58 protein-coding genes and 1 tRNA gene (2 of these 59 cut by a window edge) are annotated in these 55,017 nt (G+C 69.0%); 34 read left to right on the top strand and 25 right to left on the bottom strand.

Annotated elements, in window-relative coordinates; genetic code table 11:
- The 4 genes from pepF to ACQUS8_RS09780 all read left to right on the top strand — a co-directional run.
- Positions 1 to 204, top strand: partial view of an oligoendopeptidase F gene (gene pepF, locus ACQUS8_RS09795; protein WP_435100280.1) — the end only. Its footprint begins 1,593 nt before the window's first position; the window shows 204 of its 1,797 coding nt (coding positions 1,594–1,797); the start codon falls outside the window, past its left edge; its stop codon occupies positions 202 to 204.
- An 86-nt stretch (positions 205 to 290) separates the two neighbouring features.
- Positions 291 to 1,517 (top strand): proteasome-activating nucleotidase Pan2, encoded by a 1,227-nt coding sequence (gene pan2 / locus ACQUS8_RS09790; protein WP_435100277.1) that lies wholly within the window; start codon positions 291 to 293, stop codon positions 1,515 to 1,517.
- Positions 1,518 to 1,641: 124 nt separating this feature from the next.
- Entirely contained in the window at positions 1,642 to 2,118 is a 477-nt protein-coding gene (locus ACQUS8_RS09785) for a pyruvoyl-dependent arginine decarboxylase (RefSeq protein ID WP_435100274.1), read from the top strand.
- A 51-nt stretch (positions 2,119 to 2,169) separates the two neighbouring features.
- Complete coding sequence (locus ACQUS8_RS09780) at positions 2,170 to 2,550, top strand: DUF5811 family protein (protein ID WP_435100267.1); 381 nt, start codon at positions 2,170 to 2,172, stop codon at positions 2,548 to 2,550.
- Between the two features lie 3 nt (positions 2,551 to 2,553).
- Here ACQUS8_RS09780 and ACQUS8_RS09775 read toward each other — a convergent pair whose 3' ends face one another.
- The 3 genes from ACQUS8_RS09775 to infB all read right to left on the bottom strand — a co-directional run bounded on the left by ACQUS8_RS09775 (position 2,554) and on the right by infB (position 5,822).
- A complete protein-coding gene (locus tag ACQUS8_RS09775; protein ID WP_435100264.1) occupies positions 2,554 to 2,796 on the bottom strand; it encodes a hypothetical protein in 243 nt (80 codons plus the stop codon).
- Between the two features lie 90 nt (positions 2,797 to 2,886).
- Complete coding sequence (locus ACQUS8_RS09770; RefSeq protein WP_435100262.1) at positions 2,887 to 3,975, bottom strand: sensor histidine kinase; 1,089 nt, start codon at positions 3,973 to 3,975, stop codon at positions 2,887 to 2,889.
- Between the two features lie 53 nt (positions 3,976 to 4,028).
- Complete coding sequence (gene infB / locus ACQUS8_RS09765) at positions 4,029 to 5,822, bottom strand: translation initiation factor IF-2 (RefSeq protein ID WP_435100259.1); 1,794 nt, start codon at positions 5,820 to 5,822, stop codon at positions 4,029 to 4,031.
- A 2,312-nt stretch (positions 5,823 to 8,134) separates the two neighbouring features.
- On the opposite strand from infB, the gene ACQUS8_RS09760 reads away from it, so the two are divergent.
- Together ACQUS8_RS09760 and ACQUS8_RS09755 are read left to right on the top strand one after the other, a co-directional pair.
- Positions 8,135 to 8,380: a PRC-barrel domain-containing protein gene (locus ACQUS8_RS09760; protein WP_435100256.1), complete on the top strand. Its 246-nt coding sequence runs from the start codon at positions 8,135 to 8,137 to the stop codon at positions 8,378 to 8,380.
- Positions 8,380 to 8,838: an NOB1 family endonuclease gene (locus ACQUS8_RS09755; protein ID WP_435100253.1), complete on the top strand. Its 459-nt coding sequence runs from the start codon at positions 8,380 to 8,382 to the stop codon at positions 8,836 to 8,838. Before ACQUS8_RS09760 ends, ACQUS8_RS09755 begins: the two co-directional genes overlap by 1 nt.
- Here the strand turns inward: ACQUS8_RS09755 and ACQUS8_RS09750 are convergent.
- From ACQUS8_RS09750 to ACQUS8_RS09740, 3 genes are all read right to left on the bottom strand, one after another.
- A complete protein-coding gene (locus tag ACQUS8_RS09750) occupies positions 8,835 to 8,975 on the bottom strand; it encodes a hypothetical protein (protein WP_435100250.1) in 141 nt (46 codons plus the stop codon). The two genes, ACQUS8_RS09755 and ACQUS8_RS09750, sit on opposite strands and share 4 nt — an antisense overlap.
- 72 nt (positions 8,976 to 9,047) lie before the next feature.
- Positions 9,048 to 10,187 (bottom strand): CPBP family intramembrane glutamic endopeptidase, encoded by a 1,140-nt coding sequence (locus tag ACQUS8_RS09745; RefSeq protein WP_435100247.1) that lies wholly within the window; start codon positions 10,185 to 10,187, stop codon positions 9,048 to 9,050.
- Positions 10,184 to 11,467 carry a glucose-6-phosphate isomerase gene (locus ACQUS8_RS09740; protein WP_435100244.1) on the bottom strand — a complete coding sequence of 428 codons (1,284 nt, stop codon included), beginning with the start codon at positions 11,465 to 11,467 and terminating at the stop codon, positions 10,184 to 10,186. Before ACQUS8_RS09740 ends, ACQUS8_RS09745 begins: the two co-directional genes overlap by 4 nt.
- Positions 11,468 to 11,569: 102 nt before the next feature.
- Between ACQUS8_RS09740 and ACQUS8_RS09735 the strand changes: the two genes are divergently transcribed.
- From ACQUS8_RS09735 to ACQUS8_RS09715, 5 genes are all read left to right on the top strand, one after another.
- On the top strand, positions 11,570 to 12,034 hold the full coding sequence (locus ACQUS8_RS09735; protein ID WP_435100241.1) for a DUF5812 family protein: 465 nt from the start codon (positions 11,570 to 11,572) through the stop codon (positions 12,032 to 12,034).
- Between the two features lie 76 nt (positions 12,035 to 12,110).
- Complete coding sequence (locus ACQUS8_RS09730) at positions 12,111 to 12,722, top strand: metal-dependent hydrolase (protein ID WP_435100239.1); 612 nt, start codon at positions 12,111 to 12,113, stop codon at positions 12,720 to 12,722.
- Between the two features lie 96 nt (positions 12,723 to 12,818).
- Positions 12,819 to 13,694 (top strand): protein translocase subunit SecF, encoded by an 876-nt coding sequence (gene secF / locus ACQUS8_RS09725; protein WP_435100237.1) that lies wholly within the window; start codon positions 12,819 to 12,821, stop codon positions 13,692 to 13,694.
- Positions 13,695 to 15,263, top strand: a complete 1,569-nt coding sequence (locus ACQUS8_RS09720; RefSeq protein WP_435100234.1) for a preprotein translocase subunit SecD — start codon at positions 13,695 to 13,697, stop codon at positions 15,261 to 15,263. It begins immediately after the preceding gene.
- A 71-nt stretch (positions 15,264 to 15,334) separates the two neighbouring features.
- Positions 15,335 to 15,556: a hypothetical protein gene (locus tag ACQUS8_RS09715; protein WP_435100231.1), complete on the top strand. Its 222-nt coding sequence runs from the start codon at positions 15,335 to 15,337 to the stop codon at positions 15,554 to 15,556.
- On the opposite strand, the gene nucS is transcribed toward ACQUS8_RS09715, so the two are convergent.
- From nucS to ACQUS8_RS09700, 3 genes are all read right to left on the bottom strand, one after another.
- Complete coding sequence (gene nucS / locus ACQUS8_RS09710; RefSeq protein WP_435100228.1) at positions 15,549 to 16,328, bottom strand: endonuclease NucS; 780 nt, start codon at positions 16,326 to 16,328, stop codon at positions 15,549 to 15,551. The genes ACQUS8_RS09715 and nucS overlap by 8 nt on opposite strands.
- Before the next feature lie 72 nt (positions 16,329 to 16,400).
- Positions 16,401 to 17,048, bottom strand: a complete 648-nt coding sequence (rnhB, locus tag ACQUS8_RS09705) for a ribonuclease HII (protein ID WP_435100225.1) — start codon at positions 17,046 to 17,048, stop codon at positions 16,401 to 16,403.
- A complete protein-coding gene (locus ACQUS8_RS09700) occupies positions 17,045 to 18,343 on the bottom strand; it encodes a tRNA pseudouridine(54/55) synthase Pus10 (protein WP_435100222.1) in 1,299 nt (432 codons plus the stop codon). Before ACQUS8_RS09700 ends, rnhB begins: the two co-directional genes overlap by 4 nt.
- Positions 18,344 to 18,443: 100 nt before the next feature.
- On the opposite strand from ACQUS8_RS09700, the gene ACQUS8_RS09695 reads away from it, so the two are divergent.
- The 15 genes from ACQUS8_RS09695 to ACQUS8_RS09625 all read left to right on the top strand — a co-directional run bounded on the left by ACQUS8_RS09695 (position 18,444) and on the right by ACQUS8_RS09625 (position 33,939).
- Entirely contained in the window at positions 18,444 to 19,448 is a 1,005-nt protein-coding gene (locus ACQUS8_RS09695; protein WP_435100219.1) for a DUF7544 domain-containing protein, read from the top strand.
- A gap of 45 nt (positions 19,449 to 19,493) precedes the next feature.
- The gene (gene trmY / locus ACQUS8_RS09690; RefSeq protein ID WP_435100216.1) at positions 19,494 to 20,090 is read left to right on the top strand and encodes a tRNA (pseudouridine(54)-N(1))-methyltransferase TrmY; all 597 of its coding nucleotides are present in this window, start codon (positions 19,494 to 19,496) and stop codon (positions 20,088 to 20,090) included.
- Positions 20,091 to 20,307: 217 nt separating this feature from the next.
- Positions 20,308 to 20,380, top strand: a tRNA-Pro gene (locus ACQUS8_RS09685).
- Between the two features lie 153 nt (positions 20,381 to 20,533).
- Complete coding sequence (locus ACQUS8_RS09680; RefSeq protein ID WP_435100213.1) at positions 20,534 to 21,283, top strand: DICT sensory domain-containing protein; 750 nt, start codon at positions 20,534 to 20,536, stop codon at positions 21,281 to 21,283.
- A gap of 37 nt (positions 21,284 to 21,320) precedes the next feature.
- Positions 21,321 to 22,043 (top strand): hypothetical protein, encoded by a 723-nt coding sequence (locus ACQUS8_RS09675; RefSeq protein ID WP_435100210.1) that lies wholly within the window; start codon positions 21,321 to 21,323, stop codon positions 22,041 to 22,043.
- Between the two features lie 57 nt (positions 22,044 to 22,100).
- The gene (locus ACQUS8_RS09670) at positions 22,101 to 22,316 is read left to right on the top strand and encodes a hypothetical protein (RefSeq protein WP_435100207.1); all 216 of its coding nucleotides are present in this window, start codon (positions 22,101 to 22,103) and stop codon (positions 22,314 to 22,316) included.
- Positions 22,317 to 22,358: 42 nt separating this feature from the next.
- Entirely contained in the window at positions 22,359 to 22,952 is a 594-nt protein-coding gene (locus ACQUS8_RS09665; protein ID WP_435100204.1) for an NUDIX hydrolase, read from the top strand.
- A gap of 50 nt (positions 22,953 to 23,002) precedes the next feature.
- Positions 23,003 to 24,490 (top strand): tRNA guanosine(15) transglycosylase TgtA, encoded by a 1,488-nt coding sequence (gene tgtA / locus ACQUS8_RS09660; protein ID WP_435100201.1) that lies wholly within the window; start codon positions 23,003 to 23,005, stop codon positions 24,488 to 24,490.
- A 36-nt stretch (positions 24,491 to 24,526) separates the two neighbouring features.
- Positions 24,527 to 26,287: an archaeosine synthase subunit alpha gene (gene arcS, locus ACQUS8_RS09655; RefSeq protein ID WP_435100198.1), complete on the top strand. Its 1,761-nt coding sequence runs from the start codon at positions 24,527 to 24,529 to the stop codon at positions 26,285 to 26,287.
- A 215-nt stretch (positions 26,288 to 26,502) separates the two neighbouring features.
- Positions 26,503 to 31,446 carry a beta strand repeat-containing protein gene (locus ACQUS8_RS09650; protein WP_435100195.1) on the top strand — a complete coding sequence of 1,648 codons (4,944 nt, stop codon included), beginning with the start codon at positions 26,503 to 26,505 and terminating at the stop codon, positions 31,444 to 31,446.
- Entirely contained in the window at positions 31,439 to 32,143 is a 705-nt protein-coding gene (locus ACQUS8_RS09645; protein ID WP_435100192.1) for a carboxypeptidase-like regulatory domain-containing protein, read from the top strand. The genes ACQUS8_RS09650 and ACQUS8_RS09645 overlap by 8 nt, the downstream gene beginning before the upstream one ends.
- A gap of 2 nt (positions 32,144 to 32,145) precedes the next feature.
- Entirely contained in the window at positions 32,146 to 32,517 is a 372-nt protein-coding gene (locus ACQUS8_RS09640) for a hypothetical protein (protein ID WP_435100188.1), read from the top strand.
- 44 nt (positions 32,518 to 32,561) lie between these two features.
- Positions 32,562 to 33,236, top strand: a complete 675-nt coding sequence (locus tag ACQUS8_RS09635) for an AzlC family ABC transporter permease (RefSeq protein ID WP_435100178.1) — start codon at positions 32,562 to 32,564, stop codon at positions 33,234 to 33,236.
- On the top strand, positions 33,233 to 33,580 hold the full coding sequence (locus ACQUS8_RS09630) for an AzlD domain-containing protein (RefSeq protein ID WP_435100175.1): 348 nt from the start codon (positions 33,233 to 33,235) through the stop codon (positions 33,578 to 33,580). The genes ACQUS8_RS09635 and ACQUS8_RS09630 overlap by 4 nt, the downstream gene beginning before the upstream one ends.
- Positions 33,581 to 33,582: 2 nt before the next feature.
- Positions 33,583 to 33,939, top strand: coding sequence for a VanZ family protein (locus ACQUS8_RS09625; protein ID WP_435100172.1), 357 nt, complete (start codon positions 33,583 to 33,585; stop codon positions 33,937 to 33,939).
- On the opposite strand, the gene ACQUS8_RS09620 is transcribed toward ACQUS8_RS09625, so the two are convergent.
- On the bottom strand, positions 33,914 to 34,504 hold the full coding sequence (locus tag ACQUS8_RS09620) for a CoxG family protein (RefSeq protein ID WP_435100169.1): 591 nt from the start codon (positions 34,502 to 34,504) through the stop codon (positions 33,914 to 33,916). The genes ACQUS8_RS09625 and ACQUS8_RS09620 overlap by 26 nt on opposite strands.
- A 97-nt stretch (positions 34,505 to 34,601) precedes the next feature.
- Here ACQUS8_RS09620 and ACQUS8_RS09615 point away from each other — a divergent pair, with 97 nt between their 5' ends.
- Together ACQUS8_RS09615 and ACQUS8_RS09610 are read left to right on the top strand one after the other, a co-directional pair.
- Positions 34,602 to 35,681 carry an archaeosine biosynthesis radical SAM protein RaSEA gene (locus ACQUS8_RS09615; protein WP_435100166.1) on the top strand — a complete coding sequence of 360 codons (1,080 nt, stop codon included), beginning with the start codon at positions 34,602 to 34,604 and terminating at the stop codon, positions 35,679 to 35,681.
- 272 nt (positions 35,682 to 35,953) lie between these two features.
- A complete protein-coding gene (locus ACQUS8_RS09610) occupies positions 35,954 to 36,076 on the top strand; it encodes a hypothetical protein (protein ID WP_435100163.1) in 123 nt (40 codons plus the stop codon).
- 54 nt (positions 36,077 to 36,130) lie between these two features.
- Here the strand turns inward: ACQUS8_RS09610 and purQ are convergent, their stop codons facing one another.
- Both purQ and purS read right to left on the bottom strand, forming a co-directional pair.
- Complete coding sequence (gene purQ, locus ACQUS8_RS09605; protein WP_435100160.1) at positions 36,131 to 36,805, bottom strand: phosphoribosylformylglycinamidine synthase I; 675 nt, start codon at positions 36,803 to 36,805, stop codon at positions 36,131 to 36,133.
- A complete protein-coding gene (gene purS / locus ACQUS8_RS09600; RefSeq protein ID WP_435100157.1) occupies positions 36,802 to 37,056 on the bottom strand; it encodes a phosphoribosylformylglycinamidine synthase subunit PurS in 255 nt (84 codons plus the stop codon). The genes purQ and purS overlap by 4 nt, the downstream gene beginning before the upstream one ends.
- A 170-nt stretch (positions 37,057 to 37,226) precedes the next feature.
- Here purS and ACQUS8_RS09595 point away from each other — a divergent pair, with 170 nt between their 5' ends.
- Positions 37,227 to 38,192, top strand: a complete 966-nt coding sequence (locus tag ACQUS8_RS09595; protein ID WP_435101028.1) for a formyltetrahydrofolate deformylase — start codon at positions 37,227 to 37,229, stop codon at positions 38,190 to 38,192.
- Between the two features lie 33 nt (positions 38,193 to 38,225).
- Here ACQUS8_RS09595 and ACQUS8_RS09590 read toward each other — a convergent pair whose 3' ends face one another.
- Positions 38,226 to 39,062 carry a DUF3891 family protein gene (locus tag ACQUS8_RS09590; protein ID WP_435100154.1) on the bottom strand — a complete coding sequence of 279 codons (837 nt, stop codon included), beginning with the start codon at positions 39,060 to 39,062 and terminating at the stop codon, positions 38,226 to 38,228.
- A gap of 72 nt (positions 39,063 to 39,134) precedes the next feature.
- Here ACQUS8_RS09590 and ACQUS8_RS09585 point away from each other — a divergent pair, with 72 nt between their 5' ends.
- Positions 39,135 to 39,512: a hypothetical protein gene (locus tag ACQUS8_RS09585; RefSeq protein WP_435100151.1), complete on the top strand. Its 378-nt coding sequence runs from the start codon at positions 39,135 to 39,137 to the stop codon at positions 39,510 to 39,512.
- On the opposite strand, the gene ACQUS8_RS09580 is transcribed toward ACQUS8_RS09585, so the two are convergent.
- On the bottom strand, positions 39,509 to 40,534 hold the full coding sequence (locus ACQUS8_RS09580) for a phosphoribosylaminoimidazolesuccinocarboxamide synthase (RefSeq protein ID WP_435100148.1): 1,026 nt from the start codon (positions 40,532 to 40,534) through the stop codon (positions 39,509 to 39,511). The two genes, ACQUS8_RS09585 and ACQUS8_RS09580, sit on opposite strands and share 4 nt — an antisense overlap.
- Positions 40,535 to 40,672: 138 nt before the next feature.
- Between ACQUS8_RS09580 and ACQUS8_RS09575 the strand changes: the two genes are divergently transcribed.
- The 3 genes from ACQUS8_RS09575 to ACQUS8_RS09565 all read left to right on the top strand — a co-directional run bounded on the left by ACQUS8_RS09575 (position 40,673) and on the right by ACQUS8_RS09565 (position 43,352).
- Entirely contained in the window at positions 40,673 to 41,326 is a 654-nt protein-coding gene (locus ACQUS8_RS09575) for a bifunctional 4-hydroxy-2-oxoglutarate aldolase/2-dehydro-3-deoxy-phosphogluconate aldolase (protein ID WP_435100145.1), read from the top strand.
- Positions 41,327 to 41,426: 100 nt separating this feature from the next.
- Positions 41,427 to 42,782 (top strand): 7,8-didemethyl-8-hydroxy-5-deazariboflavin synthase subunit CofH, encoded by a 1,356-nt coding sequence (cofH, locus tag ACQUS8_RS09570; protein ID WP_435100142.1) that lies wholly within the window; start codon positions 41,427 to 41,429, stop codon positions 42,780 to 42,782.
- A 15-nt stretch (positions 42,783 to 42,797) separates the two neighbouring features.
- Entirely contained in the window at positions 42,798 to 43,352 is a 555-nt protein-coding gene (locus tag ACQUS8_RS09565) for a metal-dependent hydrolase (RefSeq protein ID WP_435100139.1), read from the top strand.
- Between the two features lie 58 nt (positions 43,353 to 43,410).
- Here ACQUS8_RS09565 and ACQUS8_RS09560 read toward each other — a convergent pair whose 3' ends face one another.
- From ACQUS8_RS09560 to ACQUS8_RS09515, 10 genes are all read right to left on the bottom strand, one after another.
- Positions 43,411 to 44,667, bottom strand: coding sequence for an RNA-guided endonuclease InsQ/TnpB family protein (locus tag ACQUS8_RS09560; protein ID WP_435100136.1), 1,257 nt, complete (start codon positions 44,665 to 44,667; stop codon positions 43,411 to 43,413).
- Between the two features lie 138 nt (positions 44,668 to 44,805).
- Positions 44,806 to 45,192 (bottom strand): tautomerase family protein, encoded by a 387-nt coding sequence (locus tag ACQUS8_RS09555; RefSeq protein WP_435100133.1) that lies wholly within the window; start codon positions 45,190 to 45,192, stop codon positions 44,806 to 44,808.
- Between the two features lie 92 nt (positions 45,193 to 45,284).
- Positions 45,285 to 46,760 (bottom strand): Coenzyme F420 hydrogenase/dehydrogenase, beta subunit C-terminal domain, encoded by a 1,476-nt coding sequence (locus ACQUS8_RS09550; protein WP_435100130.1) that lies wholly within the window; start codon positions 46,758 to 46,760, stop codon positions 45,285 to 45,287.
- Complete coding sequence (locus tag ACQUS8_RS09545; RefSeq protein WP_435101026.1) at positions 46,753 to 48,444, bottom strand: nitrite/sulfite reductase; 1,692 nt, start codon at positions 48,442 to 48,444, stop codon at positions 46,753 to 46,755. The genes ACQUS8_RS09550 and ACQUS8_RS09545 overlap by 8 nt, the downstream gene beginning before the upstream one ends.
- Before the next feature lie 216 nt (positions 48,445 to 48,660).
- On the bottom strand, positions 48,661 to 49,767 hold the full coding sequence (cofG, locus tag ACQUS8_RS09540) for a 7,8-didemethyl-8-hydroxy-5-deazariboflavin synthase subunit CofG (protein WP_435100127.1): 1,107 nt from the start codon (positions 49,765 to 49,767) through the stop codon (positions 48,661 to 48,663).
- A gap of 63 nt (positions 49,768 to 49,830) precedes the next feature.
- A complete protein-coding gene (locus tag ACQUS8_RS09535; protein WP_435100124.1) occupies positions 49,831 to 50,244 on the bottom strand; it encodes a hypothetical protein in 414 nt (137 codons plus the stop codon).
- Between the two features lie 25 nt (positions 50,245 to 50,269).
- The gene (cofC, locus tag ACQUS8_RS09530; RefSeq protein WP_435100121.1) at positions 50,270 to 50,875 is read right to left on the bottom strand and encodes a 2-phospho-L-lactate guanylyltransferase; all 606 of its coding nucleotides are present in this window, start codon (positions 50,873 to 50,875) and stop codon (positions 50,270 to 50,272) included.
- Between the two features lie 363 nt (positions 50,876 to 51,238).
- A complete protein-coding gene (locus ACQUS8_RS09525; protein ID WP_435100119.1) occupies positions 51,239 to 52,021 on the bottom strand; it encodes a hypothetical protein in 783 nt (260 codons plus the stop codon).
- Positions 51,999 to 53,183 carry a tubulin/FtsZ family protein gene (locus ACQUS8_RS09520; RefSeq protein ID WP_435100116.1) on the bottom strand — a complete coding sequence of 395 codons (1,185 nt, stop codon included), beginning with the start codon at positions 53,181 to 53,183 and terminating at the stop codon, positions 51,999 to 52,001. The genes ACQUS8_RS09525 and ACQUS8_RS09520 overlap by 23 nt, the downstream gene beginning before the upstream one ends.
- Positions 53,184 to 53,340: 157 nt before the next feature.
- Positions 53,341 to 54,231 (bottom strand): complex I NDUFA9 subunit family protein, encoded by an 891-nt coding sequence (locus ACQUS8_RS09515; RefSeq protein ID WP_435100113.1) that lies wholly within the window; start codon positions 54,229 to 54,231, stop codon positions 53,341 to 53,343.
- A gap of 82 nt (positions 54,232 to 54,313) precedes the next feature.
- Between ACQUS8_RS09515 and tmk the strand changes: the two genes are divergently transcribed.
- Positions 54,314 to 54,904, top strand: coding sequence for a dTMP kinase (gene tmk, locus ACQUS8_RS09510; protein WP_435100110.1), 591 nt, complete (start codon positions 54,314 to 54,316; stop codon positions 54,902 to 54,904).
- Between the two features lie 5 nt (positions 54,905 to 54,909).
- On the opposite strand, the gene ACQUS8_RS09505 is transcribed toward tmk, so the two are convergent.
- Positions 54,910 to 55,017, bottom strand: the 3' portion of a protein-coding gene (locus ACQUS8_RS09505) for an Lrp/AsnC ligand binding domain-containing protein (RefSeq protein WP_435100108.1). 126 nt of this gene lie beyond the right edge of the window; only the last 108 of its 234 coding nucleotides appear in the window; the start codon falls outside the window, past its right edge; the stop codon is at positions 54,910 to 54,912.

The raw sequence follows: 55,017 nt of genomic DNA, 5'->3' as shown, positions 1-55,017 counted from the left end.
GTCGCGCTCAGTCAGGACATCATCGCGGGTGAGGAGGGCGCCGCCGAGGCCTACGTCGACTTCCTCAAGAGCGGGTCGACGAAGTACCCGCTCGAACTCCTGCAGGACGCGGGCGTCGACATGTCCTCGCCCGACCCCATCGAGTCCGCCATCGACGTCTACCGGGAGTACCTCGACCGCTCCGAGGACTTCCTGCTCGACTAGAGTCGGCGGCTCACGCCCCGTGAACCCGGGTTCGGGTCCGTGACCCAAAGGAACTTCTTTGTGCGGGCCGTAGCAGGGGCCAACGGATGTCTCGTAGCCCTACTCTACCAGACCGGCCGACGCTCGAGCTCGACCCCGAGTCGAGCCCCGAAGAACGGCTGGCGGCGCTCAGGGACCACCTTCAGCAGCTCCTCGACGTCAACGAACAGCTCGAGGACCAACTCGAGGCGGTCCGGGACCACCGCGAGGACCTCCGGGAGGAAGTCGACGAGCTTCAGCGCGAGAACGAGACGCTGAAGACCGCGTCGCTCTACTTGGCGACGGTCGAGGACCTCTCCGAGGACGGCGCGGTCGTCAAACAGCACGGGAACAACCAGGAAGTCCTGACTGAGGTCTCCGACCGGATGCGTCAGCGCATCGAGGTCGGCGACCGCGTCACCATCAACGACTCGTTCAGCATTCAGGACGTCCTCGACGCGGAGACGGACGCCCGCGCACAGGCGATGGAGGTCGACCAGTCGCCGTCCGTCCGGTACGAGGACATCGGCGGTCTCGACGACGAACTCCGCGAGGTCCGCGAGGCCGTCGAGGACCCGCTCGTCAACCCCGAGCAGTTCGAGCAGGTCGGCGTCGAGCCGCCGAGCGGTGTCCTCCTGTACGGCCCGCCGGGTACGGGGAAGACGATGATGGCGAAGGCCGTCGCGAACGAGACGGACGCGACGTTCATCAAGATGGCCGGCTCCGAGCTCGTCCAGAAGTTCATCGGCGAGGGCAGCCGCCTCGTCCGTGACCTCTTCGACCTCGCCGAGCAGGAGGAGCCCGCCATTCTCTTCATCGACGAGATCGACGCCGTCGCCGCCGAGCGGACGGACTCGAAGACGTCCGGTGACGCGGAAGTTCAGCGGACGATGATGCAGCTCCTCAACGAGATGGACGGCTTCGACGAGCGCGGCGACGTCCGCATCATCGCCGCCACCAACCGCTTCGACATGCTCGACTCCGCCATCCTCCGGCCGGGCCGCTTCGACCGCCTCATCGAGGTGCCCGAGCCGGACGTCGAGGCCCGCGAGCGCATCCTCGACATCCACACCCAGGGGATGAACCTCGCCGAGGCCGTGGACTACGCGGCGCTCGCCCGGAAGACCGAGGGCTTCAGCGGCGCGGAACTCGAGTCGCTCACCACGGAAGCCGGCATGTTCGCCATCCGCGACGACCGCGACGAGGTCACGATGGCGGACTTCGAGGACGCCCTCGCGAAGATTCAGCGCGAGGAGGAGTCCGGCGTGCCCGGTTACGCGGCCTACGTCCAGTAACGCGACCCGTTGGTCCTCGTTCCTTCACGCTTTCTCGACGGTTTAGTCCGGCGTCGCCCTCGTCGTGTTCCTGCGCTCGCTCGCGTAGCGAATCGCTTACCCTCGTCACCTGCCTAACGGGCGTATGAACACCATCAACGTCGTCTGGGGGACCGGGACGGGCCCGACGGCGATGTCGGCGTACGACGCCGCGCTCGCGGACGCGAACGTCCACAACTACAACCTCGTCGCCGTCTCGTCGGTGATTCCGGCCGAGGCGACGGTCGAGGCGGTCGGCATCGCGCCGGATCTCGGGCCGGCCGGGAACCGGCTGAACGTCGTGGAGGCGCACGCGAACGCCGCGGGGCCGCGCCACATCTCCGCGGGCCTCGGGTGGACGAAGGCTCCCGACGGCCCCGGCCTCTTCTACGAAGTCGCGGACGAGACGGACCCCGACGACGTCGAGGCGCGCGTGCGCGCCGGCCTCGACGCGGGCCGCGAGTTGCGCGACTGGGACTTCGAGGGCGAGCAGGTCGCGACGACTGACATCGAGGTCGAGTCCGGCGAGTACGCATCCGCGGTGGTCGTCGCCTGCTACGGCGAGAGCGAGTCGATCCTCTGAGGGTCGCCGGTGGGGGAAGGCCTTTCAACTGCGTAGCCACTAGTTGAGGCCATGAACGGCAACACGCCGTACGCCGGACCGGGTGGGGACCCGACGAACGAACCGGACGCCGAGCTGACGCCGGAGCAGCGCCGCGCGCTGCGGGACAGCCTCGCGCGCATCGCGGCCCAGACCCGCGAGTACCTCCCCGACGAGTACGTCGTCGGCGCCGAAATCGGGAACGGGCGCGACGGTGCGCGCGCCACTGTCGCCGTCCGGCCGCCCGCCGGCAACCCCGTCAGCGCGGGCTTCACGCCCGAGTTCGACGAGGGGGACTCCGACCTCGTGCCCGCCGAGGAGCGTGCGGAGGTCGCACAGGGACTGGCGGCATCCGCGGCGCTACAGGTGAAACAGGCCTTCCAGAAGCGTTCTGACGACCCGATAGCGAAATAAGACTTAGCTCGCACTCCGCCCGCCACCACGACGCACCGGCGGGTCGCCGAAGACGCCGTAGCCGACGGCGAGGAGTGCGACGAGACTGCCGACGCTGACGCCCGTGCGAGCGCCGACGCCGGCGAACACCCCCGCGAGAAGGCCGGCGATGAGCGCGAGGGGGACCACGGCGAGCACGAGGTCGTGCCGCGTCGCGGTCGGTTCGCTGGCGATTCGGTCCGCGAGTTCGGCGTCGTCTCGACTCACCGTTTTTCCCTCCAGCCACCCGTTAGGAGTGCTAATGACGAAAATTTTACGGACGGAGAGGATTCGAGACGCGTTCTCGCGACCGTTCCGTCACTCCTTACGCGCGGGGAGGCGGAGGACGAGACGGTTCGTCTCGTCGGCCGTCCGCTCGAACCAGAACTTGCCGTTCGACTCCTCGACCGCCCACTTCACCGTCCAGAGGCCGATGCCGTCGGCGTGCTCGAGCGCCGTCTCCTCGGTCTCCTGCAGGACGACGCGTTGCGTGCCCGGCATCTCCGGGCCGTCGTCGACGAGGACGACTTCGACCTCGTCGTCCACGACGCGGCACGTGACGTCGAACGTCATGTCCGGCGGCGCACCCGCGAGCGCGTTGTCGATGACGATGTCGAGCGCGACGTCGACGAGCCGGTGTGCGTCCGCGACGGCGTCCGTGTTCACGTCCGCGTGAAGGTCGATGTCGGGGTGTTCGCTGCGGACGTCGTCGATCCGGTCCGCGAGGTGCTCCCCGACGTTGATGGGCCCCGTCGCGTCGTTCTCGAGGAGTTCGGCGACGAGGCGGGCCTGTGAGGTGACGCCGACGAGTCGGTTCGCGCGCTCGCGCAACCCCTCGAGTTCGTCGGGCTCCGACTCGAAGTGGTCGCCGATCACGTCGGCGTAGCCGAGAATGACGTTCAGGTCCGTGCGAACGTCGTGTCTGAGGACGCGATTGATGACCGAGAGGCGCTGTGCGAGGCGACGCGCGTCCTCGCTGGCGGCCTCCTCGCGGTGTCTGGCGTCGAGTCGTCGCGTCTCCGCGTACGCGACATAGAGGCCGACGATGTTGCCACCGACCACCCACATGACGGAGGTGAAGACGGGTTCGACGACGTGCGCGCCGCGTGCGATTTCGATGAGGAACGTCGCCGCGCCCGCGCCGCCGAGGAGGACGCCACCCGCGAGGAACCACTTGCAGAACAGCCATCCACACGGCGGGTCGTCGTCGCGTCGCTGCACCCAGTGCCAGACGACGGCGAGGGCGACGACGAGCGCGACCGTTGGCACCCAGCCGACGATGTCGTCGATGGCGGTTTCGTGGGCGGCGTGTCCGTGGAGGACGTGCGAGAGGTTGTACGCGACAAGCACGGCGCTCGTCGCGCCGATAACTGCCCATCCCGCTCGCGAACGCCTTCGGGCGTCCATCCTGACAGGGTGACGCCGTCGAAGGGGGTAAAAATTCCGCCCGCTCGGGCCGCCTATTTCCCCCAGAAGGGGTCGCGTTTCCGCTGGGTTTCGAGGAACTGGTTGAGGGATTCGCGCTCGTCGAGCGGAATCTCCTCGAGGAGTTCCTGCTCGAGGACTTTCGCGTGTTTCTCGGGGAGGTCGACCCAGAGTTCGTCGCCCTCGTCGATGTCGCGACCCACAGTCGGGCCGTCGATGCTGACGGCAACCTCGTTGCCGGCGCGGACCTCGTCGACGTCCTCGCCCTGGTCCTGGATGCCCTTGACGACGCCGACGCGCTGGATTTCGTTGCCCTCGAAGTATCCGACGGGTGTGTTGCGCTTGAGGGTGCCCGAGAGCACTTCGACGCCGACGACGGCGGGGTCGGACTGGCGGAAGACGTGGTCCTCGAGGATGCGGAAGCGCGCGGGTCGCATGACGTTCTCGAAGACGGCTTCCTTCTGCCGGCGCTCGATTTCCTCGACGAACTCCTCGTACTCCTCGACGAGCTGGTAGATGACGTCGCTCTCGAAGATTTCGACGTCGTCCTGCTCGGCGCGCGTCGCGGCGTCCGAGAGGACGTCGACGTTGAAGCCGAGGATGGCGCGGTACTCCTCCTCCTCGACGGTGGTCGCCATCGCGACGTCGCGGGGCGCGATGTCGCCGACTTCCGCGCGCATGACGGGTATTTCGGCCTCCTCGAGGGCGTTCGCCATCGCCTCCAGGCTACCGAGGGTGTCGGCTTTCACGACGACGCCCTCCTCGCCGGTGTCGACGGCGACTTCCGCGAGTTCCGCCTGCACGTCGGCGATGACGTCGTCGAGGTCGCGGTTACGGACGACGCGGACGGGCGCGCCCGCGATGGCGTCGTCGAGGTCGGGCGCGGCGATTTTCACGCCGGCCGCGGCCGCGATTTCGTCGACTTTCTCGAAGCGGTTCTCGGTCCGGATTTCGGCGAGCGGGCGCGGTTTGAGGAGCGCGCGGACGTCCGTGACGATGGGGCCGTTGACGCCGCCGACGACGACGGTGTCGTCTGCGCGCACGGTGCCGTCGTAGAGGATGACGTCGAGCGTCGTCCCGAAGCCCCGTTCCTCCTTCACCTCGAGGACGGTGCCGGCGCCGGGGCCGGTGACGTCGATTTCCATGTCCTCCTTCATGTAGCGCTGTGCGAGGCCCATGAGGACGGCGAGCAGGTCGGGGATGCCCTCGCCGGTCATCGCCGACACCGGGACGACACCGACGTTCGAGCGGAAGTCCTGGACGCGCCAGTAGAAGTCGGAGGTGAAGCCGGCGTCGGAGAGTTCGCCGATGATCTCGTAGAGCTTCTCGTTGAACTGCTGCTCGACGCGCTCACTCTGGGCTTCGAGCGTCTGCTGGATGGGGGCGTCCTCGTGGACCTGCCAGCCCGGAATCGTGTCGACCTTGTTCGCGGCGACGACGAACGGCGTCTCGGAGTCCGCGAGGATGCGGATGGCCTCCTCGGTCTGCGGCTGGAAGCCGTCGTTGACGTCGACGACGAGAATCGCGATGTCGGCGAGCGCACCCCCCCGAGAACGCAGCGTCGTGAACGAATGGTGTCCCGGCGTGTCGATGAAGAGCAGGCCGGGGAGGTCGAACTCGGCGGGGTCGACGAGGCTCCCGGCGACTTCGCCGACGACGTCGAGTGGCACCGCGGTCGCGCCGATGTGCTGGGTAATAGCGCCCGCTTCGCCCTCGATGACCGTCGAGCCGCGGATCTTGTCCAGTAAGCTGGTCTTCCCGTGGTCGACGTGGCCGAGCACGGCTACGATGGGAGTCCTGAGACCCCCGTGTTGTGTGTCCTCCGACATTGAAACCCACTCCAGAACGGCTGTTACCCGAAACCAGAAGGTAACGACAGGTAAATCCCTCGCATCCGCCGCCGGGCGACGAAGTCGCACGACGTGACGCCGCCCACTTTTATTTCGCAACCGTGTATGGTGTAATGTCTGGGTGGCACCGGCCGCCGTCCTCGTTCCGCCGGCGAGCCACGCCGGAACCGTCGTCACCGTCTCGGCACCGTCGTCGCCGTCGCGTTTCGTCCGCCCCGACGGTCGTGTCCGTCGTCGTCCCGACCTGCGAGTCCCCCAGTATTTCGGGGCCGCGGGAGCCGGGCGGCGACGCCACGCGATCGAACGGGCGGCCGGGCGCACGTCGCCGCCGGCCCGCCGTGTCGCTGGCGTCCGTGTTCCGGTGTCGGCCGTCGGCGGGCGTCGGATGGCGGCACCGACCGCTCAGTCCGCCCGGCGCCGCGGAGCGCGCCCGCCTCGGTGTGAGCGCATCAGGCCCGCGTGACGCTGCGAACCGCGTCCGCGTGACGTCACGAACGACGTTCGGGTGGCGCCCGCCATGGCGCCCGGTCGGCGGCCCGACACCGCCCGTCCGTGTGGCGGCACGTCGCCGCCGGGGAGTGGCCCCGGTCCGGCCGTGGGTGCGACGCGCCCGACGCGGTACCCACGAACCGTCCGCTGGCCCCGTCGAAGGCCCGGTTCGCGAGGACGTCACGCTCGCCGTGCTGGCCCCACGACACCACGCGCCCGTGGTCGCACCACGTACACCCGAGCGCGGCCGGCACCCGACACCCGAGCGCCTCGCGCCTCGCGCGACGCTCGTCACCGTGCCCGTGCGACGCCACGGAAAACCGCTCCGGGCGACACCCCGCACACCTGTCCCGCGCGACACCGCGGCGCCAGCACGACCGGACGACACGCACCGGCCACCCGCGCTGGCACCCGGCCGTCGGCGCCGGCGCGAGCCACACGAGTTGGAATCCGTCGGCGAACGCCGTCGCCGGCCGGGAAATGACTGTCCCGCGCGGCCATCGCGGCCCGTCCGACCGTCGCCGTCGGCCCACCGTGGCGCGAGCCACCGTGCGCCGGCGACGCCGGCCGTCGGGAGACCCCGCGACGACGCACCCCGTGGCACTCCGCCGCGACGACCCGTCATCGGGGGGCCGAGTCGGCCCACGCCGTCGCGTGCGCCGACGAACTGGCCCGTGCGACGCCACGCGAAACCGCTCCGCGCGCCACCGCGACGGCGACACGGTAGGTCGCCCGCGGGCGCCCATCGAGGCACCCGCGAACTGGCCGGGGTAGCGCCCGATGAAACGCTCGGCTTGCGGCCCGTCACCGTCCCGGTGGGGCGAGACCCCCGCTCGGGACCGCGGCACGCCCGCGCGCCGGCGAGGGACGCCAGTCCGCGCCCGCCGCCCGGAGTCGGTTCCGGACGGTTCGGCCGCGGCTCGGCAACCCGCCGGTGCGCGTCGCGCGACACGGCTTGACTCCCGTGCCGCGTCGCGTGCCGCGACGCCGCCCACGCTGGTCCCGTGGACACAGTCGGGGGACCCCCCCGACCCGTCGCCGCCTTGGCGACGTGACGACTCGACTGGTGTCCGTCAGCACGCACTCACGGTGGCTCCGTGTCTCGTGACGTCCCGAACGCCGCTCATACGGCGTGCTCGGTGCGTCCCGACTCGCCCGGTTGGCGCCCGTGGTCGCGCCCGGAGTGGCACCCCGAAACCGTGTCCGTGCGGCGCGACGACACCGCGCCCGGTGTGACGGTCCGACACCGACCGTCCGCGTGGCAGTGCGCGCCCTCTGCCCGGGTTGGCGTCCGAGACGGCCGCCCGCCTCGCACTCGTCACCGTGCGCGCTCGCGGCCGTACCCGCGCGTCCGCCGCTCGTCACGCGGCCGGGGTGGCACGAGGGTATGTCCTCGACGCGCCGCCAGGGAGACCCGGCGGTGCGCCCCGTCATCACCGCCCGCCCGGCCCCACGTCACGGGCCCGCTCGTGGCCGTACCCACGCGGGCGGGGACCCGTTATCACCTCCGGGCTCGCAGCCCGCCGCCACTGCGCGTGGTGACGTCACGTCACCATCCGCCGTCCGCTCGTGGACGGCGGTCGTCCGTCCGCACCGCCGGGTTCGTCCCGGCGGTGCGGCCTCCGCGGCCCCTTCTCGGGTCCGTGGGGACTCGCCCTCCGTCCGGTTTCGCCGGTGGGAGCGGGCGTTCGGACGCCGTTCGTGCTCGCCCCACGCAAAACGGCGCGGGCTGGCACCCCGTGGTACCACTGCCGTTCCGTACGCCGCGGATTTTAAGAGGACAGCCTGATTCAGAGACGGGTATGTCCGACATCCTCGCCGAGAACCTCTCCGGGAAGGCCGTCATGGGCTCCGATGGGACGGAACTCGGGATGCTCTACAACATCACGATGAACCTCAAGAGCGGGTCGCTCGTCGACCTGCTCGTCGAGCAGACCGAGGAGACGAACCAGATTCAACTCGACTTCCCGACCGACGACCGCGGGCGCTACCGCATCCCCGTCGGGCGCGTGCAGGCCGTGAAGGACTACATCGTCGTCAAGCGATAGTGTACGTCCTCGACTCGTCCGCGTTCATCGACGAGTACGACGCCGACGGCCCCGCGGCGACGATTCCGGCCGTCCGCGAGGAGCTGAAGGACGCCGCGAGCTACCGCTTCGACGCCATGGAGGGCGCGGGCATGACCGTCCACGCCCCCGACGAGGTGTCGGTGCGTCGCGTCCGGGACGCCGCCTCGCGGACCGGCGACCTCGACGTCCTCTCCGAGACCGACGTGCGGGTCATCGCGGCGGCGCTCGAACTCGACGCCGTCCTCGTCACGGACGACTACGCGATGCAGAACGTCGCGGACGCCCTCGATGTGGACGTGGACTCCATCGCGAAACAGGGCATCTCGGAGCGCCGCGACTGGAACTTCCAGTGTCAGGGCTGTGGGCGCGAGTTCGACGAAAAACGGGAGCGCTGTCCGGTCTGCGGGTCGTCGCTGGCGCGGAAGAACCCGAACTAGGGGCGCTGTGCCTCTTCGAGGCCCGCCTCGACCAGTTGCCGAAGCACTTCCTGTGGTGGGACCTCGTACTCGCTCGCCAGACGCTCGACCTCCGCGACCGTCGGGTCGTCGTAGAGTGCGGAGAGCTTGCGAGCCATCACTTTTCAGTACGCGAGTTTCTCGGATAAAAACTACGGCAGCGGAGCGCGTGCCGTCCGTCTGACGCTGTCTCAGCTGACGGACGTGTAGAACAGTACGCCGAACTGGACGGCGTCGTAGCCCCCGTGGGTGAGCGCCGCCGCGACGACGCTGTCGGTGCGCTCGTAGACGACCCCGAGGACGAGCGAGACGAGGAAGAGGCGCGCGAGCGTCGCGAACACCACGGCGGACCCGGCGCTCGGCGAGGCGTACGCGGGCAGGTGGACGAGCGTGAAGACGAGACAGCCGACCACGACGGCGCCGTGGCGCGAGAAGGCGTCGTAGAGGCGCTTCTGGACGACGTTGCGCATCAACAACTCCTCGCCGGGGCCGACGAAGAGCAACGAGATGGGGACGAGCAGGAGGCCGAGATAGGGCGCGTTACGAATCTCCTCGACGGTGCCGTGGGAGGCGCTGGGGATGCCGAGTGCGGAGGTGACGGCGCTTCCGGCGAGGAGGACGGCGAACATCCCGACGAGGCCGCCGGCAGCCCAGAGCGCGTCGCGCCGCGAGAAGCGGACGTCGAAGTAGCGCAGGGGCCTGCGCGTCAGGACGACGTAGCCGAGCGCGGTGAACGCGAGCGCGATCGCGAACCCGGACTGGGCGGCGGCGATGCGGACGACGGTCGGCGGGTCGAACGCCGAGGCGACCGAGACGACGACCACCTGGACGAGCGCGCCCGCGACGAGGCCGAGGACGGCGACGCCCGAGACGGCGGCGCCGACGCGCATCCGACGGCCGATGCCCGACGCGTCGATGGCCGCGTAATCGGCGACTGCGCACCCGAGCGCGGCCACGCCGAGCGCGAGACCGGTCGGCACGCCGAGTCCGACGGCGTCGCCGGTGTCCCGCACTTCGGGCAGGACGAACGCGGCGGCCGCGCTCGCGGTGAACAGCGCCGAGAAAGCCCCGGCGACGAGCGACCCGGGGCGGCGTTCGACGAGCACGCGGCGGCGCGCGTAGAAGGCGACGGTCGCGACGAGCGCGAGCACCGCGGGCCCGGGGTGGACGCCCGCGACCCTTGAGAGCGGGAGCGCGGCCGTCCACGGGAGGCCGGCGGACGCGACGCCGAGGCCCGCAGTAAGGAAGCCGAGGTCGGCGGCGAGACTGCCGGACGCGCGCTCGTCGCCGTCGCTCTCGCCAGCCGTCCCGTCGCTCGCGTCCGCGCTCATTCCCGGGTGACGGACAGCGTCTCCTTCTCGGGGAGGGCTTCCTCGCCGCGGAGGATGCCGCGCGCGACCTCCTTCCCCCACTCGACGGCGGGCTGGACGAACGTCTCCACCTCGTAGAGTTCGCCCGCGAGCACGGTCGCGGCCTCCATGCCGAAGAGCAGTCCGCCGAGCGATTCGGCGTCCACGCGCTCGATTTCGACCCGAACGTTCGGGAGGCCGACGTCCGCGAGGCTCGCCTCGGTGGCTTCGAACTCGGCGTCGCGTAGTTCGCCGAGCGTCGCGCCCTCGAGGTAGTCGAGGCCCTCGAGGTCCGCGCTCGGAATCGGGACGTCCGGCCCCTCGCGGGCGCGGACGAACGTCACGAGTTTGTCGTTCGGGCCGGCCCGATAGAGCTGGAGCTGGCTGTGCTGGTCGGTCGCGCCGAGCGCGCGCACCGGCGTCTGCCCGAGGCCGTCCTTTCCGAGGCTCTCGGCGCTCAGCTGGGCGTACCATTCTGCGTAGGTCTCGAGAGACTCGTGGTAGGGCATCACGACGTTCGCGTGCGCACCCCGCGCGTCGAGCGCGTAGGTGAGCGCGCCGTAGGCGTACGCGGGCGTCTCGAAGAGCGACCCGGAGAGGGCGTCGCGCTCGGCGCGCGCACCGCGGAGGGCGGCCTCGATGTCGACGCCGAGAATCGCGGCGGGTGCGAGCCCGACCGTCGAGAGGACGGAGAAGCGCCCCGGAACGCCGTCGGGGACGGCGAGGACCGGGAGGTCGTGTTCGTCCGCGAGGTCGCGGAGGTTGCCCGACTCGCCGGTGGTGACGAGCGTGCGCGCCGTCCAGTCGACGCCGGCGTCCTCGTAGGCGTCCCGGACGACGAGGAAGTTCGCGAGCGTTTCGGCGGTGGTGCCGGAGCGAGACACGACGTTCACCGCCGTCGTTTCGAGGTCGAGGTCGGCGAGGAGCGACTCGACGTCCGCGGGGTCGACGTTGTCGAGGTAGTACGCCTCCCCGTCCGTGTCGAGGGCGTCGGTGAGCGTCGCGGCGCCGAGACTACTCCCGCCGATGCCGACGGTGAGAACGGTGTCGGCGTCCGTGAGCGGTTCGACGGCGTCCCGAATCGCGGCCGGGTCGACGCGCTCGGGGAGGTTCAGCGCGGCGTATCCGAACTCGTCGTCGGCCATGCCCGCCTCGATGCGTTCGTGGGCGTCTGCGACGCGCTCGTCCAGTCGGTCGAGGTACGCTCGGGGTACACCGGGGGTGGCGACGCCCGCGAGGGCGTTGCCGATGTCGACGTCCATACTGCATCCTCCGACGCGCGAACCAAGAGGGTTGTCCATATCGTGTGCGACGCCACCGCACGCGTCGAAACCCGGAAAAGCGCGAATCCCCTACCGGTCGCCATGAGCGAGAAGACGAGCACGTTTCTGGTGACGCACGCTGAGGAGGGTTCGGCGATGCTCTCGGACGTCCACGGCGGGCAGGTCCACACGCTCTCCGACAACCCCGGCGTTGACGTCGGCGAGGTCGTCGAGGCCACTGTCGCGCCCGACCCGCCGATGGACGTGACCTACTCCGTCGTCGAGGTCGAGGACCGATACACGGTCGACGTCCACGCGAGCGAGGAGGACCCGACCCAGCAGGCCCACGAACTCGCGGAGGGCCTCTCGGAGGGCGACCTCGCAACCGCGGAGCGCGCCGGCGACGGCGAAATTCACGTCCTCGCGGTCCCCGAGGAGCAGACGGAGGCCGCCGTCGAGGACGTCGTCGAGGACATGGCGACCGTCGAGCGTGCCGCGCGCGTCGGCGCGAAACGCGTCGAGGTCCGCAGCGAACCCGGTCTCGTCAACGTCCGCTACCTCCCGTAGAGTCTCGGCCTTCTCTGTTACTCAGTATCACGGACGACGATAGGGTTTTATTCTGACCTCTCCTAGAGAACGGTATATGATGGCGACCACGCACGCGCTCGTCGGCCTGCTGCTGGCCGCCGGCGCGAGCGCGCTGACGGGCGAGAGTTCGCTCATCGTGGCGGCCGCCGGAATTCTGGGTGGGGTCTTCCCCGACCTCGACCTCTACGCGGGCCACCGCAAGACCCTCCACTTCCCGGTCTACGGGTCGCTCGCCGCGGTACTCCTCGTCGCCGGCTACCTCCTCATAGGCGGGCCGCTCGCACTCGCCGCCGCGCTGTTCGCCCTCGCCGCCGCGGTTCACGCCGCGAGCGACGCGCTAGGGGGCGGCCTCGAACTCCGACCGTGGGAGGGGACGAGCGAGCGCGCCGTCTACGACCACTTCAACGGCGTCTGGTGGCGCCCGCGCCGTCTGATTCGCTACGACGGCGCCCCCGAGGACGTCCTCCTCGGCGCCGCCGTCGCAGTCCCGGGCTACCTCGCCTTCGCGGGCCCTGTCCAGACGTTCGTCCTCGTCGCCGTCGGCGTCTCCGTCGGGTACGCCGCAATCCGCAAGCCGATGGTCGCGCTCGCCGAACGCCTCGTCGCGGCGACACCTGCCCCGGTCCTCGACTACGTCCCCGAGCGTTTCGTTCGGGACGTCCGCTGACCGCGCGACGTCCACGCCCGGAAGCGCGTCAGACGGCCGTCGGACCGCCGAGATAAGCGAAGTCTTATCCGAAACGCCGTCGCTATTCGAACGCATATGCCCTCGTTCGACGTTCCGGAGGTGGACTACACCCGGTACTCGAACCGGCAGCTCGCGGCCGTCCCGCTCGGCGTGCTCGCGGTCGCGCTGCTGGTGCTCGCCGTGTGGTACGTCCTCCACGGCACCCCAGTCCCGCTCGGTATCGCATTCACCGGCGGGACCGAACTGACGATTCACGCGACGTCCGCGCAAGCCGCCTCGCAAGACGCGGTCCGACAGGCGTTCTCTACGCCCATCACCTCTATCCGCGCGATTCCCTCGCAGAGCGGTACCTACCTCGTGACGTTCGGTCCTGGCGTCGACGTCTCCGCGCTCCAGCAGCAGGCGCAGGCCGCGAACTACGAGGTCGTCTCGGTCTCGAGCACGTCCGCGACGTTCGGCTCGAGCACCCAGCAGCTCGCCCTCTACGGCCTTCTCGGCTCCTTCGTCGGGATGGCCGTCGTCGTCTTCGTGCTCTTCCGGACGTTCGTCCCGAGCGCCGCCGTCGTCCTCTCCGCGTTCGGCGACATCGTCGTCCCGCTCGCGCTCATGGACGTCTTCGGCATCCAGCTCTCGCTCGGCACCGTTGCCGCGCTCCTCATGCTCATCGGTTACAGCGTGGACTCCGACATCCTCCTCACTAACCACGTCCTCAGGCGCTCCGGGAGCTTCTACGAGAGCGTCCGCCGGGCGATGAAGACCGGTGTGACGATGACCGTGACGTCCATCGCCGCGATGACCGTCATGACGATCGTCGCGTTCGTGTTCGGCATCGACCTCCTGACGAGCATCGGCCTCATCCTCGTCTTCGGCCTTCTGACCGACCTCGTGAACACGTACATGCTCAACCTCAGCCTCCTTCGCTGGTACAAGTTCGAGGGGGTGAGCCGATAGATGGCGCCCGACATTCGTGAGAACTGGCGGGTCGCCCTGCTCATCGTCCTCCTCATCGGCAGTCTCGGTGCCGTCTTCGTCCCCGGTGTCGCACCCGTCACCGGCAGCAGCGCCACCGCCGCGGAAGGCACGACGAACCTTCAGTACGGCCTTCAGCTCTCCGGCGGGACGCGCGTCCGCGCGCCCGTCGTCGGGCTGACCGCCGAGAACGTCCAGCTCCCCGCCGACCAGCAGAGCCAGAACGACATCTCGCAGACGGTTGCCCAGAACCTCCCGAACACCACTGTCTCAGACGTCCGCCTGCGCGTCTACCAGAACACCTCCGACACCGTCGAGGTGTTCACGAACGTCACGAAGACGCAGTTCCGCTCCGCGCTCTCCGAGGCGGGCGTGCAGGTGCGTGCACAGGACGTCCGTGACGGCGTCACCGAGCAGACCCGCACCGCCATCGTCGACACGCTCTCCTACAAGGTGAACTCGCTCGGGTTCTCCGGCGCCGAAGTCACCGTCCAGTCGACGCCGGGCGGCGAGCACTTCGTCGTCGTGGAAGCGCCGAACGCGAACGTCTCCGAGGTCCGCCGACTCGTCAGCAGTCGCGGGAACGTCCGCGTCGTCGCCTACCACCCCGCGAACGCGAGCGCGCAGGTGAACCACACCGTGCTGTCGAACGAGCAGCTGCAGGCCGCCCAGATCAGCGACCCGCAGAGCCAGCGCGGCGTCCCCGTCGTCCCCATCACGCTGACTGACAGCGCCGCCCAGTCGTTCGCGAACGACATGAAGCGCTACGGCTACACGCGGGAACCCGGCGTCTCGAACTGCCAGTACCCGAACGGCACGCCGGGCAACGAGTACTGCCTGCTGAACGTCCGTGACGGCGAAGTCGTCTACTCCGCCGGCATGGGGCAGGACCTCGCCGACTCCATCAACAACGGCGACTTCATGCAGACGAAGACGTTCGTCCTGCAGACGACGTCGATGAGCCAGGCCCGGCAGGTCGCCGTCGACCTGCGCGCCGGTGCGCTCCCCGCGCCCCTCGACATCGAGTCCGGGACGATTTACAGCATCGACGCGTCGCTCGCCGAGCGCTTCAAGCCCCTCTCGTTCATCACGGGCCTCTTCGCGGCGCTCGCGGTCAGCCTCGTCGTCTACCTCCGCTACGGCCGCGCGAAAGTCGCGCTCCCGATGCTCGTCACCGCGCTCAGCGAGGTGGCCATCCTGCTCGGGTTCAGCTCGCTCGTCGGCCTCTCGCTGAACCTCTCGCACATCGCCGGGTTCATCGCGGTCATCGGGACGGGGGTGGACGACCTCGTCATCATCGCCGACGAGGTGACGACCAAATCCGTCTCCTCCGAGCGGGTCTTCCAGAGCCGATTCCGCAAGGCCTTCTGGATTATCGGCGGCGCGGCGGCGACGACCATCATCGCGATGTCGCCGCTCGCCGTCCTCTCGCTCGGTGACCTCCGCGGGTTCGCGCTCGTCACCATCCTCGGCGTCCTCGTCGGCGTGCTGCTGACGCGGCCCGCCTACGGTGACATCCTGCGCTACCTGCTCACCGACGACGGCAAGTAACGCGGCCGAACGCTTTTCTCGCTCTCCTCACACGTTTCCTGTATGCCCTCCAACAGCTACGAGGAAACGTATTGCGCGACGCGCTCCGGGACACCCTCCTCGACGTCGTCGCGACGGCGTTCGCGTTCGTCGTCGCGCTCGCGTCGCTCTACGTCGCGGTCTACGGTGTGATAACTGCCGTCGCCGGTATGGCGTCCTACGGCGCCCTCCTCCTGTCCGCACTCGCCGGCCTCGCCTTCGTCGCGTGCGTCGGCGGCGTCCTCCGGCTCTGGCGTGTGTGGCCGTTCAGTTGAAGTCGGCGAGCGTCGCGTCGGTCACGCTCGTCGCGTCCGTCTCGAACTCGGGGAGCGCGACGAACTCGAGGCCGGCGTCGCGACAGGCGCGCTTCACGCGCTCGGACGCGGAGGGCGCGACGAGCATTCCCCGAACGTCGCGCTCCGCGGTGTCGACTTCGCCGTCGTCCTCGTAGAGGCTCACGTAACGTTTGAGCTGGTCGAAGTGGGTGAGCGTCGCCTGCACGCGCTTTACCTCGACGACGACGGGCGTGCCCGTGCGGTCCATCGCGTAGAAGTCGATGAAGCCGTACTTCGTCTCGCGCTCGTGCTCGACGACGCGCAGGCCGTCCTCGAGGCTGTCCGGGTTCGCCTCGATGAACTCGTGCATCTCCTTCTCCGTCCCGGACTCCTCGTACTCGGCGGCGTCAGAGGCGTCGAAGCGCGTCAGCCCGTAGGTCTCGTGAATGCGGACTTCGACGCGCTCGCGCGGGTTGACGCGGCGCGCGACGACGACGGGGTCTTCGGACTCCTCGGAGACGGTCGTGATGACGGTGCCGCCGGAGGGCATCCAGTTCACGGGCTTGTGCTTGGTGGGCTGGTGGACGAGCAGCGTCCCGTCCGGCTTCGCGACGAGCAGCCGGTCGCCCGGCCCCAGAAACCCGCTCGTCCGGCCGTCGTACTCCACCTCGCAGTTGACCTCGGCGGTCACCACTGCCCCTTCGTGGAGCGCGGTCTCGACGACCTTCGCCACCGTCGTCGCGTCCGGCGACTCGTACCGTTCGACTCCCATTCGTCTCTCCGGAGGGACGCGAGCCCTATATAAACCCACGACCGCGATTTCTTGCAGAACTCGAGAAGATGACTAAAACGCGTCGAGCGCCGACTGCTCCGCCGCCGCGAGGACGTCCGCGGAGGTCTGCCACGACTCGCGCGCGCAGTCCGGGAGGTCGCTGGTCGCCTCGACGTACGCCCGGAGGAACTCGCGCGTGGTGGGGTCGCTCGGGTAGCCGCTCCCGACGTCGCCGTAGTCGGCGTACGCCTCGGCGATGTCTTCGACGTGCCGGTCGCGTGCGACCTTCGCGACGATGCTCGCCGCGCCCACGATGGCGTGCGCGTCGTCCGCGCCGTGCTCTGCCGTCACGTCGACGTCGGTGGCCACACGCTCCGCGACGCGGCGGCCGAAGCGCTCGGCGTCCACGTCACCGCCGTCCACGACTCCGGCGAGGCCGTCCGCCGCGACCTGCGAGAGCGCCTCGGCCTGCGCGTCGACGGTCAGCGTGTTCATGTCCGTCTCCGGGTCGTCGATGCGCTCGACGGGGATTTCGGCGACGCCGACGTCGGCGATCGACCGAATCTCCGCCTCCAGTTCGGCGCGGCGCGCGGGTGTGAGCTTCTTCGAGTCCCGAATTCCCTCGGGGAGCGCGTCCGGGTCGCAGGCGACGGCCGCCGCGAACATCGACCCGAGCACCGGGCCCTTCCCCGCCTCGTCCACGCCGAAGCGCCGCGTCATTTCTCGTCGTCGCTCTCGATGAAGAAGTCGGGGTCCTCGAAGGCCTCGTCCTCGCCCTCGACGGCGAGCACGTCGAGTTCCGTCACGTGACACGGCACGCCCACCAGCCCCGCGAGCGACGGCTCCGTCCGCCCCTCGTCGCTCGAGACGAGCTCCTTGATGTAGAGGCCGCCCTCGCCGTGTATTTCGACCGTTGCGTGCGTCTCGTCCTCCAGTTCGCCCGACACCGCATAGGCCTCCCGAACCCGGGTCTTCGCGGCGCGCCGATGGGAGACGCGCTCGGGCGTGTTCTGCTCGATGGTCGCGCCGTCGAGTTCGGCGAGCGCGTCCTGCAGCGTCTCGTCGTCGATCGGCTCGTCGAACTGGACGCGCGCTTGGTAGGTCTTCGAGGCGTCGAGTTCCTTCACGCGCTCGACCATGTCGTAGGTCGCGAGGCGCAGGCCCTCGACTTCGACCTTCCCGTCCGCGGTCTCGTTGATCTCCTCTTCGAGGGCCTCGACGTCGGGGAAGCGTTTCTTCGGGTGTTTCACCTCGACGACGAACGGCCGACCGGTGCCGAGCATCTTCGCGTCGATGTCCTCCCGGCCCGCACCGTGGAAGGAGGAGTCGTCGCCGTCCATCGCCTCGAGAATCGGCGGCGAGACGAGCTGCTCCACCGACTCCTCGTACATGTAGCCCGTGCCGTCGCAGTGGATACAGTCGTCGCCCCCGCGCCGGCCCGTCCCGTTGCACTCCCGGCACGGCCACTCCGTCTGCGGAATCTCCCGGGAGAGCTTCCGGTAGCGCCCGTAGACGAACGCCGGGTTCACCTGCACGTCCACGGACTCGTCCTCGACGTCGAGGACGAAGAGGACGTCCGGGCGCTCGAAGTCGACCTCGGTGTCGGTGAGGCGACCGACGCGCTTGCCGACCTCGCGGTTGAACTCCGCCTTGAACGGCTCGCCGCCCTCCTCCTCGAGGCCCGCGCTCTCGCGGAGCAGGCGCTCGTTCTCCTCGACGAGTGGCGGCGCGCGCGTCCCGACCTGATAGGTGCCGAACTCGACGCCCGCGACGCCGTCGGCGGCACGCCGTGCCCACTCGTCGAACGTCGCGCTCAGGCCCTCGCAGACCCAGCACTCCTCCGTCTCGACGGGCTCGTGCGGGTCGTCGTCGGCCAGCTCGACGCTCACGCGCAGCGCCTTCCCGCGCTCGGCGTTCGTCAGGCCGAAACTCCGGTCCGCGAACTGCCGGCCGAGACAGGCGTCGCACACCGGCCCGTTCTCGACGACCGCTCGCGCGTCCTCCAGAATGCTCATACGCGACGTATCGGCGCGCTCCGGGACGAACCCTTCGGTCCGTCGCCGCCTCGGCGCGCCGGCACAACGGCTTTCCCGTCACCGCCGAAATAGGTCCCCGATGTCCCTCCACGCAGTCGACGATGTCACGGACGCGCTCTCGGTGACGGGCGCGTTCCTCCACGAATTGCGTCCCCGCGACTGGCTGAAACTCGCCGTCGTCGCCCTCCTCACGGGCGGCGCCAGCAGCGGCTTCTCCGGGTCGAGCAACCTCGACACCGGCGGTACCGGCGGCAGCACCGACGTCGGCATCCCGAACGCCTCCCTCGGAGACCTGCTCACCATGGTCCCGCTCTGGGTGTGGGCGTTCGTCGCCGTCGCCCTCCTGCTCGGGTTCGCGCTCGCCGTCCTCGGGTCGATACTGGAGTTCACGTTCGTTGAGGCGCTCCGCACCGGCGACGTCGAACTCCGACGCACCGTCGCCGAGAACTGGGGGAAGGGCCTCCGGCTGTTCGGCTTCAACCTTGTCGTCACAGTCCTCGTCCTCGGGTCGTTCGCGCTCGCTGTCCTCCCGCTCCTCGTCGGCCTTCGGCTCGGGGCCGCCTTCCTCCTGCTCCTCCCCGTCGCCGTCGTCCTCGCGCTCGTCGCCGCCATCGTCTCCGGGTTCACCCGCGCGTTCGTCGTCCCCATCATGCTCCAGGCGGACGTCGGCGTCCTCGCCGGCTGGCGCCGTCTCTGGAGCGTCCTCCGCGCACACCCCAAGGAGTACGGCGCCTTCGTCGTCGCCAACCTCGTCCTGACGCTCATCGGCGGCGTCGCTGTCGCCATCGCCAGCGTCGTCGTCGCCATCGCCGTCTTCATCCCGGTCGGCCTCGCCTTCGGCCTCCCGTTCGTCCTCATGGGCGCGAGCGGCATCGTCGCGTGGGTGTGGCTTGCCGTCGGCGTCGTCGTCGGCCTCCTCGCGTTCCTCCTCGGCGTCGGCCTCGTCTCCGCGCCCGTGCAGGCCTACCTCCGCTACTACGCGCTCCTCCTGCTCGGCGACACCGAACCCGACTTCGACCTGCTTCCCGAGCGCCGCGCCGCCGCGCGCGAGGAGGGCGGGGACGGTGACGCCGCGGCCGCCTGAGCGCGAACCCGGGGCGTTGAAACCGCCGCGGCGCCTCCCATCGGTATGCGCCACTTCGTCGTCCACGGCCACGACGCACCCACGACGGCCGACTTCGACCTCTCCGACCTCGCCGGCGGCGCGGGCCGCCTCGACGTCCTCTGTCGCTGCGTGAACGCCGCCTTCTTCCTCTCGCACGGCATTCGGGAGGACGTCCGGGCCTCGCTCGTCCTCGACGACGAACTCACCGTCCGCTTCGAGGGCTCGGAGCTGCGCTACCTCAACCCCGACGAGCGCAATATCGCGGGGATGCTCCGCAAAGCCATCGACGCGAAAGGGAAGGCCATCGGACACCGCGAAGCCAACCCCTCGCCCGGCGTCTACGTCTCCAAGCGCGGCTTCGAACCCACCCTCGAGGCCGCCGCGCGCGACGGCACCGTCGTCCAACTCCACGAGGACGGCGCCCCCCTCGCGGACGTCGCACCCCCCGAGAATCCGGTCTTCGTCCTCTCAGACCACCACGACTTCACCGACGAGGAGGAAACCCTGCTCGCCGACGCCGCCGACGAGCGCGTCCGCGTCGGCCCCGAGATTCTCCACGCCGACCACACCATCACCGTCGCCCACAACTACTTCGACACCGAGGGCTTCACGAGCTACTGAGCGTCGGCCTCGGCGGCACCATGGAAGCCGCCTGTCGCGGTGTCCGCGAGGACGGCGGGCATACCATCGGCATCGTCCTCGGCGACTCCCCGGCTGCCGCTGTCGCCCACCTCGAGGACTGGTACGAGGGGTGAACATACGGCACGGGCATACCAACCTCCTGCCACAGCGACCCTTTCGGAAGCGTTAAAGGCGACCAACCCGTCGTTTCGGGTGCGGGCCGGTGGGGTAGCTTGGTATCCTTCGGCCTTCGGGTGGCCGTAACCGCGATTCAAATTCGCGCCGGCCCACTTCTCCCGCATTCAAAATCGAGAAGCCGTGCGTCCGTGTTTATCGGTCGTGCTTCACTGCTCGTCCTCCGACCGAGCGACGCGTCCGTTCGCGCGTTCAGCTGTTGACCTGCCACGAACTATTTTTACTCGTCTCCCGAACCTGTCGTCGGGATGCCGATTTCGAAGTTCATCGACGATATCGACGCGCCGCGTGCCTCCCTGGTCGTCGTGAACCGTGACCAGCCGGTGCCGGTCCAGCGCATGCTGGAGCGCCTCTTCGAGGACCAGCCGGTCGCGGTGTCGGAGGCGGAACTGCCGGAGGACGAGTCGGACGTGGTGTTGTTGGTTCGCGACGGCGAGGTGGTGGCGTCGTCGCCGCTGCCGGCGGTGATGGACGCGGTGCTGTTGGTGAACTCGGACCTGTTCACGTCGGGGGCGCGCGAGCTGTCGGAGGCGGAGTTGCCGGACGTGCTGGCGGGGTTGGAGGAGACGCGTTTCGACGTCCAAGGATACCCGGAGGCGGAGAAGGACAAACTCCTGCTCATCGCGGTATCGCGCGCCATCGAGCGCGAGGCGTGGTTGGCGGGGGAGGGGCGACTGCGGACGGCGTTCCAGAACCTCTCGCGTATCAACGACGAGTCGGGGACGCGGGCGGTTTACGAGACGCTCGCGGGGACGGACGTGGACGTCCACGTCTACGGGATGCCGGACTGGGTGCCGCCGATGGAGTTCGAGGTGACGACGCATGCGGGCTACAAGCCGGACTTCCGGAAGAGCTGGTTCGTGGTGTTCCGCGGGCCGGGTGGCGTCGGGTCGGCGCTAGTGGCCTATCAGACGCGCCCACGGCGCTGGTCGGGGTTCTGGACGAGTCGGGACGCCCTCGTCGAGAACGTCGCGGACTACGTCGCGTACCGGCTCTGAGCGTGAACGCTATCCGCGTCCGTCACCAGGGTCGGGTATGACCGAAGGCCTCGATGTGGAGGTGCCGTCAGCGGAGGAGACGGCGGCGGAGCGCGACGCGGTGGTGGCACGGGTTCGCGAGCACGCGGGCCGGCTGGCCTACGAGCTCGCGCGCCTGCAGGGCGGCGACTACGGTCGCCGGACGTTCCGGGTTGAGGGCGGCGAGTGGACGCTGAAGTACGAGGCGGGCGACGTGGACTTCCTGCGCTTCGAGGGCCGCTCGGGGCTCGACGTCTACGTCGTCTCCTCGAAGGCCAAGCCGGACGCGACCGAGTTGGCGTCGGCGATGAAGCATTACGAGGACTTCGTGGCGGCGTTCGCGGAGTACGTCGACTCGCTCGGGGGCGTGCTGGACGACGTGCCCGACGAGTTCCCGGCGGTGGCGTCGACCGGCGAGGTGGCGGCGGAGCGCGACCGTATCGTCGGGCGCATCGAGGACGCCGCCGACCGGATGGCGTCGGAGCTCCACCGCGTCGAGCCGACGGACTACGGGACGTTCACGGCCACGATCGACGGGACGCGCTGGGAGTTGAAGCGTGAGGAGGGGCGGGCCTCCTACGTCCGGGTTGGGGGCGAGGGCGGCGTCTACCTCGTCTCGCAGTACTCGCCGCCGTCGCCGGGTGACGTGCGGAAATATGCACCCGGCTTCCGTGGGTTCGTGGCGGCGTTCAACGAGGAGATCGCGGAGTTGAGCGAGTCGCTCGACGGCGTCGAGCTCTAGCGCACGGGCGCGTCGTCGGCACGGCCCTTCTTGTCGCTGCTCCCTGTCAGGTAGCCTATGGACCCGCTCGTCAGAGTGCTCGCCGCCCTCCTCGCCGTCTGCGGCGCCGCGGGTGCGGTCGTTCCGGTGCGCGCGAACCGCCTGTTCTCGGTGGGCGTGCTCCGCGAGCACTGGGAGGACCCCTCGACGGCGCTCGTCGTGTCCGCCCGCGTGCTGTGGGCGCTCGTCGCCGTCATCGCGGGCGACGCCGCGCTCACCGGCACCGTCCCCTGAAACCGAAATAGCGAGGGGCGTTGCGCCCCGAGTCCGCATTCGATGAGCGACGAGGCCGACGACGCCGACGACGCCACCGACCCGCTTGCGTGGGAGACGACCGACAGCGACGTCGCCTACGACTGTCCGGGCTTCGACATCGTCCACGAGGAGGTCGTGCTCCCGGACGGCACGGAGAGCGACTTCGACTTCCTCGATGACGCGCCGGCGGTCGTGATTCTGCCGCTCACACCGCAGGGCGACGTCGTCGTCATCGAGGAGTGGCGCCAAGCCGTCAAGCGCGTGAACCGCGGCCTCCCGGCGGGCGGCGTCGAGGCGGCGGACGCGGACCTCGCGGCGGCTGCGCACCGCGAACTCACGGAGGAGACGGGCTACGAGGCCGAGCGCGTGGAGAAACTCGCGTCGTTCGAGCCGGCGAACGGCGTCACGAACGCCCGCCACCACTACTTCGTCGCGTACGGCTGTACCCCCACGGGGAGTCAGGACCTCGACTTCAACGAGGACATCCGCGTCGAGGAGACGACGCGCGACGACTTGCGGGCGGCGCTCCGGCGCGACGACCTGCGGGACGGCCGGGCGGCGCTCGCGCTCCTCTACTACGAGGCGTTCGGCCCCGAGGCGGAGTTCCGCTCCTGACCGCGCGCACAACACAACCCTTAGCCGTTCTCCACACGACGTTCGAGCCAATGAGAGACGTCTTCGAGATTCGCGCGCAGGACGCCGGCGGCCGCATCGGCGACCTGCACGTCCCGCGCGCGGACGTGACGGTGGAGACGCCCGCGCTCCTCCCCGTCGTCAACCCGAACATCATCACGGTCGACCCGTCGCGCTTCCCGGAGTTCGGCGCGGAGATGCTCATCACGAACTCCTACATCATCAAGCAGGACGAGGACCTCGCCGAGCGCGCGCTCGAGGAGGGCCTCCACGAGCTGCTCGGCTTCGACGGCGCCATCATGACCGACTCGGGTTCCTTCCAGCTCTCCGAGTACGGCGAAATCGAGACGGACACGGAGGAAATCCTCCAGTTCCAGCACGACATCGGGAGCGACGTCGGCACGCCGGTCGACATCCCGACGCCGCCGGACGTCCCGCGCGAGCAGGCCGCGGAGGAGCTCGCGGAGACGCAGGCCCGCCTCGAACTCGCCGAGACCGTCGACGTCGGCGACATGCTCGTGAACGCGCCCGTGCAGGGCTCGACCTACCCGGACCTCCGCGAGGAGGCGGGCGAGCACGCCTACGGGACGAGCCTCGACGTCTTCCCGGTTGGCGCGGTGGTGCCGATGATGAACGACTACCGCTACGACGACATGGCGCGCGCCGTCGCCGGCGCGAAACGCGGCCTCGGGCGGGACGCGCCCGTCCACCTCTTCGGCGCCGGCCACCCGATGATGTTCGCGCTCGCCGTCGCGCTCGGCTGTGACCTCTTCGATTCGGCGGCCTACGCGCTCTACGCGCGCGACGACCGCTACCTCACCGTCCACGGCACCGAGCACCTCCCGGACCTCGACTACTTCCCCTGTTCGTGTCCGGTCTGTGCCGAGCACGACCCCGAGGAGGTCCGCCGGATGCCGGACGCGGCGCGCGAGGAACTGCTCGCCGAGCACAACCTCCACGTCTCCTTCACCGAACTCCGCCGCGTGAAGCAGGCGATTCGGGACGGCGACCTGCTCGAACTCGTGGAGGCGCGCGCACACGCCCACCCGCGGACGCTCGATGGCTATCGGGCGTTCCTCGACCACGCGCGCCAGTACGAGGAGAGCGACCCCGCGAGCAAGGACACGTTCTTCTACACCTCCAGCGAGTCCGCGCGCCGCCCGGAGGTGCTGCGCCACCGCGAGCGCTTGGAGCGGCTCTCCCCGGAGGGCCATGTCCTCCTCACCGAGGGGCCGCGCCACGACGGCTACGACGACTGCTGGCACGTGAAGCCCCCGTTCGGCCCCTATCCGCGCGAACTCTCCGAGACCTACCCGCTCACCGCCGAAATCCCCGAGAACATGGACCGGTCGGGCTACGAGGCGGCCGCGAAGGCCGTCGCGCGCCTCGCCGGCGAGCACCCGGACGCCGCGTTCACGCTCGCCCACGAGTCCTGGCCGCAGGACGCCCTCGACTACGTGCCCCCGCGCGTCTCGCTCGTGGACCTGCAGGAGGAGTACCTGGAGGGGCCCGAGGAGTAAGGCAAGACCCTTTGTTTCTCGTCCCCGAATTCGCCCATGACCGACTACTTCGAGGTCCACGAGCGGGATGGCGCGGCCCGCATCGGCGAGTTGCGCCTCGCCGACCCCGTGGTGACGCCGTCGCTCGCGGACGACGTCGTGACGGACGCCGGCAGCCTCTGGAACACGGAGCGTGAACTGCCCGAAGGCGACGAGGAACAGGTGACGGTTCTCCCCCACCGTGGCTTCCCGAGCGGCACCGCCGAGGAGGTCCAGGAGTCGTTCGCCGTCGACTACCCCGAGGTGGACTTCCCGAGCGGCGTCGTCGTCTCGCCCGACACCGCGGCAAACCACGGCGCGGACGTCTACGTCGTCTCCGGCGCGCCCGGGTTCGTCGGCCACGGGAGCGCCTTCCGCGACGCCGTCATCGACGTCCGTGAGGCCGTCCCCGACGACACCGCGCTCTACCTTTCGGGTGTGGCGACGCCGCAGAACGTCGCGACGCTCGTCTACGCGGGCGTCGACCTCGTGGACGGCGACCGCGCCGTTGTCCACGGGACGCAGGGCCGCTACCTCACCACCGAGGGCGAGCACGACATCGCGGACCTCGACGAACTCCCGTGTGCGTGTCCGGCCTGCCAGCGCCCCGTCTCGGAGTTCGGCCGCGAGGAGTGCGTCGAGCACAACGTGAACGCCCTCCAGGCGGAACTCGCGCGCGTCCGTGGGCGCATCCGGCAGGGCCGCCTCCGGGACTACATCGAGGGGCAGGCCCGCCACGAGGCGTGGACGACGGCGGCCTTCCGCGAGTTCGACCAGCAGTGGTCGTACGTGGAGGAGCGCACGCCCGTCGAGCGCGACTCGCTGTTGCTCGCCGCGAGCGAGGACACCCTTCGGCGCGTCGAGATTCAGCGCTTCGCCGACCGCGTCACCTCACGGTACACGCCGCGCCTCGACGACTACCCGCTCCTCCTCGTACCCTGTTCGGCGCGCAAACCCTACTCGGACTCCCAGAGCCACCGGCAGTTCCAGGACGCGGCGAGCTATCGGGGCCACGTCGTCTCGATGACGTCGCCCATCGGCGTCGTCCCCACCGAACTCGAACTGACGTATCCCGCCCAGCACTACGACTCCGTGGTGACGGGTCGGTGGACGGAGAACGAACTCGACTTCGTCTCCACGGTACTGGAGCGCTACCTCGAACGGACGGACTACCCGCGGGTCATCGCGCATGTCCCCGACGAGGGCTACGAGGAGATCGTGCGGCGCGCGACGGCGGACCTCGATATACCCGTGGAATTCACCGTCGAGGACCACCCGACGACGGACGAGTCGCTCGGCGAGTTGAACGCCGCGCTCGCCGGCGAGGACCAGATCTGGGTGCAGGAGCGCGAGGCCGCGACCCTGCGCGCCGTCGCGGACTTCCAGTTCGGCGAGGGCGCCGGCGACCGACTCTTCCCCGAGGACGACTTTACGCTGCAGGGCCGCTACCCCAAACTGCAGGCGCTCGACGGCGACGGTGAGCAGCTCGCGGCGCTCGTCCCGCAGTACGGCACGCTCTCGCTCTCGCTCGCCGGCGCGCGGACGTGGGTCGAGAGCGACGTGCCGACGAAGCGCGTGGAAATTGACGCGTTCGTCCCGCGCGGGAACGTCCTCGCGCCGGGCGTCGTGGACGCGGACGACTCGATTCGGCCGGGCGACGAGGTCGTCGTGGAGGGTCCGGAGGCGTTCGCGGTGGGGCGCGCCGTCGTCCACGGCTCCGCGATGGCCGACGCGACACGAGGTGTCGCCGTCGACGTGCGCCACAGCGAGGAGAAGTAGGCCGTCTCTGCCGGGTTTCCGGTTAGTTAGCCATAACGTTATTATGGCATGATTGTTGGTTTCTAGGAAATGGTGGTGCGTGGCGATTTCCCCCCGGGGTCTGGTACCCCCTGCGCAGACGCAGTTATTGGTGAACCGTATGTCTCTGAATTTAATAACGTGGGCGGCCTATCCGCGGCTATGCATTCAGCGGATTGCGACGGAGGAGGGATGGCGTGACGCGCGCGCGGAGCGTTCTTCTCACCGCGCTCCTCGTCACGTCCGTCGTCGCCGGGAGCGTCGCCTTCAGCGGCGGTGCCGCCGGCGCCGACTTCACAGTGACAATCGGGGACACGCACGTCCAGTCCGGGACGAACGTCACCGCGACGGTATCCGGACTCGACACCTCCAGCGGCGCGAACCTCACCGTCTCCATCACGGACTACACGACTGGGGAGACGACACAAGTTGCTGACTTCACACCGGAGAACAGCACCGTGAACGTCACCTACGTCCCGAGCGAGAGCATGGCCGGTCAGGGCTGGTATGGCCTCAAAGTCTCCTACGGCATGCAGGGGTCGTCAACGAACTACGGCGAAGTCGACGACACGCCGCCGAACACGGGCGTCACCGTGAACAACACCGGCCAGACGCTCGACGTCTCCGTCGCCGCGTGGGACGACGTCGACACGACCGTTAGCGGCTCGTTGGTCGAGCATGAAGAGCTCAGCGTCCTCCGCGTCGACGTCACCGGGCCGACGAACGCGACGCTCTCTCTCGCCGCCGGCAACTTCACCGCCGACACGTCGGACTATCAGAACCGCTCGTTCTACAACACGACGCTCGACGTCGGCGAAGACGGCGTCTACAACGTCACCGTCCGCGAAGCCGCCGACTACGCCAACAACACGGTGACGAACACGACGCGCTCGAAATACGTCCTCGACACGAAGGTCCCGGTCGTCGAGAACCTCACCTCGCACGACGACGACCGGGACGGCATCGTCGACGACGGCGACACCGTCACCGTCGAGGCGACGGTAACCGAGCGCTTCCCGCGAACCGTCGCCGTGAACGCCAGCGCCCTCGGCGCCGGCGTCGTCAACCTCACGACCACCGAAACGGTGAACGAGTCCCATCAGACCGCCACCTACACCGCCACCGTCACCGTTGACGAGGCGAACGCGAGTGCTGATGGGTCCTACGCGCTCCCCGTCGTCGTGACGGACGCCGGTGACCACCGCGTCACGACGAACACGAGTACGTACTCGCTCGACACGCACGCGCCGACGTTCGGCGCGCACACCCCCAGCGCGGCCTACGTCAACGACAGCACCCGGAAGCTCACGCTCGACGTCAGCGACCGGAACGCCGTCACCGGCCACGTCACCGTCGCGAGCGACGGCGCGACGCTCGCTGATGGGTCGTTCGCAAACGCCACCGGCACGACCTTCGCAGACGGCACGCTCACCGTCGACCCGAGCGCGTTCGGTGGCCTTCCGGACGGCACGACGACGGTGAACGTCACTGCGCGCGACCCCGAAGCCAACACCAACACCACGAGCTGGTCGTTCGTCGTGGACACGCACGCGCCCGTCCTCACGAACACGAGCGTCGTGGACGCCGACGACGGCGACACCGTCGTGGCCGCGAACGACACGGTCCGCGTGCGCGCCCACGCCACGGACAATACCTCGACGACGGTGACCGCCGACCTCTCCGCGTTCGGCGCGGGCACGCTCACGCTCGCCGACGCCGGAAACGGCACCTACGTCGGCACCGCGAACGTCACCGGTGGGAGCGACGGCCCGCACCCGGTCACCGTCACCGCTACCGACGCCGCGGACAACCGGAACTTGAGCACGCACACGCTCACGCTCGACACCGCCGCGCCCACCGCGACCGTCGAGACGCCCGCGAACGGCACGTACACGAACGACAGCACGCCGCCGCTGACCGCACACGTCGCCGACCCGACGCTCGACGCCGTCGGGGTACACCTCGCCGAGTCCGACGGGAACGCGAGCGACACCCGCCTCGACGGCGTCTGGGCCGCGAGCGCGCTCGCCGACGGCGTCGCCCTCGCCGACGGCACGACGATTGCGCTCACGAACGAGACGCTCACCGTCTCGCTCGGCGACCGGTCGCTCGCCGACGGCCCCGCCACCGTCCGCGTGAACGCCACCGACGCGGAGGGACACGCGAGCGCCGACGTGCATGGACTCGTCGTGGACACGCACGCGCCCACCGTTTCTGACGTCCACGTCGCTGAGGCCGGCGAGAACGGTGTCGTCGCGCCTGGGAACACCGTCACCGTCGTCGCGACCGTCACCGACAACACCTCGACGACGGTGACCGCCGACCTCTCCGCGTTCGGCGGCGCGACGAACGCGACGCTCACGGCCGACAACGACTCCGCGACGTACACTGCGAACGTGACCGTCTCGGGCGTGCCGGACGGGAACGCGTCCGCGACCGTGACGGCCGTCGACGCCGCCGGGAACGCCGAGCGCGCGACCACCGAAACCGTCACCGTGGACTCCGACGCGCCGCGGTTCGGGACGCTGACGCCCGACGTCCGGTATCTCGACACCGCCACACCGACGGTTTCGCTCACCGTCGACCCCGTCGACAACGCCCTCGATGCGAACGCCACGCGCGTCGTCGTCGCGAACGACACCGCGACGCACCTGAACGCCACGCTCGCGAACGCGAGCGCGCTCACCTACGTGGACGGCACGCTCGCCGCGAACCTCAGCGTCGCGACCGTCACGCTCCCCGAGGGCGACGTTACCGTCACCGTCGCCGCCGCCGACGTCGACGGGAACGCGAACGCGACGTCGCGCACCTACACTGTCGACACCGTCGCGCCCGCCGTCGACGCCACCGTCAGCGGGCCGAACGGCCGGACCGTCGTCACCGACGGCGACACCGTCACCGTCGCGGCGACAGTCGACGAGGCGAACGTCGGCACCGTCTACGTCGATGCGCCCGCCCTCGGCGTCGAGCAGGTCCCGCTCACGCGGACGACGAACGGGAACTACACCGGGACGGCCACCGTGAACGTTTCACGCACGACTGACGAGTCCGTCCCCGTCTCCGTCGTCGCCACCGACGAGGCCGGCCACCGGAGCTCGGCGGTGCGGTCGCTCACCCTCGACACGACGCCGCCCGCCGCCGTCTCCGACGTCCGCGTCGGCCCCATCGCCGCGGACAACACCAGCGTCCACAACGTCACCGTCACCCTCCCCACCGTCCACGAACCGATGGACGTCACCGTGCAGTTGAACGGGACGACGGCGTCGGTGACGAAGACCGTCACCGTCGACGCGAACGTCACCGTGACTGGGTTCGTGATGAACGCCTCGCCGCTCAGCGACGGTCCGGTCGCCGTCGAGGCCCGGACAACCGACGTCGCGGGCAACACCGACGGCTTCGTCCCGGTCACCACCGTCCAGAAGGACACGGTCGCGCCGAGCGTCGCCAGCGCGAACGGCGCGGCCGGGAGCGCGCAGGTGTTCGTCGCGACGAGCGAACCCATGATGAACGTCACGAGCACGACGCTCACCGTCGGGACCGCCACCGTGACGAACGTCACCGAGCGCGCGCCCGACTTCTACGTCGCGCACCTCGCCGCGCCGCTCGATGCGGGCGCACTCGGCAACGCCACGGTGTCGCTCGCCCCGGACGCCACCGACCTCGCCGGGAACCCCGCGGTGGGCACCGGTGCGACGCTCCACGCGGGCGCAACGGCCGTCCGCCGGAGCGCCGCCGAAGTCGGTACGCGGAACGTCACGCTCCACTTCGACGGCGCGGTCACCGCCGCCGACGGCAGCCCGCTCACCGCCGCGAACGTCACCTACCGCGACGCGAACGGCGCCGGTGCGACCGACGTCGTCGCCGTCCACGGTACCGCGAACGACACGACGGTGACGCTCGAACTCGACGCGCCCGTCGTGCCCGCCGACCTCGGCGCCGACAGCGTCCACCTCCCCGGCGGCGAGGTGCTGAACGCCGAGGGCCAGTCCATCGGCGACGAGACCGTCGCCGTCGCGGACACCACGCCCGCGACGATTCACTCCTTCGAGGCGTCCACCACGAACACCACCGTCTCGGTGTCCGTCGCCGCGAACGAACCCCTCCGCGTCGTCCGCGTCCGCCTCGACGCCGCGCACACCCGCGACGGCGCGACCTTCTCGCGTGACGCCGGCACGCTCACCGAGAGGTACGCGAACGGCACGTACACCTACACGGGGACGTTCGAGGCGCCCGACGACGACCGCTACACGGCGACGCTCGCCACCGCGCTCGACTACGGCAACCACAGCGTGGGCGCCGACCGGAACGTGACGGCGGCCGTCGACACCGAGCGCCCGCACGCCACCATCGCCGAAATCACCGCCGTCCGTAACAACACTACGACGGTCCGCGTGGCGTTCAACGAGCCCACCGATTTCGCGGCCCTCGACGCGTCGAACGTCACGCTCTCCGGGACGCCGCTCGCCGTGACGAACGTCACCGCCACCGACGCCACGACGCTCGCCGTCACCGTCGACGGCCGACTCAACACCGCCGGCGAACCGACGCTCACCGTCGAACCCGACACCGTCGTCGAGGCCACCGGCGACGGCAGCACGAACCCCGGGCTGAACACCACCGTCTACGCGCTCGTCCGCCACGTCCGCGCGGGCAGCACCTTCCTCTCCGTCCCGATGGAGTCCGGGACGGTCGAACTCGCCGCGATGAACCTCACCGGCGTCCAGGCCGTCTGGACCTACGACGAGGGCGAATGGCAGGCCTACGACCCCGACGCGCCGCGCAACGACTTCGACGCGCTCGTCGGCGGGCAGGGCTACGTCTTCGTCACCGACCGCGCGCGGACGTTCTCGTTCGCCGTGAACAACGCCGTCCCCGAGAGTGAGGCGGACACCCGAACGCTCGAGGCCGGCTGGAACCTCGTCGGCCCGTGGCAGGAGACGCCGATGACCGCGAACGCGACGCTCGCCGGCGTCCCCGGCAACGTCACCGCCGTCCACGGCCACGCCGGCGGCTTCACCTACGACGCCGTGAACACCACGGACGTCCTCGATCCCGGCCACGGCTACTGGGTCTACACGCCGAACGAGACGACCTATCGCCCGGTCCCCGCGCCGACGACCGGAGGTGGTGTCGATGCGTAAGGCGCTCGCGGCGCTCGCCGTCGTCCTCCTCGTCGCCGCCGCGGTTCCGGTCGGGGTCGGTGTGGCCGGTGCGGCGGACGCGCCGCCGACGCCGCCCCACCGGTTCTTCGGGCACGTCACCGACGCCGACGGGAACGCGGTCTCCGGCGCCACCGTCGAAGTCGTCTACGAGAACCGGACGCTCGCCACCGCGACGACGAACGCCAGCGGCTACTACGACCTCACCGTCTCCGACCCGAACGCCTCCACCACCGACAACGTCGTGACGCTCGCCGTGCGCGGGGCCTCGAAGACCCACCAGTGGCGCGCCGGCGGCTCCACCGAACTCGACCTGCGACTCCCGCCGGCGGAATCGGCGAGCAGCGGTGGCGGCGGTGGCTTGGTTCCCCCGCCGAGCACGACGACGACGACCACGAGCACAACCGCCACCAGCACGACGACGACCACCACGAGTACGACGACCACGACGACGAGCGAGCCGACCACCACCAGCACGACCACGACGACGAGCGAGCCGACCACCACCAGCACGACCACGACAACCACGACGGCGCCGACGCAGGAGATAACGCGCAGCCCCGGCATGACCGGGCTCCTGCCGTGGCTCGTCGCCCTCATCTGGGTCGTGCTCGTCGTCGCCGTCTACGTCTACCGGCGCCGCACTCGCGAGGAAGACGACGACATCGAACGCCTCTGACGATGACGACACACCCGCTCCCCGACGCCGCGCTCTCACTCGCCCTGCCCGACGACGCGGACAGTTCGGCGGCCGTCTCGCGCGCTCACCTCGAACGCCTCCTCAACCGGGTCGCGGAGTACCTCCGCGGCTCCGAGCGGAACCTCGCGCGGCGCTACGAGCGCGTCGTCGCCGCCGACGACGGCGACGTCCATCTCACCGACGAGGCGTTCTGGGCGCGCGTCGGGGACGCCCTCCGCTACGACGACGCCGAAACGGCGGCCGTCCGGCGCGCCCACGAAGCGACGCTCCTCCTCGCCGGCGACCAGCAGGGCCGGCGCGCGGAGTTCGAGAGCGCACTCGACATCCGCTCGGCGGTCGTCCTCGACCGGTAACTCCGGTTCGGTGGGCGTTTACCGCCGCGCCTCACAGTCCGGGTATGGACCGTTTCGCCTTCGGGCGCGGCGTCCGTGACGCCGCCCCGCTCCTCCTCGGCATCGTGCCGTTCGGCCTCGTCGCCGGCGTCGCGTCCGTCGAAGCCGGCCTGACGCTCGCGCAGGCGCTCGGCCTCTCCGTCTTCGTCTTTGCGGGCGCCTCACAGCTCGCCGCGCTCTCGCTCATCGAACAGGGAAGCGCCGTTGCTGCCGTCGTCGCCACCGCCGTCGCCGTCAACCTCCGGATGGGGATGTACTCGGCGTCCATCGCGCCCTACTTCGAGAAGTACGCGGCGCGCTGGCGGGCGCTCCTCGCCTACTTCCTCACCGACCAGGCGTTCGCGCTCTCGCTCGCCGCCTACCGCGACTCCGACGTCGACCATCGCTGGTACTACCTCGGCGTCTCCGTCACGCTCTGGGTCGTCTGGCAGGTCACCACCGTGCTCGGCGTCCTGCTCGGCACCGGCGTCCCCTCCGAGTGGGGCCTCGGCTTCACCGTGCCGCTCGTCTTCCTCGCGCTCCTCGTCCCCGCCATCGAGGACGTCCCGCACGCCGCCGCGGCGGCCGTCGCCGCCGTCGTCGCCACCGTCGGCGCTGGCTGGCCGTTCAACGTCGGCCTGCTCGTCGGCGCGAGTGCCGGTATTGCCGTCGGCCTCGTCGTGGGGGCGATGCGCCGATGACGACGTACAACGCGCTCACGATCTGGGCGGTCATTCTCGCCATCGCGATTCCGACGTTCCTCGTCCGCTACTCGTTCATCGGGCTGTTCGGCCGCCTCGGCGAAGCCCCCGACTGGGTTGAGCGCGTGCTCGCGTTCGTCCCCGCGGCGGTGCTCGCGGCGCTCGTCGTCCCCGACGTCGTGACGATTCAGTCCACCGTCGCCGCGACGCTCGGGCAGGACCGCGTGCTCGCGGGCGTCGTCGCTGCCGTCGTCGCGTGGCGCACCGAGAACGTCTTCGCCACCATCGCAGTCGGGATGCTCGCGCTCTGGACGGTCCGCTTCGTCCTCCCAATGGTGCTTTGAGCGTGGCGCGCAGGCGACTCCTCCTTCCGCTCACCGTCGCGGCGCTCGTCGTCGGCGCGTCGCTTCTCCCGGAGACGGGCACGCCGACCGCCGGCGGCGTCCCGACCGACCTCCTCTTTCACGCCGCAGGTGGCGTGCTCCTCGTTCTCGCGGGCGCGTGGGCGCTCCGACGGACCGACGGTCGTGCGCTCCTCGCGCTCGTCACCGGGGCGGCGCTCCTCGGCGGTACCGTCGAACTCGCGCAGGGGGTCGTCCCGGGACGCCACCCGTCGCTCCTCGACTTCCTCGCGGACGCCCTCGGCGCAGTCGTCGGCGCGCTCGTCGCCCGATACCTCACGGTCGCCAGTCGGGGTCCTTGACCGCGCGTTCGCTCTCCGGGCCGGCGACGGCGGCGAGGTGCGCGTCGAGCGCGTCGAAGAAGGCGTTCGCGCTCCGCGCCGCCGCCGACTCGACCGGCCGCCGGCCGTACGTCGCGAGCGCACCCTCGACGTCCGCGCGGGCCGTCCACGTCACGTGACACCGCTCATCCGTCCCGGCTTCTTCGACGGTGAGCGCCGCGGCCATCCGCGCGTCGGCCGCGTCACCGCGCACGATGCCTTCGAGCGCCATCCGCGGGTAGTCGTGCTCCGTGACGGTGAGCGTCCCGGCGAGCGTCGTCTCGACGCCCCGAACGCTGGCGGTGAGCGTTGCGTCGTACTCCTCGCCCTCGGCGACGACTCGGGCGTCTCGGGCCTCCTCGTCGGACGCGAGCAGGCGCGAGAGCGACCCCGACGGGAGCGTGCGACCGTCCGCGGGGGCGAGGGCGTCACAACACGGGAGAGCGTCGCGGGCACTCACGGGGTCCGAGAGCGCGACCCAGACGGCGTCGGGCGACGCCGCGAAGTCGTGCTCGACGGTCACGGCAGCCGTCACCGACTCCGGCATACCTCGGTCTGCTCGCGCCGCGCGGGTAAGCGTTGTCGCCACGGCCACACGCCGGGGACCGCGGAGGTTTTACGCGCTCGCGGGCTTCTTCTGGGTAATGAGTCAACCGTCCCCGGAGGTCTACGAGCAGGGACGCGGGATGGACGCGCACAACCAGGTGATGCGCGAACTCCGCGCCGAGAAGGGCACGAAGAACTACGACCCGCACGAGCCGACCCGCGTCTGGCTCGACGAGGACAACACGCCGGACGGCGTCTACCAGAGTCTGACCATCATCCTCAACACCGGCGGCTGTCGCTGGGCGCGCGCCGGCGGCTGTACGATGTGCGGCTACGTCGCCGAGTCCGTCGAGGGCGGGAGCGTCGGCCACGGCGCCCTGATGGACCAGATTCAGGCGTGTCTCGACCACGAAGCCGAGGAGGCAGAGGAGCAGTCCGGCCTCGTGAAGATTTACACGTCGGGGTCGTTCCTCGACGAGCGCGAGGTGCCCGCCGAGACCCGCGCGGCTATCGCCGAGACGTTCGCGGACCGCGAGCGCATCGTCGTCGAGAGCCTCCCGGACTTCGTGGAGGCTGAGCGCGTCTCTGACTTCACGGACGTCGGCCTCGAGACGGACGTCGCCGTCGGCCTCGAGACCGCCACGGACCGCGTGCGCCACGACTGCGTGAACAAGTACTTCGACTTCGCGGACTTCGAGGACGCCGCCGCCGAGGCCCGCTCGGTCGGTGCCGGCATCAAGGCCTACCTCCTGATGAAGCCGCCCTTCCTCTCCGAGTCGGAGGCCATCGAGGACATGAAGTCCTCCATCGCGAAGTGCGCGGCCGTCGAGGGCTGTCACACCGTCTCGATGAACCCGACGAACGTCCAGCGCTACACGATGGTCGACGACCTCCACTTCCGCGGAGGCTATCGGCCGCCGTGGCTCTGGTCGGTCGCCGAGGTGCTCGAGGACACCGCCGAGGAGGACGTCATCGTTGTCTCCGACCCCGTCGGGCACGGCTCCGATCGCGGCCCACACAACTGCGGGGAGTGCGACGACCTCGTCTACGAGGCCATCAAGGACTTCGACCTCCGGCAGGACCCCAGCGTCTTCTCGGAGGTCTCCTGCGAGTGCGAACTCACCCACGAGGCCGTCGTCGAACGCGAGACAACGTACAACCTCCCGCTGGCTGAGTAGGTCGCAACCGAACGCACGAACGGCGTCGGCCGTGAGACGGCCCAAACCCCTATTCTCGTTTGGGGAGTCGTGACACCCGATGGGCATTCGTCGTGCCCCCCTCGGCGACTCGCGCTCGGAACGCTCGCAACGGGCGTCGCCGTCGCCCTGCGGGCAGTACGCGACGCCGTGCGTGGTTCGCGACGGCCCCCGGACTTATTTTCTAGAAACAAATAGTTGCAAATATGTCCGGCGGCGACGCGCCGGACGTCCGCCCCAGAGGTGACCCCCCAATGGACGAGAACCGATACGACGCCATCTCCCGCGACGACGGTTGGTTCGAGATTCGAGACGCCGAGGACGACGAATCGGGCCGCTGGATAGCCATCGAGGACCCGATCGAACTCAGCACGTAGCCGTCGCGAGCGCGCGGACGCACCGCGACGCCGCCGGAACCGGAGGGCGTGCGCTCAGGCGAAGCCCTGCAGCACGCCCCGCCCGTCCGTGCCGCCGAGCAGTGGGAGCGCCGCCCGCTCGGGGTGTGGCATCATGACCGCAACCGTCTCGTCCTCGCCGAGGACGCCCGCGACGTTGTGCTTCGACCCGTTCGGGTTCGACTCGTCAGTCACGTTCCCGTCGGCGTCGCAGTACCGGAAGAGGACGCGGTCCTCGTCCTCCAGCGTCTCGAGTTCCTCGTCCGGAATCTCGAAGCGCCCCTCGCCGTGCGCGATGGGGAACTCCACGACGTCGCCCGCCTCGTAGGCGGCCGTCCACGGCGTGTCCGTGCGCTCGACGCGCAGGTAGACGTGTTCGCACTGGAAGCGCGCCGAACGGTTCGTCGTGAACGCGCCCGGCGTCAGGCCGGCCTCGCAGCCGATCTGCGCGCCGTTGCAGATGCCGAGGACGGGTGTGCCGTCCTCCGCGGCCTCGCGCACGTCGTCCATAATGGGCGAGCGCGCCGCCATCGCGCCCGCGCGGAGGTAGTCGCCGTAGGAGAACCCGCCCGGGAGGACGACGCCGTCGGTGTCCGCAGGGAGGCCGTCCTCGTGCCAGACGATGTCGGCGTCGACGCCCACCGCCTCGAGCGCGCGCACGGCGTCCCGGTCGCAGTTCGACCCGCCGAAGCGAATCACCGAGACCGTCATTCGCGCTCGGCGACCTCCACGTCGTAATCGTGGATGGTCGGGTTCGCGAGCAGGCGCTCGGCCATCTCCTCGGCGCGCTCGGCGGCGGCGTCCGCGTTCGTGGCCTCCAAGTCGAGCTCGAAGCGGTCAGTCGAACGCAGGGCCTCCAGCTCGAAGCCGAGGCGTTCGAGGGCGTGCTTCGTCGTCTCGGCCTCGGGGTCGAGGACGCCGCGCTTGAGTCGGACGGTCACCGTCGCGGTGTAGGCGCTCATCGCGTGGTGGTGCGTGTCCGTGGTCAAAAAGCCTTCTGAAACGACGGGGTGTTACACGTTCGTGCGACCCCGCCGGAGGGCGGGCAAATCGGAGACGGTCAGTCTTTTCACCGCTCATCACTTTCCAAACGCTGTATGTCCGCGTTCGATACTGAGCGGAGGTGGTGCCGTTGACTAACGAGTTCGCCGAAATCACCGTCGTCGGAGGAGACAAGACGGGAATCGTCGCGAACGTCACCTCCGCGCTGTTCGAGCGCGGAATCAACATCGAGGACATCGACCAGGCCGTCCGCGACGGCGTCTTCCGGATGACGCTCCACGCGGACATCTCCGAGATGGTCTGCACGCGCGAGACCCTCCGCGACTCCCTCGACGACATCGCCGACGACCTCGGCGTCGACGTCACCGTCCGCTTCCCCAACGAGGACGTCGCCCGCGGCCTCGCGCTCCTCGTCACAAAGGAGTCCCACCCTCTCGAGTACATCCTCGAGCGCCGCGACGAACTCGACGCCGAAATCCGGGTCGTCATCGGGAACCACTCCGAGCTGGAGGGTATCGCCGAGGAGCACGACGTCCCGTTCTACGACATCGGCGACGACTCGGGCACACCCGACGAGGACCGCCTCCTCGAACTCCTTGATGAGTACGAAGTGGACTGCATCGGCCTCGCGCGCTACATGCGCATCCTCAGCCCGGACGTCGTCTTCCGCTACGAGGGCCGCATCATCAACGTTCACCCGAGCCTCCTCCCCGCCTTCCCGGGCGCGGAGCCCTACCGGCAGGCGCTCGACGCCGGCGTCCGCATCGCGGGCGTCACCGGCCACTACGTCACCACGGACCTCGACCAGGGCCCCATCATCGCCCAGCGCGCCTTCGACGTCCCACCGGACGCCGACCGCGCCGAACTGAAGGCCCGCGGCCAGCCCCTCGAGGCCGAAGTGCTCTTCGAGAGCCTGCGCCTCCACCTCAACGACGACATCGCCGTCCACCGCGGCAAGGTCGAGTTCCGCGGCGACCACGACGACTACCAGCTCGGCCTCACGCCCGAGGCGCGCGACGCCAACCCCGCGGAGCCGGTCGACGACGCCCTCGACGCCGAGCGCGTCGACGTCGCCGAACCACACACCGACGACTGAGGGCGCTCCTGCTCTCGTTTTCTCGCGCTCCAGTCAGGCCACGAGCGTCACGTCCGTCCGCCGGACGTCGGCGTCGAAGTACGCTTCCACGAGGTCCTCGGCGCCGACGGGAACGACGCGTCGCGGTATCGATACGGCGAGCGATGGGTTATCGAACGGATAGGGGTCGAGCCGAAGCGTCGCCGGCCCGACGGGCTCGACGTCGATCCCGGTCGTGTCCCCGTCGTCAGTCGGGACGTGCTCGACGGTCGTCGCCGAGAACTGGACGGTGTTGCAGAGGTAGAGCGAGAGCGAGTCCAGCGCCTGCAGGAGGAGGTAGTCCCGCCAGAGCGGACTCGTGATTGCGCCCGCGGGCGCCGACCCCTCGGCGTGGAGGGCGTCGAGGAGTGCGCGCTCGCGCTCGCCGACCGGCGTGCCGTCGTCCGCGGCGAGCCGTGCGGCGAGGTCGGCCTGGCGCTCCTCCTCGGCGTCGACGAACCCTTCGAAGGGCGGCCGGTCGCTCAGGTCGAGAATCCGGGTACGGACGCCGTAGCCGCCGCGCCGGAGGCCCGCGGCGTTCATCGACGCGAGGAGGCCGGCGTAGGGGTCGACGTCGGCGACGACGTCCACGCCGCGCGCGTAGAAGCGCACCCAGTCTTCGCCGTCCGTCTCGATGAAGCCGACGGGCTCGCCGTCCGCGTCGAGTCGCGGCCTGGTGTCGTAGTCACTCCACCCCTGGTCGTGCAGTTCGGCGGCGACGACAAATGGGTGGCGGGCGGCGGGCTCCGCGAGCGAGTCGGCTGCCCAGTGGCGCGCGAACCGGCCGGCGAGCGCCGCGTGGTCGGGCTGCGTGACGAACCGGTAGCGACCCGCGGACTCCGTGACGATCATGGCGCCCGATAGGTGCCCGACGACAAAGAAGTGGGGCGAACCACTTTGTGTATCGACAGTTTTCTTCCGGTCGTGTCCCCGCGCACCCCGTACCTCCTCGTCGCCCTCTTCAGCACCGCCATCCCGCTCCTCACCGGCGTGGCGGCCGCCTACTGGGTCGGCCTCGACGCCGCCGCGCGCGGCAGCGACTCGCGACTCTGGTGGACGGTGCTGACGCTCGCCGGCCTCCCGCTCACACTCCCCTACTACGTGCTCTGGTGGCGACGCCGGCACGACCGGGAGCGCCCGCGCACCCGCGCCGAGCGCGCGGCGCTCGTCGTCACCGCAAGCGGAGTCGCGAGCCTCGCCGCTGTCGGCGTCCTCGCCCCGCCCGATCCGGTCTCGCAGGCGCTCTACTCGATGCCCGCGTTCGTCCTCTGCCCGCCGGTCGCGTGGTGGCTGACACGCTAGAGGTCGCGAACGGCGTCCACGGCCGCCTCGACGTCGGGCGCGTCGAACCAGTCGGACCCCGTATAGGCGTTCGTGCCGGCCTGATAGAGGTCGGCGACGGCGTCGATGACGTCCTCCGGGAGCGGGTCCGGCGACTCCTCGCAGAGGCCGCGCCAGTCGGCGACGCCGCGTTCGTCCGCCTCGGCTTTCGCCGCGCTGACGGCCTCGACCCACTCGGGGTCGTAGCGCTTGTAGTACTGGCGGACGACTTCCTTCGAGACCTGCTGGTCGCCGTAGGCGAAGCGGTTCTCGTCGAAGGTGCCGACGACGTCGGCGACCCGAATCTCGCCGTCGACGTACGCGCACTCGATTTTGCCGTCCTGGTGGTCGAAGCCGGCGTCGGCGGCCTGCTCGGTGACGACGTGGTTGACGGCGAGCGCGAGTTCCTCGAGTCGGTCGACGTCGGCGTCGCCCGCGACGCGGTCGGCCTCCTCACGGGAGAGGTAGCGGTCCTGCTCCTCGTACTTCGTGGAGAACTCGACGACGGGCTCGGGGAGGGTGACCGGCCCGTTCGGCCACTCCTCGTAGTCGAGGCCGTACTCCCCGGGAGTGCCCCGGGAGCGGAGGCTCGACCCGACGGGGACGGTGTTGCGGAAGACGATTTCGAGCGGGACGATGTAGTTCGTGCCCGCCTCCTCGTAGTAGGCGTCATAGTCGTACGCGCCGTCCGCGAACGGGAGGTCCGGGACCTGTACGAGGTCGATGACCATCTCGGTCGGGGCTGCACTCGCCTTCCCGAGTTCGACCGTCTCGCCGCTCTCGGGGTCTTTGACGCCGGTGTAATGCGTCGGGACGTGGTTGAGTTCGAGGAGTTCGAAGTTGTACGCACCCATCGTGCAGAGCGCGGCGCCCTTCCGCGGGATGGTGTCCGGCATCTTCCCCCAGTCGAAGACGCTGTAGTCGTCGGTGAACGCGAACCGACCGCGGCCGGGTTCCTCACGGGTCGGGGCGTCTTCGACCACGAGGTCCTTCACGCTCGTCATACCCGACTCTGGGACACCCGGGGACTAAGGGGTTTCCATCGACGTGACCAACACACAACTTCTCCGGGCCGAGATATACACGTTTGTGTGCGTTCCGTCCCACCTGCCTTTATGCCGTGCCGGGCGCGAGAGACGGGTATGTCGTCACTTCCGACACTTGAGGAACTCGCCGAGTGCGGTGTCGTCGCGGTCATGCGCGGTCTCGACCCCGAGACGCTCATCGAGACGGGCGAAGCCCTCCGCGAGGGCGGCGTCACCACCATCGAAGTCACCGCCGACTCGCCGGGCGCCATCGAGGGCATCGGCGAACTCGCCGACCACTTCGAGGGGACCGAAGTCCACGTCGGCGCCGGCACCGTCATCGACGAGGAGACGGCGAACGCCGCGCTCCGGGCCGGCGCGCAGTTCGTCGTCTCGCCGTCGCTCCACGAGGAAGTCATCGAGACATGCAGCCGCTACGGCGTCGTCTGCGCGCCCGGCGTCATGACGCCCACCGAGGCCGTCACCGCCTACGAGGCCGGCGCGGACGTCGTGAAGGTCTTCCCGGCGAAGACGGTCGGCCCCGCACACGTCGGCGCCATCAAGGGCCCGCTCAGCCAGATTCCCATCATCCCCACGGGCGGTGTCGGCCCCGGGAACGCGCAGGAGTACATCGAGGCGGGCGCCATCGCCGTCGGCGCCGGCGGGTCGCTCATCGACGAGGACGCCATCGAGCGCGGCGACTTCGACGTCATCACCGAGAACGCCGAGGAACTCGTCGCCGCCGTGGAGGCAGGCCGCGGTTCGGAGTGAGCGGAACGAACGAGCACGCACTCTCCGCCGACTGACGCGACTCCCCAACTCCGCCGACGGTACCCGCCCGCTTTTGGGCGTCCGCGCGCAATTGGGAGTAATGTCTTGGATCGACGAGCGGGCGAGTTCGCTCGAGGCCGGCGAGTTCGGCTTCGAGGTACTGCCCGAGACCGACCAATCCTTCGAGAATGCGCTCGCGAAGGCCCGGAACGGCGAGCGCCTCACCGTCGACGACGGCATCGAACTCATGACGACGGGGACGGACACCGCGGGACTCGACCCGCGGCGCAAGGAACTCGTCCTCGAGGCCGCGGACCGCCGTCGCGCGGACGTCGTCGGCGACGAGGTGACGTTCGTCGCGAACGTCAACAACAACGTCACGACGGCCTGCAACGTCGGCTGTCTCTTCTGCAACTTCAAGGACACCGCCCACCAGTTCGAGGAAGACTATCAGGAGGAGCACGCCGGGTTCACGAAGACGCCCGCGGAGTCCCACGACATCGTGAAGGACGCCGTCGAGCGCGGCGTCTACGAGGTGACGTCCGTCTCCGGCCTCCACCCGGGGATGACGCTCGACGAGGAGCACCGGGAGGTGCTCGCCGCCGCGGACGACCCCGAACTCAACTTCAAGTCGCCGGACCGCTACGAGACGCCGCCCGCCACCTACCGCGAGCAGATTCGGGCGATGGCTGACACCGGCGCGCACGTCCACTCGATGACGCCCGAGGAGGTCTATCACGCCCAGCGCGGCGCGGATTGGGGTTACGAGTACGTCTATCGCAAACTCGCTGACGTCGGCCTGAAGACGGTGCCCGGCACCGCGGCGGAAATCCTTGTTGATGAGGTGCGCGACGTCATCTGTCCCGGGAAAATCACGACCGAGCAGTGGGTGGAGTCGATGCGCGCCGCCGCCGAGGTCGGCCTCCCGATGACTGCGACCATCATGTACGGCCACGTCGAGAACGAAGCCCATCGCGTCGAGCACCTGAAGGTGATTCGCGACCTGCAGGACGAGACCGGCAACATCACGGAGTTCGTCCCGCTCTCCTTTGTCCACCAGAACACGCCGCTCCACGAGCACGGCGTCGTCGAGTCCGGTGCGAGCAAGGCCGAGGACGAACTGATGGTCGCCGTCGCGCGACTCTTCCTCGACAACGTCGAACACATCCAGTCCTCGTGGGTGAAGTACGGCGACGAGCACGGCATGAAACTCCTGAACTGCGGCGCGGACGACTTCATGGGCACCATCCTCTCCGAGGAGATTACGAAGCGCGCGGGCGGCGAGTACGGTGAGTTCCGCTCCTTCCGCGACTACGCGGAGATGATTACGGCCATCGGTCGGACGCCGGTCGAGCGCTCGACGGACTACACCGAACGCCGGCGCGTCGACCCGGACGCGGACGTCATCGGCCCCGAACTCGGCCCGGAAGCCGACGGCACACCCCTCCTCGACTGAGGGAGTAGGCAGGTGATGGTCACGACGCACGCGGCGATGGGTGCGGCGCTGAGCGCGCTCCTTCTCCCTGTCTCGCCGCGTTTCGCCGCCGTCGCCGCGCTCGCGGCCTTCTGCGGCGGGGTGTTTCCGGACCTCGACCTGCTCGTCGGCGAGCACCGCCGCACCCTCCACTATCCCGACTACTACGTCCTGCTCTCCCTTCCGCTCGCAGGCCTCGCCGTCCTCCGCCCGCTCACCGCCACCGTCGCCACTGCGTCCTTCGTGGCCGCCGCGGCACTCCACTCCGTCGCGGACGCCTTCGGCGGCGGCCTCGCACCCGAGCCCTGGATACGCGACGACCACCGCGGCGTCTACTGTCGCGCCAGACGGCGTTGGGTACGGCCGCGCCACTGGGTCCGCTGGGACGGCGCGCCCGAGGACCTCGCGCTCCACGGCGTCCTCGCGCTCGTCTGCATCGTCGCCTTCGACGGCACGGTCCAGTGGCTCGTCGTCCTCTCACTTCCCGTCTCCGCGGTGTACACTGCCGTCAGGCGTCGCCTCCCCGAGTGGGCGCCGTGGCTCCTCGAGTGACATCCTCCCCGGCGTAAACGCCGGGGCTTCCCGTACCGCAGGTGGGATATTTACTGGTCTACGACACGACCTGTTCTCTCGTCTGGAACGTCCCGCTCTCGCGGTCGAACAGATATGTCGATGGCTGTGCCACACAGCCGTTACTCCTATCCTCGCCGTGAGGACTCGGAGTTATCTTCTGGCGCATGTTCTCCGCCCCGTTGCAATCCGCGTTGGCTACTAACTCACACGACGAGCAAACGTACAGGCCACGTTCGACACGGTTCGATCTCGTGTCGTCACCACACCGTGAACACGTCTTCGAGGTATCCCACTCGTTCTTCTTCAGCACCTTCACGTCACGAGTCTCGCCCTTGTAGTTGAGGTACTGGCAGATGCGATCGAACGCCCACGTATGGAGCTTCTTGTTGCCGGTCTTGCCCCAGTCGGACTCTCGCACGTCTTCGGGCCAACTCACCGCGAGCGTGCCAATACCACGTTGGACACACTCGGTGATGATGGTGTCCGTCAGCGTGTGGTAGAAGTGCGTCTCACGGTCTGCAAGTTTCCTGCGTGCCCACATCGATTTCTCCGAGGGGCCGCTCTCGCCTCCCGTATCATACTCTGCTTGGGTGAAGTAGTGCTTGTCCTCTTTGACCGAGTTGCCGGGATACAGGACGTATTCATCAGGGAAAGCGACCGTGGCGATGTTCGTGATCCCGAGGTCAATGCCTGCCACGCCATCGCCTGCTGACTCTGGGGTTTCGAGTTCGACTTTACAGACGAAGTGCAGTTCCCATCCGTCTTTGGGGCCGTTCCAGACGGCGCGAACGTTCTGCACCTTGATGACTTCCGAGAGATCAACGTCCGGGCGCGTCTGGTACTCGCAGAGCAGGAAGTCCGACCAGTACTCTTTCAGGTTCGCGCCTTTCGAGAGTCGAACGCGGTTGTTCTCGGGGTCGTGTTTGAACCCGTCAGCTTTGAACGTGACCGTACTTTTAGGTCGAGTGTCGCCGTGTTTGCGGTAGCCGGGCGGATTCGCCTCATCAAACTTGTGTCGCAGGTCGAACCATGACTTGAAAGCGTCAGAAAGTTCTTCGATGACTTTCTGACTGGATTGTGCGTTCAAGTCTTTCCAGCACGACTGGTTCTTCATATACGCTTTCAGCACGCCTTCGTCCGGGATTTCGCCGGTTGCGTCCCAGATGCGGTCGGCTGTCCAGCGTGCGACGTTCCAGATTTTCGAGGCGGAATCACCGAGCGAATCCAGTCCACTCTGCACTTGTCGCTGGTTCTGAATGGAACCAACGTAGGTGCGAGTGACCTGAATCACCATACATAGCCTCTGTAACTACTGTTATTTAATGATTTGATTGCGAGGTATGTCCGACCTGCTGTCGGCTGTGGATTGTCTCGGTGTTGTCGGATTCACATCCAGCCTGAAGGCCGGGATTCTCTCCTTGAAGACAGATAGCTACTCGCCACCCTCCTCGGGCGACCATGCGCCGCCGACGCGCTCGTAGCCCATCATCGATGGGCCCCGATGCTCGGTGAAGACGACTTTCAGGTTCGGCGTCGGCACGCCGTATTCCTCGTGGACGTGCTCCATGACCGCGAGCGCAAAGTCTCGTTTCGTCTCGTCGTCGCGTCCGCGGCGCACCTCGGCGTCGAGGAAGAGGCAGTCCCCCTCGACGCCGCGGCCGATGGAGAGCGCCGCGTCGTCGTGCTCGCGGACGGTCACAGCGACGTGACTCGTCCCCGTGCGCATCCGCTCGGCGTACGTCTCGCGGACGAAGTCGGCGAACGACTCCTTCCGTGCGCTATCGAGCGTCAGGGTCGTGTCGAATTGGAGGAGCGGCACAGCTCGGCGGACGGCGCGCCGGGACAAAAAAGCCGCGCGAGAACCGAACGCAGAGACCGCGAAGAGAGAAGCCGAGACGGTGTGAGTCCGAGTTAGTGGCCGCGGTCGTGCGGGGCGACCTGCGTGCCGTAGTACTCGGCGTGGTCGGTGTAGTCGATGAAGCGCGGGGCGTCCGGGTCGAACGGCCGCTCGAGGGACTCGAAGGCCTTCTTCTTGTCCCAGCCCTGCAGCTTCCCGACCGCCTTCCGGGAGTCGAGGTCGCGGTGTTCGAGGTGCGGCTCGGTGGCCTCCCACGCCTCCATACCCTTCTCGGTGCGGACGATGACGGAGGAGAAGCCGTCCGCGGAGCCGACGGAGCCGACGGTGATGTCGGAGGTCATGCCGGTGAAGTCCGCACACTCGTCACAGCCCTTGAGGGTCGCGTCGTGGAACTTGTTGACGTCCTCGGCGATGATCTGCTCGCCGTCCTTTCCGTAGACGCGCATCTCGCCCTCGATAACGTCCATCTTCCCGATGTCCTCGGGGTAGATGTCGCGCTTCTCGGCGAGCTGCTCGCCGATGAGGCGCTCGTAGTTGAAGTTCTTCGTACACATCAGGGAGATGCGGTAGTCGACGGCCTCGACGAGCTCGGTCTGTGCGCCCTTCGACCAGTCGAAGTCCTCCAGGGCGCGGATGCCCTCGATCTCACAGGGCGTGCCGACAAGCGCAAGGCTGAGGTCCTCGGCGTCCTTCTCGGGGAGCTTGTGCTCCCACTGGCCGAGGTCGAGGTTGCCCAGCGCCATCGTCTGGTTGTAGAACGAGCCGGCGTTCTCGACGAGGTCCTCGTGGGAGGTCGCGAGGAAGGACTCGGCCTTCCACGGGTCCTCCTCGGACTCGGTGGCGACGAGCGCGCCGTCGATTTCGCCCTCCTCGAGGAGCGTCGAGAGCATCGCGGTGACGACGCCGCCGTCCTGGGCCTCCTCGTGCCAGTCGTCCCGAACCTTCGCGGTGAACTCCGTGATGGGGTCGCCGGCACCGGAGACGTTGTCCTCGCCGCCGGTAATCTTCCACTGGCGCTCGTAGCGCAGGCCGCCGCGGGGACAGAAGTCCCAACACATCGAACAGCCCGTACACATCTTGACGAGTTCAGGCTTCCCGTCGTCGCCGACGCCGATGGAGTCGGACGGGCAGGCGGCGACACACGTCCCGCACTGGATACAGCGGTCGGCGTCGATGACCGCCTCGTCGAGTTCCATGAACCACGTCTTGTCGTCGGGCGTGTCGATGTCGTTCATCTCCGAGCGAATCGAGTAGCTCGGGGTGTCGAGGTCGACGCCCTCGGGGACGCCGACACGCTTGTCGGGCTCCGCGCCCGGCGAGTCGACGTCCTGACTCTTGCCCTCGCTCGGCGGCGTGAAGTCGACGTCGCCGAGCTGGCCGTTCTCGTCGACGTTCACGGCACCAGCGCCGTCAGCGCGGACCTCCTTGCTGGGGCCGGCGTCCGTCGAGCACCCACAGTCGTCGCCGCAGGACTCGGACTCCTCGGTCGAGCGACCCGTGTTCGGGACGCCCGGGGTGCGCTTAGTCACCGTGCGCCACCCCCTTGGAGACGGGACCGTCGGCACGCTGCATCAGCGTGCGCAGGCGGTCGTTGTCGACGCGGCGCGTCCACTCGTAGAAGCGCTCGCCCTCGTCGCGCTCGGTCGTGTACGCGGCGAAGAGTTCCTCGAGCGCGTCGGTGACGCTCCCGGCGGGGACGGCGGTCTCCACCCAGTCGAGGAAGGCGTTGTCGGCGCCGAGGCTCCCGCCGAGCCCGAAGTCCATGCCCTCGACGATGTCGTCGTCCTCGTTGTTTGCCGTCTCGACTTTGACGGTCTCGCCGCGGAAGCCCACGTCCGCAATCTGGGGCTGTGCGCAGGAGGCCGAACACCCGGACATGTGCATGCGGACGACGTCGAGGTCGTCGGGCGTGTCGATCTGCTCGTCGAGCTGGCGCGCCCACTGCTTCGTGCGGGCCTTCGTCTCGATGATGGCGTACTTGCAGTACTCGGTGCCCGTACAGGCGACGGCGCCGCGGGAGAACGGGCCGGGGTCGGGCTGGTAGTCCTGCGCGAACTCCTCGTTCACGAGGTCCTCGACGTTCTCCTCGGGGACGTGCGTGATGAGGAAGTTCTGGTCGGTGGCGAGGCGGACCGTGGAGTCCTCGGTGCCGTACTTCTTCGCGGCCCGCGCGGCCTGCATGAACTCGTCGCCGCCGATGCGGCCGGAGACGACGTTGAAGCCGACGTACTTCAGGCCGTCCTCCTTCTGGTCGTGGACGCCGACGTGGTCGCCGGTGTATCCCTCGGTGAGGCCGGTGCCGGCGTTCGGGAGGTCGACGTCACAGCGGTCCCGAACGGCTTCCTCGAACTTCTCGGGCCCCATCTGCTCGACGAGGTAGCGCATCCGGCAGACGCCGCGGTTGTGTCGGTCGCCGAGCTCCTTGAACGTCTGCGCGATGGCGCGACAGAACTCGACCGCGTCCTCGGGACGGACGAAGACGTCGAGTTCGGAGGCCATCCGCGGGCCGTCCGAGAGGCCGCCGCCGACGCGGGCGTGGAAGCCGTAGACGACGCCCTCCTCGACCTGCTTCTTCGCGGGGACAAGGCCGACGTCGTTGATCTGGGACTGCGCGCAGTCGTGCTTGCAGCCCGTGATGGTCATCTTGAACTTCCGCGGGAGGTTCGCGTACTCGCGGTTGTTCGTGAAGTACTCACTGACGGCGTCGATGACCGGCTGGGCGTCGAAGCACTCGTGGTCGTCGAGGCCGGCGGCCGGGCAACCGAGGACGTTGCGCGCGGAGTCACCACACCCCTGAATCGTGGTGAGGCCGACCTCGTCGTACTTGTCCCAGATTTCGGGGATGTCCTCGACGCGGATCCAGTGCATCTGGATGTCCTGGCGCGTCGTGATGTCCATGTAGGCGTCGCCCCAGAACTCGTCGTTGACCTCCTCGTACTCCTCGTCGGGCTGGACCGCGTACTCGTCGGCGACTTCGCCGATGACTTCGGCCTGCTCGGGGGTGAGGTGGCCGCCCGGGACCTTCGTCCGCAGCATGAAGTAGCCCTCCTGCTTCTGCGTGTACGTCCCGGCCCACTTGAGGCGCTCCCACTCGCCCCCGCCGGCACGTTCCTCGATGTCGTCGAAGCCGAGTTCCTCCTCAGCGTACTCGCGGAGGTCCTCGACGACGTCGAGGGGGTGCTTCTCCTGTTTCCACTGCTCGGTCGTGTTCAGACTCACTAGGTGGGTACTACACGCGCGCGACCCTCTTTCTGCGTATGTATGCAAGGAGTGCCACGTCTCCCGGATAGAGACGGTACTCGCCGTCGAACGTGACGCCGGGGATACGCGTACGACCCCACCACCCGCATCAGTGGGGTCGGTGGCGGACGAACCTGCCTTGCCCTCGGGTCGTAGGACGGGGCAATACTTGCACCATCCTGTGACGACTCAGTCTGCGGCTCGACTCGCCCCCGAGCGGACCGCCCGATAGCGTTCGCCCGCCTCGTCGTCCGCCTCGAGCGCCGACCGCACGCGCTCGGACGTCCAGCGCTCCGCGTCGAGGAAGCGCTCGTAGGTCGGGAGGCGCTCGCGCAGCGGGACGCCCGCGTGCTCGGCGACCTCCTTCAACTCGCGCAGCGCCGGCCACGCGTAGTCCGGGTTCACGTGGTCGTCCGTCACGGGCGAGACGCCCCCCAAATCGTCGACACCGCAGTCCACAACCTCGCGGGCATCGAAGAGGTTTGGCGGCACCTGCACCGACACCTCCTCGGGGAGGACGTCGCGCGCCATCGCGACCACCCGGCGCATCGTCGCGAGCGACGGCGACCCCTCGTGCCAGCGCTCGTTGTCCGAGACCGGCTGGACGATGACCTCCTGGACGTGGCCGTATTGCTCGTGGAGGTCGCGAATCGCCAGCAAGCTCTCCGCCCGGTCGCGCCACGTCTCGCCGATACCCACCAGAATCCCGGTGGTGAACGGCACGTCGAGCTTCCCGGCGTTCGCGATGGTGTTCAGCCGCTGGCCCGGCACTTTCGAGCGCGGCCCGCCGTGGGCCTGCACCTCGGCGGTCGTCTCCAACATCACGCCCATCGAGGCGTTCACGTCCGCGACCTCCGCCATCTCCTCGTAGGTCTGGTCGCCCGGGTTGCTGTGGGGCAACAAGCCCTCCTCGAGGGCGATTTCGCAGGCCTCCCGGAGGTAGGAGTGAATCGAGTCGTGGCCCAACTCGGCGAGTTCGGCGTGAATCTCCGTATACCGGTCGTCCGGGTCGTCGCCGAACGTGAACAGCGCCTCAGTGCAGCCGGCGTCCGCGCCGCGCCGGCACGTCTCGCGAATCTCTTCGGGCGTCATCAGCGACGCCTGCCCGGGCGGGTCGTAGTACGTGCAGTAGGTGCAGGTGTAGCGACACGCCGTCGTCAGCGGCAGGAAGACGTTGCGCGCGAACGAGAGCTCGTCAGCGGCCTCCACGTCCGACGGGCGGACCGCCAGCGCACGCTCGACGTCGCGCTCGGCGACGCGCACGTCGACACCGTACTCCTCGACTCCCGGGAACACGCCCCCCGCTACTTCGTCTGTGCCGTTAAGGGTTGCTACCGTGACAGTGTACGCCCCGTCGGGCTACGCGTCCCGGTAGAACTCCCAGTTGCGCACGACGAACGAACCGTAGCCAACGACGACGCCGACGATGACGACGAGGATGAACGTCCCGAGTATCGCGTTCAGGTAGACGCCCGCAGCAGCCAGCGCCCCACCCGCGACGAACGCTGCGGCGGCCGCGAGCAGGACTTCCCCGAGGAGACGCGCCCGGCCGCGCTCCCGAAGCGCGTCCGTGTCGACGCCCCGGCCGAGCGGCGTGTAGGCGTCCGCGAGCGGGAGCGTTATCGTCACCGCGACAGCCGCCGACACCGGGCTCGCGACGGACTGTGGCGCGTCCAGCGCAAGCAGCGCGACGTCGACGACTGTGCCGACGACGCCCGCGACGAAAACGAGGGCGACGAGCGAGACGAGCGCGCGGAGGAAGCGCGAGTTCATCGTCGGAGCGTCACCCGCCACCCTCTTACTCATTCCGGGAGACGGCCGTCCGGCCGCTCGTCCGATCCAGCCGCACGCCGGCCGCGCGGAGCCACGCCCGCGTCTCCCCTTCGCCGCGCACGAGGACGTCCGCGAGGTCCGCGCGCTCGTCCACGTCGAGCGCGAGGCGCGTCGCGTCGAACTCGCGAACGGAGAGACCGGCGTCGTGGGCGACACGCAGGTGGTCGAGGTAGGACGCGCCGTGATAATCGACGGCGAACTCCGCGTCGCGGACGACGAGCGCGTTCGTCCCGCCGCCGAGGCCGGGCGCGAGCACGACGTCCCCGCTCGCCGCGAAGAACCGCGAGAGCGTCCGGGGTGTCGCGAGTGCGAGGTCCGCCATCACCACCGCCGTTCCTGCCGCCAAGCGGGCGTTCACCGCCTCGCTCAGCGGCCGGTCGTCCACCTCGACGGGCGCGCTCGCGTCCGTCGCCGCCGTCGCGACGACGAGCGGGTCGCCGCCTGCCGCCCGTACTGCCGACAGGACGTCCTCCAGCATTACCGCCGCGAGGTCGCGGCGCTCGTCCGGCGAGAAGAGTCCCGCGAGGCGAGTCTTCGGGTTCGTGGTGTCGAACGGCACGAGCGTCCGCATCGCCACCGGCTAGCACGAGGAGCGTGGAAAGCCGTGCGGTTCGCCCGCCGGGCCCCACCTCTCCCCCCCGACTCCACTGGGGGCTATACTGATAGCCCCCTCAATCGACCATGGGGTATAATCATAGTCGAAGTCGCTTTGTGCTATCCCCCTGTAGATAGAGATGCGTTGAAGACCTCTGGGGGGAGGTACTCAACGTCATTGGAACCATTACCTCTCTCGCCTACCCGGCGAGATTTTCCAGACGACGAGTCATCAACGAGCGACGGCTCCGTTCGTGCCGTCCGAGGCGTACTCTCGAGAAAACGTGTGTGAAACCGTGCGTGGCGCGTCCGTCGCGCCGAACGGTGCGAAAGGGCCGCCTCAGCCGAGGCGGTCGTAGCTGTCGCGCTGGTTCAGGTACCACCAGACGACGCCGCCGATGACGACGAGGGCGACGACGACGCCCGCGCCGACGAAGAGCCACCGTTGGGTCTTCGCGGAGGACGCCGCGGACTGCGCGTCCTTCTCGACCTGGCTCGCGATGGAGACCGCGTTCTGGAAGTTACCCGCGTTGTACGCCGAGATGGCGTTCTGCAGCCGGGCCTCTTCCTCACTGACGTCCGCACCGGCACCTTGGGCGTTCTCGATGGCGCGCTGTGCGGCCTCGATGGCGTTACGCGCCTGCTGGCTGTCCTCGGTGTACGGCCGCGTCATCCGCGGCTGACCGATGACCGCCGAGGAACCGCCCTGCTGGGCCTGCATGAATTTCGCGAACGTGATCTGCTGGGGCGGGTCGAAGCTGTACTCGGAGACCTGCGGCACCGTCCCCTCGACGCGGACGGTCACCTTGTTCACGTCCTCGCTCGCCTGAATCTGCTGCTCGAAGCTCTGACCCGTCGGCGAGCGCTGGGCGATTTTCGCGCCCGTCTGGTCGTAGAGTGTCACCGTCCACGTCACCTGCGTGAGCTCCGTACTCCCCTGCAGCGTCCAGGTGTCGTACTGCTCGTAGAGGTTCGTGAACGTGTACGTCGCGGTCTGCTGGCTCCCGACCTGCGCGGACGGCGGGGTATTGCCGTCCACCGAGACGGCCCCGACCGGGACCGCGAGGGCGGAGAGGACGAGCAGCGCCGCGAGCGCGAGTTTAGAACAGCGGCTCAAGTTCATCGTCGTCGTCTTCGACGAGCTCCTGTAAGTTCTGTTCGCTCTCCCCGCGGATGTCGTCGATGTTGTCCTGAGCCTCGATGGCGATCTGCTGGAGTTCCTTGATGCGGGGAACGTCCGTCACACCGCTGAGGAGGACGACGGCCGCGACCTTGTCGGAGTCCTCGACGGGGTAGTCGCCGCCCCGAACCTCCATCGAGCCGGTCTGCTCTTCGAGCCACTTCCGGCCGCGCTCGATGCCTTTCCGGTTCAGGAATGCGGAGGGGCCGGCGGTGACGAGGAGGGCGCGCTCGGCGCCGTTCTCGATCTTGCAGGGAAGCGTGAGCCGCCCGAGTGCGGCCTTCCGGACGAGCGACGTGATGCGGTTCGTCGTGTTCGCCGAGTCGAGGTCGTTCTCGCTGCCCCCGCCCGTGAACCGGGAGAGGAGGCCACCGCTCTCCTTCTCCTCCTCGACGCTCTCCGCGGCGTAGCCGACGGTGGAGATGCCGCCGCCCGCGAGCGTGTTGATGATTTCGGAGGAGTCGACGACGCTCTCGGCGACTTCGCCGCCCTGCTCGACTTCGCCGGCGCCGAAGAGGATACCGAAGCGGGTGACGATTTCGTCGTTGATCTGCTGGTAGCCGCCCTGCATCGACTCGCCGCTCTTGCGCCACGCGTCGTTGTCGAAGACGAGGAGGTTGTCCACCTCGCGGACGAACGTGCGGAAGGAGCGCGCGGCGTTCAGCGTGTAGATGCCGCCCTCGTCGCCGGCCGGCAGGACGCCGAGGCCGTAGACGGGTTCGGTGTAGATACGCTTGATGTGGCGCGCCATCACGGGCGATCCGCCGGAGCCGGTGCCGCCACCGAGCCCCGAGATGATGAGGAAGGCGTCGACTTCGTGAACGGGGATGCTGTCGATTGCGCCCTGTATCTCGTCGATGTCCTCCTCGGCGATCTCCGCACCGAGTTCGTTGTCCGCGCCGACTCCGTGGCCCTTCACCCGCGACTGGCCGATGAGGACCCGGTTCTCCTGGGGGACGTGCTCCAGTCCCATCAGGTCCGCCTTCGCCGTGTTGACTGCGACGGACGCCCGGACGATGTTGCTCCCGGTCCGCTCGTCGTACTCCAGGAACCTGTCGAGAATCTTCCCCCCGGCCTGCCCGAAGCCGATCATTGCGAGTTTCATGAGGTGCCAGTTAGTGAAAACAGTGCAATGAGAGGGATAAGTGTTGTTATGACGGCTGTCGGACGGGGACCCCTATTTGACGATTTCGGGTGTTTCGACGCTCGTAACCCGTGTGACTACATCCGAACGTTCGGCCAAATATCACCTGTTTATATACTCACTTCTGGCGCTCGCGGAGGTAGGTCGTGAAGCGCTTCAGGTCCGCCGGGTCGCGCCCGAACGCCGCGACGTCGTTCTCCGCGACGGTGTTGTCGAAGCGCAGCGAGCGATACTGGTCGGAGCCGAACGGGATTACCGGCACGTTGTCGGCGAGCGACATCCCGAGTTTCGCGAGGGGCATCGGTATCGAGAGGACGGTCAGCGACTTCCCCTCCGCGCGGTAGATTTCCTTTGCGACGTCCGCGAGCGTCAACACCTCGGGGCCGCCGACTTCGTACGTCTCGCCGTCGTGCTCCTTCTTCAGGGAGTCCGCGATGAGTCCCACGAGGTCGCCGACCCAGATGGGTTGGAAGCGCGTCTCCCCGCCGCCGGGCAGGCCCGTGACGTGCGGCGTCGTCAGCGTCTTCGTGAACGAGACGAACTCGCCGCCCTCGCCGAACACCACGGACGGGCGCAGAATCGTCCACGCCACCTCGGAGTCCCGGACGACCTCCTCGGCCCGTCCCTTCGCCTGGATGTAGGCCGTCTCGCCGTCGGGGTCCGCGCCGAGCGCCGACAACTGAACGAGCTTGCGGACGTCGTGTTTCTCGGCGGCGCGCACGACGTTTTCGGTGCCCTGCAGGTGGACCTCGAAGTGGCGCTTCGCCCCGCCCTTCGGCTTGAACAGCGGCGAGAGCGCGACGAGATTTATCACGGCGTCCTGCCCCTCGAAGGAACCCTCGATGGAGTCGTAGGCCGTCACGTCGCCCGTCACCGCCTTGACGCCGTCGGGGACGCCGTCCGCGTCCGGCGTCCGGGCGAGCGCCGTCACGTCGTGGCCCCGCTCGACGAGTTCGCGACAGAGGTGCGTGCCGATGAATCCCGTGCCGCCGGTGACGAGAACCTTCATGCGTTCGGTTTCGCCCGGGAACGCCCTAAAGGTGGTCCCCGGCTTTCGGTGCCGATAAACCGCCACGTCGGGAAGGACGGGTATGCTCGTCACGCTCGAAGGTATCGACGGGAGCGGCAAGACCACCGTCTGGGAGGCGCTCCGCGACACCCGCGACGACGGCTACGCGTTCACCCGCGAACCCACGGACTCGTGGTACGGGGAGGCCGTCCTCCGCTCCGTCCGCGACGACGAGGCCGACCCGGTCGCGGAGGCGTTCCTCTACACCGCCGACCACGCCGCTCACCTCTCCCGGCTCGTGCGACCCGCCCTCGAGCGCGGCGACGTCGTCGTCTCCGACCGCTACTCCGACTCGCGCTACGCCTATCAGGGCGTCGCGCTCGACGGCCTGGTTCCCCGGCCGATGGAGTACCTGCGTGGCATCCACAAGCCCTGGACCCGGAAGCCCGACCTGACGCTCTACTTCGACGTCGACCCGCAGACCGCCGCCGAGCGCGCTGGCGCGACGAACAAGTTCGAGCAGGTCGAGTTTCTCTCGGCGGTGCGCGCGAACTACGAGACGCTCATTGAGCACGACCCCGAGCGCTTCGTCCGCATCGACGCCACCCAGTCCCCGGAGGCCGTCCTCGAGCGCGTCGAGACGGTCTTCGCCGAGCGCGTCGATTCAGTCTGAGCCGGCTACGCGGACATCGAGATGTACGTCTTCGTGTCGACGACGTTCTCGAGCGCCTGAATCCCCGAGGAGGACGCGCCGAGGACGTCCTGTACCTCCCCGGCGTCTACTTC

It is taken from the genome of Halarchaeum sp. P4, from assembly GCF_051195175.1.
In the GTDB taxonomy this organism is placed as follows: domain Archaea; phylum Halobacteriota; class Halobacteria; order Halobacteriales; family Halobacteriaceae; genus Halarchaeum.
This window is presented reverse-complemented; position numbering and strand designations above follow the sequence as displayed.

Bases quoted from the DNA above. Each gene is read 5' to 3' on its own strand.
- pan2 (WP_435100277.1), top strand. From the start codon at position 291: ATGTCTCGTAGCCCTACTCTACCAGACCGGCCGACGCTCGAGCTCGAC.
- ACQUS8_RS09785 (WP_435100274.1), top strand. From the start codon at position 1,642: ATGAACACCATCAACGTCGTCTGGGGGACCGGGACGGGCCCGACGGCG.
- ACQUS8_RS09780 (WP_435100267.1), top strand. From the start codon at position 2,170: ATGAACGGCAACACGCCGTACGCCGGACCGGGTGGGGACCCGACGAAC.
- ACQUS8_RS09770 (WP_435100262.1), bottom strand. From the start codon at position 3,975: ATGGACGCCCGAAGGCGTTCGCGAGCGGGATGGGCAGTTATCGGCGCG.
- infB (WP_435100259.1), bottom strand. From the start codon at position 5,822: ATGTCGGAGGACACACAACACGGGGGTCTCAGGACTCCCATCGTAGCC.
- ACQUS8_RS09760 (WP_435100256.1), top strand. From the start codon at position 8,135: ATGTCCGACATCCTCGCCGAGAACCTCTCCGGGAAGGCCGTCATGGGC.
- ACQUS8_RS09750 (WP_435100250.1), bottom strand. From the start codon at position 8,975: ATGGCTCGCAAGCTCTCCGCACTCTACGACGACCCGACGGTCGCGGAG.
- ACQUS8_RS09745 (WP_435100247.1), bottom strand. From the start codon at position 10,187: ATGAGCGCGGACGCGAGCGACGGGACGGCTGGCGAGAGCGACGGCGAC.
- ACQUS8_RS09740 (WP_435100244.1), bottom strand. From the start codon at position 11,467: ATGGACGTCGACATCGGCAACGCCCTCGCGGGCGTCGCCACCCCCGGT.
- ACQUS8_RS09735 (WP_435100241.1), top strand. From the start codon at position 11,570: ATGAGCGAGAAGACGAGCACGTTTCTGGTGACGCACGCTGAGGAGGGT.
- ACQUS8_RS09730 (WP_435100239.1), top strand. From the start codon at position 12,111: ATGATGGCGACCACGCACGCGCTCGTCGGCCTGCTGCTGGCCGCCGGC.
- secF (WP_435100237.1), top strand. From the start codon at position 12,819: ATGCCCTCGTTCGACGTTCCGGAGGTGGACTACACCCGGTACTCGAAC.
- ACQUS8_RS09720 (WP_435100234.1), top strand. From the start codon at position 13,695: ATGGCGCCCGACATTCGTGAGAACTGGCGGGTCGCCCTGCTCATCGTC.
- nucS (WP_435100228.1), bottom strand. From the start codon at position 16,328: ATGGGAGTCGAACGGTACGAGTCGCCGGACGCGACGACGGTGGCGAAG.
- rnhB (WP_435100225.1), bottom strand. From the start codon at position 17,048: ATGACGCGGCGCTTCGGCGTGGACGAGGCGGGGAAGGGCCCGGTGCTC.
- ACQUS8_RS09700 (WP_435100222.1), bottom strand. From the start codon at position 18,343: ATGAGCATTCTGGAGGACGCGCGAGCGGTCGTCGAGAACGGGCCGGTG.
- ACQUS8_RS09695 (WP_435100219.1), top strand. From the start codon at position 18,444: ATGTCCCTCCACGCAGTCGACGATGTCACGGACGCGCTCTCGGTGACG.
- trmY (WP_435100216.1), top strand. From the start codon at position 19,494: ATGCGCCACTTCGTCGTCCACGGCCACGACGCACCCACGACGGCCGAC.
- ACQUS8_RS09680 (WP_435100213.1), top strand. From the start codon at position 20,534: ATGCCGATTTCGAAGTTCATCGACGATATCGACGCGCCGCGTGCCTCC.
- ACQUS8_RS09675 (WP_435100210.1), top strand. From the start codon at position 21,321: ATGACCGAAGGCCTCGATGTGGAGGTGCCGTCAGCGGAGGAGACGGCG.
- ACQUS8_RS09670 (WP_435100207.1), top strand. From the start codon at position 22,101: ATGGACCCGCTCGTCAGAGTGCTCGCCGCCCTCCTCGCCGTCTGCGGC.
- ACQUS8_RS09665 (WP_435100204.1), top strand. From the start codon at position 22,359: ATGAGCGACGAGGCCGACGACGCCGACGACGCCACCGACCCGCTTGCG.
- tgtA (WP_435100201.1), top strand. From the start codon at position 23,003: ATGAGAGACGTCTTCGAGATTCGCGCGCAGGACGCCGGCGGCCGCATC.
- arcS (WP_435100198.1), top strand. From the start codon at position 24,527: ATGACCGACTACTTCGAGGTCCACGAGCGGGATGGCGCGGCCCGCATC.
- ACQUS8_RS09645 (WP_435100192.1), top strand. From the start codon at position 31,439: ATGCGTAAGGCGCTCGCGGCGCTCGCCGTCGTCCTCCTCGTCGCCGCC.
- ACQUS8_RS09640 (WP_435100188.1), top strand. From the start codon at position 32,146: ATGACGACACACCCGCTCCCCGACGCCGCGCTCTCACTCGCCCTGCCC.
- ACQUS8_RS09635 (WP_435100178.1), top strand. From the start codon at position 32,562: ATGGACCGTTTCGCCTTCGGGCGCGGCGTCCGTGACGCCGCCCCGCTC.
- ACQUS8_RS09630 (WP_435100175.1), top strand. From the start codon at position 33,233: ATGACGACGTACAACGCGCTCACGATCTGGGCGGTCATTCTCGCCATC.
- ACQUS8_RS09620 (WP_435100169.1), bottom strand. From the start codon at position 34,504: ATGCCGGAGTCGGTGACGGCTGCCGTGACCGTCGAGCACGACTTCGCG.
- ACQUS8_RS09615 (WP_435100166.1), top strand. From the start codon at position 34,602: ATGAGTCAACCGTCCCCGGAGGTCTACGAGCAGGGACGCGGGATGGAC.
- ACQUS8_RS09610 (WP_435100163.1), top strand. From the start codon at position 35,954: ATGGACGAGAACCGATACGACGCCATCTCCCGCGACGACGGTTGGTTC.
- purQ (WP_435100160.1), bottom strand. From the start codon at position 36,805: ATGACGGTCTCGGTGATTCGCTTCGGCGGGTCGAACTGCGACCGGGAC.
- purS (WP_435100157.1), bottom strand. From the start codon at position 37,056: ATGAGCGCCTACACCGCGACGGTGACCGTCCGACTCAAGCGCGGCGTC.
- ACQUS8_RS09590 (WP_435100154.1), bottom strand. From the start codon at position 39,062: ATGATCGTCACGGAGTCCGCGGGTCGCTACCGGTTCGTCACGCAGCCC.
- ACQUS8_RS09580 (WP_435100148.1), bottom strand. From the start codon at position 40,534: ATGACGAGCGTGAAGGACCTCGTGGTCGAAGACGCCCCGACCCGTGAG.
- ACQUS8_RS09575 (WP_435100145.1), top strand. From the start codon at position 40,673: ATGTCGTCACTTCCGACACTTGAGGAACTCGCCGAGTGCGGTGTCGTC.
- cofH (WP_435100142.1), top strand. From the start codon at position 41,427: ATGTCTTGGATCGACGAGCGGGCGAGTTCGCTCGAGGCCGGCGAGTTC.
- ACQUS8_RS09565 (WP_435100139.1), top strand. From the start codon at position 42,798: ATGGTCACGACGCACGCGGCGATGGGTGCGGCGCTGAGCGCGCTCCTT.
- ACQUS8_RS09560 (WP_435100136.1), bottom strand. From the start codon at position 44,667: ATGGTGATTCAGGTCACTCGCACCTACGTTGGTTCCATTCAGAACCAG.
- ACQUS8_RS09535 (WP_435100124.1), bottom strand. From the start codon at position 50,244: ATGAACTCGCGCTTCCTCCGCGCGCTCGTCTCGCTCGTCGCCCTCGTT.
- cofC (WP_435100121.1), bottom strand. From the start codon at position 50,875: ATGCGGACGCTCGTGCCGTTCGACACCACGAACCCGAAGACTCGCCTC.
- ACQUS8_RS09525 (WP_435100119.1), bottom strand. From the start codon at position 52,021: ATGAACTTGAGCCGCTGTTCTAAACTCGCGCTCGCGGCGCTGCTCGTC.
- ACQUS8_RS09520 (WP_435100116.1), bottom strand. From the start codon at position 53,183: ATGAAACTCGCAATGATCGGCTTCGGGCAGGCCGGGGGGAAGATTCTC.
- ACQUS8_RS09515 (WP_435100113.1), bottom strand. From the start codon at position 54,231: ATGAAGGTTCTCGTCACCGGCGGCACGGGATTCATCGGCACGCACCTC.
- tmk (WP_435100110.1), top strand. From the start codon at position 54,314: ATGCTCGTCACGCTCGAAGGTATCGACGGGAGCGGCAAGACCACCGTC.